The organism is Methanosarcina sp. DH2, from assembly GCF_020804225.1.
GTDB lineage: Archaea > Halobacteriota > Methanosarcinia > Methanosarcinales > Methanosarcinaceae > Methanosarcina.
The window spans coordinates 57,672-115,342 of record NZ_WJBI01000017.1; the positions used below are offsets into that span (position 1 = coordinate 57,672).

The following is a 57,671-nucleotide window of genomic DNA, read 5'->3' on the forward strand; positions in this document are numbered from 1 at the left end:
TATTCAACAGCTTTTATCTGACGTCTGCTCAACCCTATCTGCCCAAATTTTTCTTTCATTGAACGGTCACTGCTTAGTTTTTTAACTGTATTTTCTACTCTTGAGATTTCTACCGCAATGCCAAAAAGGAAATATTCGAGCCATCCCGTAAGTTCTCCTTCTTTTGCATCGGCATCTGCAAGCGCTGAATAGTAAGCCTGACGGTCTTCATTGTAGTATTCTTCAAGGGCGAAGAATTTCTTCGTATCAAAACCTCTTTTTGTCAGAATAAGTGTAGAAAGAGCTCTTGCAGTCCTGCCGTTGCCGTCAAGGAAAGGATGGATTCGGGCAATTTCGTAATGGGCTATTCCGGTCTGTACAGCAGGCAAGAGGTCTAAAGCTTCTTCACTGTTTAACCATTCCAGAAGGGATCTGGTCAGGAAAGGTACTTCTTCAGGTCCCGGTGGGGAATAGGTAATCTTGCCGGTTTTTGGATTTCCGACAACTACCCTGACTTTGCGGTAATTTCCTGCAGAAGTGGCTGGCAGGATATCTTTTACCGTCAGCCTGTGGATTTCAAGGAGGATCTCTTCGGCAATTGCATTGCTTTCTTCCAGGCTGTCTATATATTCAAGCACTTCAACATAGTTCTGAACTTCTTTTTTATCCTTCTCGCCTGCAAGAATGTCTTTTCCTTCAATGAGCAGGCTCACTTCTTCAAGAGTAAGCTGGTTTCCTTCTATACTTGTTGTGTGGTGAGTTTGCTTTATAAGAGCTTCTCGCTGGAGCTCTTTCTCCCATGCCGGAATGAGAGAACTATTCATAATAATCTCCCTGGCAGCCTGGATTCTTGCAAGCAAACGCACGATTTTATTTGTGTATTTAAAATTAGGCTGAAACATGACCAGTTATCCGATTTTTTGTCCCTATTAAAAGAGCTATTCCTTTCATTATTAACTTAGCGATGTTTATTCCAAAATCCAGGGAATTCTGAAGTTTATCAGAATAGGCAGCCACCAAAAAATAAATATGGAGTTATATATCTGCCAAAAATTAGTCCTCTTGAGCCAAGCGAAAAGGACACCTTGATACCGAAGCGGAACTCGGGAAATTGAGCAGCTCATGGGTTTATGTGATGAGTTCAAATTTAAACTTAGAAAAGCGCGGGAAGATAGTGAGAAACTTATGGAAACGGTTGTCAGGGGTTTGTTAGGGGGTTGTTAGGGGGTTGTTAGAGGGTTGTTAGAGGGGGCTGACGTCGAAATATATAAAAGAAGTTATGAAAACTCCTTCTAAAAAGTCCTCTTGAGCGTAGCGAAAAGGACCGCGTACTCCCGAGGCGCGATTCGGGGTGTGAAACTCTACCCTAAAACCACATTCGCTATCTTGAACTTGTTTTTCACCGAGCGCTAGCTTGGGTCGGTCCGAAAAAACACAAAGATAAAATAAAAGGATTTTTTACATACAGAAGCGAATGAACTTGTTTTTTATCGAAAAACCTACACACTGGCACTTTGAAACTCTTTTTTGCTTTTCTGGTATTACAGGAAAGCCGCACTGCGTGCGTAACGAGCTCCGTTAAATACGCTAATTTTGTTACCCCGGCTCCTATATCATATAACCAAAATTTGTGAAAATAAGTGTGACTAGTATATTTTACTAAAATATACATTTCATCAAAAGTATAATTTATTAAAATATATTTTGTCATTAATTTGTATCATAGCAAAATACATAAGTTCTTGGTACCTAAATTAAAGCATGGAAAAAACAATAATCAAGCAGACAATCCTTGAACAAAGGGGACTCTTCGAGAGAGAAGAAGATATTGTAAAAAGGACTGTTCCTGAATACCTCCTTCAGAGCCAGAAAATCATTGTGATAACAGGCATAAGAAGGTGTGGAAAATCCACTCTGCTAAAAGAGATCTCTGGAGACTTCAAAAATCACGCTTATGCAAACTTTGAGGACGAAAGGTTCCTTGAATTTACAGCAAAAGACTTCAATACCCTGCTTGAGATATTCCTAGAGCTTGACCCCAAAACAAACACATTATATTTTGACGAAATCCAGAACATTTCTGGGTGGGAAAAATTTGTCAGGAGGCTGTTTACGGAAGGGTACAAAATATTCGTTACCGGTTCAAGCTCAAATCTTCTGAGCTCAGAGATTGCAACAAGCATCACCGGAAGAAACCTGAAGTATGAGCTCTTTCCCTTCAGTTTTAAAGAATACCTGCTGTACCGGAAATTTGAGACAAAAGACACTTACACAACAAAAGAAAAAGCATCCCTTTCCGGATATTTTGAGGATTACGTGAAATACGGAGGATTTCCGGAAATCATAAAATCAAGAAATGAAAAAGAACTCATGGAGATCTATCAGGACATTTTGATAAAAGACCTGCTTGTAAGGCTGCAGATAAGGGACTCAAAGGACTTTCGGGATCTTTCAATGTATCTGCTTTCCAATATTTCTAGAAAAATGAGCTACAATAACCTGAAAAATCTCCTGGGATTCAGCAACACCTCAAAAGTAAAAAATTATATTGAATTTTTGGAAGAAGCATATCTCTTCTTTACCCTGAAAAAATACGCCCCCTCCTTAAAAAAACAGATCATGAGCCCAAGAAAGGTTTATTCAATAGATACAGGCCTCGTAAACGCGGTCTCGTTCATGTTCTCTGAAAATACAGGGCCTTTGCTTGAAAATATCGTATTCCTTGAACTGAAAAGACGTTTCCAGGAAATATATTACCATGAAGACAAAAAAGAATGTGATTTTCTGGTCAAGGAAAAAGAAAAAATAATAAAGGCAATCCAGGTAACGGCTTCAATCGCAGACCTCAAAACAGAAAAAAGAGAAATCGAAGGTCTTAAAGAAGCAATGGAAAAGCACAACCTGAAAGAAGGATACATAATTACAAAAGACACGGAAAAAACAATAAATCTGGAAGGCAGGGTAATACACATAAAGCCGATAATAACATGGCTTATGGAATAACACCATCGATACCCTGAAAATCAAAACTTAAAAATATCGAGAAGATTATGTGATACTTATGGAAACAGTTGTCAGGGTATTTGTTGAAGAGGACTGCGACCTGAAATGTAAAAAACGAGTTATAAATCTCTCCTGAAAAACTATATTCAGCATCTTTAATGTGTCTTTCACCGAGCGTAGCTCGGGCCTGTCCGAAAATGCATAAAAACAAAAATAACGGGCTTCTTAAAGACAGAACTCAGCGAATTTTTCCGATTTAAAAATGGAACATCAAAAATTTATTCTTTCACTAAAAGAAGGCATGAGCAAGTTCAAAAGATCACAAAAGAAAAAAAGGCTTTTTAGAGACAAAGTTCAGTAAATCTTTCTGCTTTTAAAAAACAGGTAAGTACCAATTTTTTCTTTTCTTCTTTCTGGGACTACCGCTCTCCTTCGTCGAGCGTGACAATAACGGTTTGGTAAAGCTAATGACGTTGAATGGGTCAGAGACTTTATAACTTAGTTTTTCGACTCTCATTAGTGAAGTTCACCATTTTATCTTGTAAGTTAGTCCTCTTGAGCGAAGCAAAAAGGACACCGTGCTGTTGCACTTGCAGTGCAACTCCCAGGAAATCTCCAATTTCCTGTGGTCCCGAAGCGAAACTCAGAAAGTAAAAGCTATGATTTTATAAATTAGTCTGCTTGAGCGAGCGAAGCGAGTGAAACAGACCTCGTGCTCCCGAAGCGCAACTCGGGAAGCGCAACTCGGGCAGCGAAACTCGGGCGGGAAGCTTTAAATTGAAAAAAACGTGATATGCCGCCATGCAAACTGCGGAAGAAAGGGAAGAGCTGTTTCGCAAAATCTCATCTTTTCTGAAAAAATACGGGGCAACCAGAGTCTCAGTTTTTGGGTCTTACGTTAGGGGGCGAAGAGCAGCCAGAGAGTGGTATTGATGTCCTGGTTGAGTCTGCTGATCGAAAAAGCCTGCTGACCCTTGTGAACATTGAACTGGAACTTTCGGATTACCTGGGGATTAAGTTTGATCTGTTAACTGAAAAATCGATCAGTCCCTATTTGATAAACGGAATTAAAAAAGAGGCAAGAGTGATCTCTGAATGAATTTCCACCTAGCCAAAGCTCGGGCCAGTCCGAAAAAGCAAAGAAAAAAGAAAGATTTTTTGCACATCGAATTCAGTGAGTTTTCTATCTCCTAAAAAACTGTCACATTGGCACCTTAAAACTCATTTTTTACTTCTCTGATATTAAGGACAAGCCTCAATGCGCGCGGGACAAGCTCCATTAAATAAGCTAACTATGTTGCTCCGGATCTTATCACTTAATCAAAAAACGACTGTATGAACTAAGTTCATTAAAACGGAACAGGTTATGAATAGGTTATGAACGGGCCAATTAACGGATCGCCAATAGGTCACCAGTGGGCCACCAATTTCAATATTTTCTGTAAATTTTGCTCCGGTGGCCTGCTTCATGGCCTGCTTCAATGACAAAAATAACAAGCTGGTCGTTCTCTATGGTCATTAAAACTCTATATTCGCCAACCCTCAAAGAATAAATAGGGGAATCAGATGCTGTTTTAAGCTTCTTAATATGAGAGTAAGGATTTTCTTTGATTTCTCCTACAGCAAGAAATAGCTTTTTTGCGACCTCAGGCGGCAGTTTTTTAAGATCTTTTAAAGCTGAGGAGGTATAGATAACCGAATACATTAATCGTCCCTGATCCCGAGTTCAGCTGCAACCTCTTCTTCAGTATAGTACCTGCCTTCTTTAATGTCTTTTAATCCCTTCTCAATTTTCTTTATGGTTTCTTCGCTGAGAGGCTCGGAGTCGACTGCCGTATTCACAAGCCTCTCGACAACAGAGTTGTAGGACTCCTCGGGATGCCTTTTCAAGCTTTTGAGCATCTCCTTAACTTTTGGGTCAAGACAGATTGTCGTTGTAGCTGCCATATAGCATCCTATAGGATATTATAGGATATGAAAGTTTGCCGGAAAAAGAAGTATAGTAAAAAGCAGTATAGTACTCAGGATTTTTCCCAAAAAATCGTATTCAATATCAAGATCCTGTTCAGTCACTCATTCTTTTTCAAGCTCCCTGTCTGCACTGACTTTTTAAAAAGTAACCAGAAGAAATGGCTGTATGAATTAATTTCATTAAAATTGAATGAGGAGAATGAAATTTCCTCCTTCAGGCATGGGTCATGAACGAGCCATGAACGAGCCATGAACGAGCCATGAACGAGCCATGAACGAGCCATGAACGGGTCATGAATGGGTTTCCAGTCTTCACATGTTTAAGATCAAAAATTAAGTACATAATGGATATTCTGTCCTTTTTCACCTATTTGTTTGAGGACTTTTATCTCCTAAATTCTGAAGGTCACTTTTTGCCGTAGAAGCGCTTACTTTACAGAGTTTCCGATACTCTTTATTTGTGATCTGTCCATTCTTTAAGATATCCGATAGCTTTTATCTGACGGCTGCCCAGTCCTATCTGCCCATATTCCTTCATTGAACGGTCACTACTCAGTTTCTTGACCGTATTTTCATTCTTTTCGGGAAGTAAAACTAGGGAAAAAGGGAATGGAAAAAGAGAATGATAAGATATCTGTAATATGGGGAATGGGCATCTGGATTTTGGGGAGTTGGGGGGTATGGGGGGTTATTAAAAAGAGTTAAAAAACAAGTCTTTAACGACCTTTCCAGATGCCCAGTATCTTAGTGGACTCCATGGTATATATAATTAAAGTTTAATCGTTTATTCACAAAGTGCTATCAAGGCAATCCTATGTGATTTGCGGGCGGACTGTTTAATCTAAAAAATAGTCCTCTTGAGCTAAGCTCACTGCTATAACTTATGAATTAGTCCTCTTGAGCGAAACGAAGTGGAGCGAAAAGGACCTCGTGCTCCCGAAGCGAAACTCGGGAGGCGGAACTCGGGAGGCGGAACTTGGGAATCAAATTCTACTGGTACAATTCCGGAATATTATTCCCTCGACCTCTGACATATAATTTTTTGAGAATAAATATTATATTCAGTGTAGTGTAACTGTATAATTGCATTAGGGGTATTGCATCAGGGGGAGCTGTATGACTGTTAAAATTGTTGTTGCGGGGGATGTGAGTGTAGACTGGTATTACTGGCCGAGACCTTCATACTCAAGCAAGGAAGATACAAACTGGAAGCTGTACGAGGGTATTGATACAAACCCGCAGCTGGGTGGAGCTACTCTCTTAGCAGAGTGGTTGAGGGATATTCTCCGGATTAGAACAGAGGAATCACCTTACTCATTGGCGTCTCAGAGCTGTGAGGATCTAATTAGAAAGAGCCTCAGTGAAGTTCTGCACACAAACGTATACCTGGATTTATTTCCTCCGTTCTCTTCCAGTGATACAAAAGAAGAGGTCAAAGTATATAGAGTTAAAAATTATTTGGGGCATATAGCTTCGGTCGATAACAAGCAGCATCCAGCTTCCCTGGAAATACTCGAAGACCGGCAGGACGCAGACATCGTTATAATTTATGATGCGGGGAAAGGTTTTCGTTTTGAAAAAGAGGCATGGCCAGAAGCGTTGAAAGGTGACCGAAAACCAGTTGTGATATATAATATGTATCCTCCCCTGTTCAAAGGAGATCTCTGGAAGCATGTCCTCAGATATCACAAAGAAAAATTAATCTTAATAATGAATGCAGATGACCTGAGGAAAATCGGTACGAATATAAGCCGTTCAGTTTCATGGGAAAAAAGCGCTATAGAATTTTTATGGGAAATTTGCCATAAAGAGGACCTTGCAGAAATAAAAGAACTGAACAATGTAATTATTCGTTTTAAGTATGAAGGTGCCATTCATTACAGAGGAAAAACAGATAGATCAAAATTATACTTTGATCCTGTATCAGGAGAAGGGGAATTCTGGAATTCTAAAAGATTTGGAGACATGAGAGCTACAAACCTGGTTTTTGTTGCTAATCTGTCTTCATGTTTAATTTCTAAATTTAAGGAAAAGAAAACTGAATATCAAGAAAATCAAAATAAAAATCAAAATAAAAATAAAAATCAAAATCAAAATCAAAATGATTCTCAAAAAGGGAGTAATCAACAAGCCTGCGTAGAAAGCGCTATTAAAGAAGGCCTGGAAGAAGGTTTAAAAGAAGGCTTAGTTAAGTCTCGAGAGTCTTTAATATACGGTTACGGCGATAGTAATGGGAAGCCAGATTTCTTAGAATATGCCTGTCTAAGCACAAATAAGAAAGCAGGTGAAAAGAAAGCAAGTGGGGGGTGTGCTTTAGATCAGGATAACTCATCTAAATACAAATTATCCCAAAAAATATCTTCAAAATCACCTGCCGGTTACATGGCAGATGTCCTGCTGCCATCAATTGAAGAGATAGCTGAGCACTCAGACCCAAATCAATCAAATTCACACTTCTGGACGATTCTTAAAGAAAATACAAAAGAAGAATCCGGTAAAGCCTCCGTTGAAAAGGATTCTACTTACGTGGAACAGCTTGCTTTCATAATAGTTAAAAAAGGGTTATCCAGCATTAAAGACTTCCCTGTGGGTAAATTTGGAAAACTAATTACTGTAGATAGAGCAGAAATAGAAAGCTTCAGAAGTATAAAAAATGTAATGGAAGAGTATATACATTCTGAAGAAAATCTGAAGCCACTGTCCATTGCAGTATTCGGATCTCCAGGTTCCGGAAAGTCATTTGGAATAACCCAGATAGCAGAAAGTATTGACAGTGGAAGAATTGTGAAAGTGGCATTCAATATTTCACAGTTTACATCTACAAAGGATTTAACAAATGCTTTTCACAGAGTGAGAGATATTTCCTTAAAAGGAAAAATTCCATTAGTATTTTTTGATGAGTTTGATTCCAAGCTTGAGAACGAAGAGCTGGGCTGGATAAAATACTTTTTAGTACCAATGCAGGATGGGGAATTTCTGGACTTTGAGACCATGCATCCCATTGGGAAATCGATATTTGTTTTTGCTGGAAGTACTTACAACAGGCTCAAAGATTTCTATGAATTTTGTAGCTACTCAAATATACAGAGCAAGTCCTATCCGGGAATAGACCCACGCAGAAAAATCTCAAATAAATGTCCTGATTTCCTGAGCAGACTTCGAGGATATGTAAATATTCTCGGACTCAACCGGGTAAATGAAAAGGATGAAACCTATATAATCCGAAGGGCAATCCAGTTACGCTCCTTAATTGAAGAAAACGCTCCAAAAGTTATCAGGGAAAATAATGCACGTGTTAGCTGCGGGATATTAAATGCTCTAATTAATGTGCCAGAATATATGCACGGAGTTCGTTCAATGCAAGCAATAGTAGAAATGAGTGTACTCCATGAAAAAAACTCATGGGAAACGGCTTATTTACCGCCTAAGGACCAGCTTGAGCTACATATTAAAAGCATAGACGAATTCTATAAACTCTTAGCTCAAAAAAAGCAATCATGCACGGAAATTAAATAAAACGGATATTAAGTGATATACTTCAGCAATAGAGAAATGGTTTGCACATCTTAATCATAAAGGAAAGGGAAAAGCAGAAAAAAGTCCTGACCTGTAAAATGGATGATTCTTTTGCAACAACCTTAAAAACCAGCTAACTTCCTCAAGCACATCAAAATCTACCAAAAATCACATGAAAGAAGCCACCTTTAGAATATTCAGGAAGGAATTTACAACACTGGGATAGAAACCCCGGTTTGAAATAAATTTTTAATTCTTTTAATAAAATAATGCAGAAACAACAGTCCGGCACTACAAACCCTTAAGTTGCGAGTACATTTCGCTCCCAAACAATCTCCTTTACTGTAATTCCTAGGCGCAATTAAGAAAATAAGGCTCTTCGCTGTTTCGAGTGGGTAACTTACATTCGTTTCCTAAATGTTGAAGTAGCAGATCTAAAATTTAGAAATATTTGTTGTTGAAAATCACATTCAAGATTGATGTTTCTGTTTGTAGCCTGGCTACTTTCTAACTAAGCAATAATCTTCAACCCACACAAAACAGCGAAGAGCCGAAAATAAAAGCTATAATTTTGTAAAAATTAGTCCTCTTGAGCTAAGCAAAGCGGAGCGAAAAGGATGCGTACTCCCGAGACGCAATTCGGGCGAGGCGCAATTCGGGAAGTAAAAATAAAGATGAAAAAGAGTGTTTTGCGCAGTAATATCTTTAATTTAGTCCTCTTGAGCGAAGCGAAAAGGACACCGTGCTGTTGCACTTGCAGTGCAACTCGCAGGAAATCTCTGATTTCCTGTGATCCCGAAGCGAAACCGGGTAGCGAAACTCGGGCAGTGAAACTCGGGAAGCGAAACTCAGGGGAAAACGGATTGTCAACAAGGGAAAAAAGAGTTGTCAAAATATAGGTAATATGGGGATTGGGCATCCGGATATTGGGGAGTTGGGGGGTATGGGGGGGTTATTAAAAAGAGTTAAAAAACAAGTCTTTAATGACCTTTCCAGATGCCCAGAATTCTAGTCTACCTCATGATATATAAAATAAGTAGATTTAATCACGTTTTTTAAAAGTGTCAGTGAAGCTTTTTACCGGGTGGAGTTCGGGTCTTTCCGGAATAGTAAACCCCGCATAATCCAGCATAATATCCTCACGAGCGAAAGACTTATTTCATTTTTAAATACGCTATCAAGGGCGCTAAATCAAACATCTTAAATAGAAGTTTGTCACCGATTAAAATCGCAATTCTTTTAACAATTGAAGAAGTATTGTCGACTGGTGAACATACAGTAATAATTAAAAGAGGATAGAAAGACTAATGAAGAAAAGAAGGCGCTTTTGAATTGTACAATCAATCTGAGTTCGGCAATCTCGAAACCTATCTGTTAGAAAAGAAATATAGTAAAAAAACTAGCTGCGGACAACCCCCTGATATTTATATATTTACTGGCACAGTTGGGTTTAAAAAACACAGTTTTGAGAGCGTTTCTGTCATTTTAATAAATACTTTTAATGAAAAAATTCTCGGAATAATAAGCAAAATTTTCTTACTTCTCTGTATAACAGGAGCTTTCGTCACAACAATTAATTTCCTGAATAGTGAAACCGCAGACTGGTTATATATCGTGGGTATGGTAGCATCCCTGATTCCACTCATTATTTCTCTATGCATGCAAAAGGTGCTCGAATACCATAAGGATACTTTTTGCGAAAAGTGTGGGAATAAGCTTGCCTGTGAAGAAGTAGGCGAGCCAGTTATGAAGGAAACAAGTAACTTCAGTGGCTATACTTTAACAGTTACAAGACACTGGAAGTGCAGATACTGCGGGAATGTGGATACAAGGGAAGGACCTGAGAATATTTTTGCAGATAAAGGAGAAATGCTGCCCGCAGTTTATCTGAAAGGTATTGAGTGTAGTAAATGCAGCGGTCTAAGCACAGTTGTAGAGTTTAAGAAGCCCGATATAAAAGAGATTGGAAATAAGAGGACAACCAGAAGATATTATAAATGTACACTGTGCGGTTATGAGGACATTAATGAAAGTGAAGAAACAATTAGCCGTAGCACTCATGCCGGCTGATTATTAAGAGTTGGTTCACAGCAGAAAGATAATCGCTTTTATCAGAACCTGCCAGCTCAATTTACCGGACCGTACCAGCTCATCCATTAGAGCCTGCCAGCTCATACCTCTGTACGAACCTTTGAATCAAAAACGAAAAAAGCCAGAGTGATTGCAAGGACTTGCTCTTTATTTCAGTCGAATACCCCGCTAGCTTGCTGCGGGGATGGAAAACTTCCCCGGTAACCGTTAATGATAATATGATTTATCAATCCCATTTTTTGGTTGTTAACTTCTGCTCAAACTAAATTGTTTAGGGATATTATCTCCTTTAACGGAATTTGGAGCGGTGGCGCGAACATACCCCGTTGCTTGCAGCGGGGTGCGCCAGCGCAACTTTGATTCCAATTTGCTTGAGCACTTTTCTATTCAATATCACTGGTGGTCTTTCTCTATAACTTTTCTTTTTCCAACCGTATATGATCTCTTACATTGTCTAATATAAAACCGAGAATCAGAAAAACAAAACCCATAACAAACTGGTAAAGTTGCCCTATAAAAAGCCCATATATAAACAGTAAAAATCCCGACATCATAAATAATATACTCAGAAGATAGAGCGATAGCTCTTCAATCCCCTGATTCAGAAATTTAGAGAAAATATCATTGATATATTTTCCTGTATATGGATTGTAACCATTTGAAGTAGCATTTCCAGAATTATTTCCAGAATTATTTCCAGAATTATTTCCAGAATTACTACTGTATGAGTAACTTGATTTATTTTCCAGGAACATCCCCCATTCCAAAATATTTTATTGTTTAATTCAGGTTTTTCACTTCTTTAAAAATAATATACCTTTCTAGAATTAAAAGCTAATGTTAGGATGATCTTCTGCAGAACTCAAAATTGCCTGTATGATCGAAAAAATAATTCCTGTATAAGTTATCTCTAATTCCGGTTCAACAGTTATATAGTGCAATTGGCGGACTATCATTTAAAAAAAGAGTAAACTGATTTTTTATAAATTTAGTTTGCCTGAGTTTCAAATACGGTTTTAAAGTACATACCTCCAGCCATCTTTTTTCAGGCGCTTCCTGTGTACCTCATAGCCGGGCATAAGTTCCCCTACCAGTTTCCAGAAACTGGCAGAATGGTTTTTTTCCTTTACATGACAGAGTTCATGCACAACTACATATTCAAGCTGTTCGGGCGGAGCCATTACAAGCTGAAAATTTATCCTGAGAATATTATCTGCAGAGCAGCTTCCCCAGCGCTTTTTCTGATGCTTTACCTTAAAATCCGGAGGCGCTACCCCCAGTTTCTCCGAATAAGCTTTCAGGAGCTTGCCAACCTCTGGCTCGGCACAGTCTCTGTAAAAACTCCAGACCGCCTCCTTTACGAGTGCTGGCTCCAGTTCTTCAGATCTCATTCCAGGAATAAGAACAGTAAGTTCCGAACCGCTGAAGGAGGCAGAGGGTTTTTTAATTCCGTCCACATGAGTTATTTTTATGGGATATTCTCTGCCCAGATAGAGGTACATTTCACCGTCATTATACCGCTTCTCCTGATTGGGCAGCCTGTTTGCCTCAAACCAATCAAGCTTTTCCCGTACCCAGCCAGCTTTCTTCTGTACCATGTCCCTGATAGCCTCACGGCTAAGACCATGAGGGGCTCGGAACTCCACTTTAAGGTCCGGGCGGACTAAGATCGCTGCTTTTCTCCTCTTTTTGCTGTAGACAATTTCGTATTCTATTGTCCTGCCGCAAGCTTTGATATTATCGTTTTTTCTCATAGATGGTTCCTCACACCCGTTTCGCTTCCCGAGTTTCGCTTCGGGATCACAGGAAATCAGAGATTTCCTGCGAGTTGCACTGCAAGTGCAACAGCACGAGGTCTGTTTCACTCGCTTCGCTCGTTCAAGCAGACTAACTTATAAAATTAAAGCTTTTACTTTTCAAATTGCACCTCGCCCGAATTGCGCCTTGGGAGTACGCATCCTTTTCGCTCCGCTTTGCTTAGCTCAAGAGGACTAATTAATAAATGCTGGGACATCTTTTTCGCTTCTTTCCGGGTCTTCAGTGGGTCATCTTTTAGTTAAGATTAACCAGGGAATTTCAGTATTAGATTATGAATACTGCATGAAAAATATTCTTTTTCTATCGCTTTTTCACGTCTTTTTATTCTTTCGGATTTCTTTTTATTTCTTCCTTTTTTACTTTTTTCTTTTCTTTTGAATGGTTTCCAAACAAACTGACATGGACACTTATATTTAACTGTGGATTGAAATACGGTTTCGGAATCAGGAGAAGTATTTCTCGAGCCAGGGAGATCTTTCTGAACTTTCTGGTAAGCAGCTTGAGGGAGCAGTTGTAAGGAGTATCTGCGATGAGGAGATAAAAGAGGCTGTCCATTTTGTCCTTGTAACCAAAATACTCAACCCTATGGAAGACCTCATTATCCAGACCTTAAGGGTACTGGGGATTAAAACAACCCGTAAAAATACCTGGGAAAAAATCGAAAAACTTATTCAGTCGGGGATAGAAAGCAATAAACTGACCTGACCTGCACTCTCAATTAAATGAATGAAATGATTTATTTTATAGAGTAAGCCCGAAAAATGGTTAATCTATTTTTACTGTGGCGATATTTAATTTATTTTTCAATTTTATTTGCTCTCTTTCTACAAATCGTGTTATTCTCTTTTTGTCTCTCTATTTTTTGTTTTTATTTTTCTTTTTACTGTAATATTTTTAACAATCTGTAATAATTAATTATTTTCAAATAGTCTTATATCCACGCTGTAATATCTCTCTTGCAATTATGTTCCTTACAGTTAAAGAAAATAACAGGCCATATACAGCAGTCATCATGTCCTGTATCCTGTTTGGCATGATAGGCATATTTGTAAAAGAAATTAAAGATATGGATGCAGGTTCTATTCTATTTTACCGGCTATTTTTCGGATTTGCGGTCATTCTGGGGTATCTTGTAATATTCGGAGGAATTGGAAATATTCAACTGAAGCAGAAGAAGTTACATATGCTTTTGCTTGGGGTTCTTAATACAATAACAATGTTTACGTATTTTTCCGCGATCAAACATACCGGCATTCCAGTAGCTGTGCTTCTCCTGTATACAGCGCCGATATATGTCACCCTGCTCTCTCCTTTACTCCTGAAAGAGCACGCGACTTTCCGGGATATGCTTGCACTTACCCTCTCTATCTCGGGTATACTGCTTGCTGTTAACCCTTTAAACATTTATGGAAGTACGGCCTCAGATGATGGGTATTACATCACAGGAGTCCTTTTCGGACTGCTCTCAGGCCTTTCATACGGTTGTTCGATCATGACCATGAATTACCTGAAGGAAACTTATTCGGTTATAGGGCAGATGTTCTGGTCAACAGCAGTGAGCCTTGCCCTGCTTCTACCTTTTGGGATTTCCGTATCAGGCCCGGTCCTGCTCGAAAACCTGAAGCTCCTGGTACCTTTAGGCATCATTGCCACGGCTCTCGCATCTCTTCTGTACTTTAGAGGGGTGGCGCGTATAAAAGCGCAGACCGCAGCCGTGCTCTCCCTGCTTGAGCCGGTGAGCAGCATCTGTTTCTGTTGCATGCTCCTCGGAGAGCCTGTGCAGCCAAACACAATCGGAGGCTGTCTCTTTATCCTTGCAGGCGCTGCACTTATCGGTTATAATGCCCCGATCCGGCAGGGAGCTTCAGAAAAGTATTTCCAGGACATCTGGGCAAGATTTTTCCAGCCTTACATGCCCCTTAGACCGGGGAAGCTCTGATTTTCTTCCCCTTAAGCCTTTTTTAAAAAAGATTATTTTTAGATCAAGAATTAAACTCTCCAATTCCTGATTTACCTAATTTCTTTGGCATGAAAGTACGTGAAGACTCTATTCCTCACGTACTCTCTCCTTCCTTATTTCCTATTATTGCGATTATCCCACTAATTATTGTTATCCGTTCATCAATTGAGAATGTATCTGTCTCAACTATCTTCCTTTTTTGAACTTCTCCCTTTTCATATCCTGTTTCATCTTCGTACATCTTATCATTTGTTATAAGATGCCATACCATTGTTGCAATTTTTCTTGCCAGGGCAATAATTGACTTTGCATGTCCAATTGACATCTTTTTCCTGTTAAAAAACTCTTTTAACTCACTATTTTTCTTCCTTGCTGCTGCCTGAGCAATCTGTGTTAAAATTCATCTTGCTACTTTTGATCCTCTCTTTGTGATTCTTCCATTATGGTATTATATTTGGGCATGTTATTCGAAGAATATCATGTGTTTTTTTTCTTTCTTTTTCCCTCGTTTTTTCTTTTTGCCTTTATTTTTTCTATTATTGTTACTTTTCTCATTATGAATAAGATACAAATAATTCTCAAAATTAGAGCACTGAGTTTTCAGAGCTAATTTAAGACGCTTTAATCAGAACCATTTTTATCCGAAACCATATATAATTGACTGCATATATTAGATATTTACTTGAATTTTCTTTTGAATAAATTCTTCAATTTTTGGGAGTGAGCAATCGGGCGATGATAATTTCCTTGACCAGTATACGTGTCGGATTTTGTGATTCGTTAAACCCTTAAACGCTTTATTTTTTTCTATTCAAGTCTTTGATTTATTTTTTATTTGGTTTACCTTTGAGCCGAATGGGGAATTATTTTCAGCTTAATGAGAGATTTAGAAAGGGAGTGGTGATATCATTTTATGTGAATGTGACGAGTTAGTGGAGGAAGACATTTTTAAAGATTATATAAAAACTTCTGCTAGTCCTTCCACCAGAACCATAGGTCACAGGAAATGCGGGATTATTTTCAATTTTATTGATGACAAAAGTTAGAAAAAATATTCTTCTCGAAAAGAATTGAAAATTTTGGCAGCGAAATTTGCAGATAAAAAATGAGTTACTTAAGGAAAATATCGAAAAACTCCTGCTTGAAGTGGACAGACTCAAATCCCATGGTCAACTATCGGATGCCGAAATACTAATTGATGCATATAGGAAGATTCTGGAGTCGAAAAGCACACTGAAGATCCATCAGAATCAGAACCACGTTGACAGCAACGCATCTTGTCGGAAATTACTTTCTGGCTTCTTGACACATAAATTTTGAATGTATTAGATCACCAAACTATTATTTATTTTCAGGAGGTAACACTTTGAAACTACGTATAACAACTTTCAACCTGGAAAACCTCGATGACAAGCCCGGCCAAAAACCAACGCTGGAAGAGCGCATTGCGGTTATGCGCCCTCAACTGCAGAGAATAGATGCTGATATCCTGTGCCTTCAGGAAGTCAACGGCCAGGAAGAAATAGGACACCCTCGCCGCCTTCTAGCTCTGGACGCCCTTCTCAAGGATACGCAGTATGCCAGCTTTAACAGGGTATCGACTATGGATGAGGGAGGGGCACAGGTTTATAATGAGCGTAACCTCGTTATCGTGAGCCGCTTCGAGATCCTGGAACATCAACAGTACAAACACCGTTTTGCTCCTGCTCCGCTTTACAGAATAGTAACGGCAGTAACGAATGGAGGGGGAGAACAAACCGCGAAAGAAATCACCTGGGAGAGGCCAATCCTGCACGCTAAAATCAAGATTGGAGGAAAGATCCTAAATGTTGTTAATCTTCATTTGAAATCCAAAATACCCACGGACATTCCAGGGCAGAAACTGGACAACTACACCTGGAAAACAGCCTCAGGCTGGGCAGAGGGATACTTCATCTCTTCCATGAAAAGAGTAGGACAGGCTCTGGAAACCAGGATGTTAATCGATAAACTATTTGATGAAAATGAAAATGCCTGGATTGTAGCTTGCGGAGACTTTAATGCGGACTTCGATGACGTGCCTGTGGAAGCTATCCGGGGGAGGGTTGAAAATACAGGCAATGGCGAGCTGGCAAGGCGCATCATGTTGCCCTGTGAAATGAGCATTCCTGAATCCGCCCGTTTTTCGCTTTACCACCAGGGCAAAGGGAATATGCTGGACCATTTGCTGGTATGCAGGGATATGCTGGCGTACTATAAGGGTTCCGAGGTGCATAATGAACTGTTGCATGACGAATCTATTGCCTTTGCGACAGACATTAAATTTCCGGAATCAGACCATTCACCGGTGATCGCGGAATTTGAAATGCCTGATTGAACTGCCTGATTGAACTGCCTGATGATTTTTTTTAAACTAAAATTGTAACTGTCCCTTATTCTATTTATAAATATGATTCTTGTAAGATCACAAGATGATAAATGACCGGAAATTCTCGGACAACTTCTTTGACACCAGTGCCCATAGCTACGGGGCTGAGTGCAGGAGGAGAGTTCAGGGGTTTAATGGCAGGGGATCTGCAGCGGGTCTTTTAGTTATTCGTGCAAAGGTTTTCACTTGAAATTGAATGGGTCTATTCAAAAGCTTATCCCAAAATCTATTTCTATGAAGCTTGTATTTTAAACGACCAATCGAGTCCCTGATTATGAAAGGTAAAATGAAAGGTAATTCTGAAAACTGTTAATGATTAAGAATAAAAGGGCGCTGGAATAAACTCAATAATAAAAATTATGCAACATTTCGGCCTTTAAATGAGAATCTACTTTTGTCTTAAAATTACTTTATATACAATTGTCTTAAAATTACTTTATACAATTTTCTTCGAAAGTAGGAAAAAAATTGTATAGCTACAAAAAAATATAGAAATAGTTACAATTATAGCTTTTTCTCCCCTGGCAAGATATATTTACTTCACCAAAATAGTAGCATAAAAACGATCTATGATCGAACTCTCTCCTTCCCAGTCACGCCAGTTTCTGATGCTAAGCTTGTGAGACCCAGTGCCCGATGCGCGAAACTGGAATACTCTCACGCCTGCTGCACCAATTGCATCTCCCACTTTCTCGAAACTGTCACCTACCGTTTCCAGTCCTCCGGCGGTCTCAACCTTCCATCGGTAGCCGGTAGTGGGATTCTCGTTTAAACGTACAGTTACGGGGCTCTGAGCCTCAACCTCTAAGGTACGGCCCTTATCCTGGTCGTTCAGTATCATCACAAACTTCTCCAATAAAGGTTTCAGATCTCTATTTCTAAGAAAAACAGCGGCAGAGAAGCCGTATTTTCAGCCGATTTCCTCAAGGTCCGCGCTTCTAGCAAGACGCTGCCCATCTTTATCAAATTTATGTTTCATGGGTCATGCTAGCGCTTTTCATTTAGTAATAAAGACCTGAATTAAATAAAATATATTACAAATGCATTACAAATACAATACGTAATTACTAATTCATATTACATTATACTACAAATACGATGCATAATTACTAATTCGTATTATATTATTCTCGATGAAATACTCCAAAACTCATTATCAATCTTTTTCAAAATTGAACTGATAAATCCCAAGGTAATATTCCGGGCGTGATTCGGTATGTCTGAATCTGAAGAATAATGATATTCTGGTTCCAAACAGTTGGAAATAGGTTCGGAATGAGTCATATACTTTAGCTTTAAGTCTTCTTACAACAGGCTACATGCAGAAAGATGTTCTCGTACTACGTCTCGTACTGCGGCTAAAGTCAATATTTATCTATTTTTGTCTTCACCTGCATATTACGTTGTTTATTCAGGAGACTACCGGCAGTCTCCTGAATAAAAGAATATGCTGGACAGATATCTCTATTCCGGTTAATCTCGCCTTTTACGATTTTATGCATGGGGCAGAGGTATGTCTCGACTGAGAGTTTCGCGAGCTCTACTCCGAGAGCTCTCGAGTTCAAGTCCAAAATTCCCTGTTTCAACCCATTTCATTGAGATAAGAGACCAGAAGTCCAGTGCAAACTTGTTCAGGACGTATTCATAGGGCAGCCAGCCATACCCCTTATCACCCCAGGCTGTACCCCAGGAATTGCGAATAAGGAAAGCACCAGTGAATTCTTTGTTGCTAAGGGTGTTTCTGATTTTCATTTTGTCATCATAGCCGATAGCAACGACCGCGTGACCCCATATTGCCTTCTCGTCGAGGCCTGGGAAAGGAATTCCACCTTTGATATCTGTATCATTGAAGGAGGGAAACCCAAAGAAGCCGAACATTGAGGGGATTCCTGCCGCCAGATACTTTTTTACACTGAAAAGGACATCCTCGGGCGGCAAATTCATGCCCTGCGGGTCGTGGCAGAAGTAGTTAAGGGCTTCGAAGTTGTCCGCAAGTGAATATACAAAACTTGAAGGTTCGTCATCAAAGGTCGGTTCTCCGTTCGATCCCGGGTTTTTCCTGTTGGTGTAAGGAAAATATTTTTCAGGTGGGACACCACAAAGAGCAAGCGCCCCCATAGTATTTCGGAGCCATGCTCCGGTATCTCCCTTGACTCCCATCAGGTTCCTGGTTGTCTTGTAGACAAACAGTCTTGACCCGTCAAGATGCTTCCCAAATGCCCGCCGCTGGAAGTATTCTATCACTCCCAAGCCTGCATGGGCAGTACAGGAGCCCAGATCCAATTGATCTTCAATCGGCGAACACCAGTTCCTGAGATCTACGGAAACGGGTAGTTCCAGAGCTCCAAGTTCCTTTCTGGAAGCTGGAATTCCGAGTTTTTCTGCCATCTCGGGAATCTGAGCGCTTTCCTCTGTATAGTCTTTTAAGGACGGTAACGGAGGGAGCCATCCGGTTCCAAAACTCTCTCCAGTTTCCGGAATTTTCACCTTTTCGAAGGCAGCTGCTATTCCAATCATTTCATTACCCCACTCACTTTGGTTTATTGCCTTTTGTATCCTATAAAATAATTCGTTTACCTGATATTGATTATTATTTAAATTTTGCATCGAAAATTTTGGTTTTTATCTTTTGCCTGATGCACCGATAATAAGCCAGTATTTTTTCCAGGACACTCGAATATTCATATCTTTTTTCTGATTTTCTGCTCAGTATATATCTCGGTTTCTGTGCCAGTTAAGCTTGGAAAACTGCCCCCAATCCAGACAAAGGCGTTCAGGGTGACTGCGACTCGTTAACACCAAGCAGCCTAAAAGTAACAGCGAGATTCATCCGAACAATATCCAGTGCAAGACCGTAGTTGATGTGGTCAAGCGTGTCATTAGCAGTATGGATATTTATGTTTGAGCTATCGGTTCCCTCGATCGTGAGAACCGCAGGAATAAGCTCATTGATAAAAGGTACATGGTCACTTGCGAATGGGTTCTCTGATGTCTGGACAGTCAATGATGTGTATGTCGCAGCTGCTTCAGCAAGTTTTTCCATTAAAGTCCTGGAAACTGGAGCCCCTTCGAGCAAGACCGTTGGCAATGCGGTATTTAATGTCGCAACCATATCCATATTGATGACTGCACTGATACGGGCGCGTTCACTGGCTTCCAACCCGCTGACATATTGTTTACTCCCGTGAAGCCCCTGCTCCTCCCCACCAAATAGTATGAGTCGCAGGTCATGTTTTGCAGAATGCTCAGCAAGCACACGTGCGATCTCCAGAACCCCTGCAGCACCGCTTGCATTGTCATCTGCGCCTGGAGCGGGCGCCTCCCTTCCCCCAGTAAGGTTAACCGAATCCAGGTGAGCAGTAACAAGTACCAGTTTACGGACTCCATTTTCAGTACCTGGACGATCTGCTATGACATTATAACTCCCGCCACTTCCAACATTTATTGGAAGCAATTCCACCTGATAACCAAGGCTCTGAAACTGATCTGCCGCCCATGTCGCTGCACTGGTAAATTGAGAGCTTAAGGAATGGCGAGTCAGGAAATTCACCAGTGAGCTCAGGGAAGAACTGTATCTAGATTGTGATACCGCCTCAATTTTTGCCTGCACCCTTGGAACGGCCAGCTGGGCTTCAGGTTTCACGATGTCCATAATTACGCTGTCCATTGCCAGTGGGCGCACTGCCCACCAGTCATCCTTGCTTTCAGCGAAACGGCTTACTTCTTCGGGAAGCAAGTCGACTACTATATAACGGCCTTTTTCTATGACTAGCCGGGCTTCGGGATATGTATTCTGGAATGCCCTGCCGGTCTGGATAACAAGGTAAAGCTGGCCTTCCAACTCGCGGGTCTCTGCCGGGTCGAGACTTACGCCTGCCTGTCTGGCTTTATTGGTGAAAGCATTCCATTCTTCAGAATCTGTCCATACTACAGTTTGATCCCCAAGACGAACACAGTGCGCTCCGTAACTCCTTGCCGATTCCTCAGCAATGCGTTTTTCGCTGGAGTCCGAGAGTAATATATACCTCCCCATTATCTCACCTCCGAATACAGGTTAGGAAGATGCTGGCAACTGCCGCACCTTCAGAATCCCCGCATCAATCTGAAGGATTTCCAGGATTCGAGGCGGTCGAACATTGCCTTCAAAAGATACACGCACACGTCCAGGACCCTCTATCTCCCAGTGTCCATTAATTCCACGAGAGGCATCACTAGGACCAATTTCCCAATCGATGAATACTCCATCTGGCCTGAACTCGATCCCTCCCCGGCCGCGAGCTCGCGGAAAGTCGTACTCAATTGGTCTATATACAGTTATTCCATTCGTATCTTCCTCAAAGGAGTGCATCCATTCCTGAAAGATTTCGTTAGGCAATTCGGTCATAGTTTATCCTTTTATCCTTACCAAAACAGAAGTCCTCAATTACCCAGCTCATGTATTCATAACCGGTACTGACGGCTCCATTGTGAGTTATTCCATATTTGTAGTATAACGCAGAGCCAGTACGGTAATAAAACACGTCAAGGCGTTTCACCCTGGCTTTTCTCCCACGTTCTCGACAAACTTTTTACCTTCAGGTGCTTTTTCCATCTCTGCGCTTTCTGCCGCAGTAAGGAACGATGAGTGCGGCCCGTTCCGCATATCTACGTTGAGTTGGCACCTCAGAAGACTCTTCTATTTTCCCTAGGCTTTTTACTCTCAGGTGCTGATACTTCTGTCCTTTCCATAGGTTATTTCACCTTGGCATAGGCACTTTACCTTTAGATGGTGCCTTTTCCATCTCCGCGCTTTCCGCTGCAGTAAGTAATGATGACCTAGGTCCTTCGAGGCATGCATTTATACGGGTTGCCTGACCCTGTGTGAACATCACCATACATTTATCGTCTACATAGTCCATGTAATTCATGAACATATCACCATCTGGTGCATTGTTGCAACTTATACGTGGGAATCCTGGAGAGCCATAGTTAGGTCCTCCCTGATTTGGAGTATCATCAACCTCGTCCGTGCCTGCACATCCAGTACCGTCATCCCCCCAGATATGGAACAGGTCCAACCAGTGGCCTACTTCATGGGTTGCAGTTCGTCCTTTGTCAAATGGCGGTTTGGCAGTTCCAGTAGTACCAAACCCTGTATGAGTAACTACAACACCGTCCGTTTCAGCTGGCCCTCCTGGAAACTGTGCATAACCCAGCAGACCTCCACCAAGCTGACAGACCCAAATGTTTAGATAACGGTCTGTCGGCCACGCATCCTTACCACCAGCTGATGTGGATTTCACTTTGTCATTGGTACCAAAGGAAACCGCTGAGGTCTGAGTGCGAGTTATTCCTGTAGTCGGATTTCCATCCGGATCTTTTGTTGCAAGGAAAAACTCAATCCCCAGGTCTGCTGTAAGATTACTCCAGACAGAAGGTACCTGCGATATATCTGAATTCAACTTGCGGAAATCTTCGTTAAGAACATCTATCTGGCTCTGGATCTGGTCATCAGAGATATCCTGCTCTTCTTTATTCCATACAACATGAACTACTACAGGAATCCGGACGATTTCGGTCCGAGATACTGCCCGTAAGCCCGTTTTATATGCGAGAGCCAAATTTTCAATTTGATTACGCTCTCTAACGTACGACGCCGATTCTGTAAGCAACCTGCGATGAACTTCCATTACTCCACATTTGCGTTTAGTTGGTGCCTCAGGTGACGCTTCCCCGCTCTCCTTACTTTCAAATTTTTCTACCATACGTATACATCCCTCACTCAGTTATTCGTTCGGATCATTTATTCGGAACTCCAGATATGGAAATCGGTAAGGTTCATTTCGATATCATCCCAGGTCAATTGCGCCTTGATATACCTAGATATTAATCCATATCTGCCTGAATACAAAAATGACAAACTTTTTACAGACCAATTTTACAGACCAATTATTGATCCAAATATCCAGCGAAAAACAATTCTTGTCTGACAACTAATTCTGCCTTACAGTTAAAGATAATTTAAGCTGCCGGAGCCCATATTAATTATATAATATATATAAATAATATATAATAATAATCGAATTTAAGATACTCAACAATAATTAGAATAACTCAGGATTCTTACCTTTTTTATTCAGATTTCGTCCCCATAAGGAAGAATCAGCTACGGTAAGAAGTAAACAAAATATCAGAAACTACACAGAGGCGCCGTTGGCTTATTTCGTGCAGGCCGTCCCTAAATGTAAATTATAACAAGGAAATAGGTAGCAATGGAAAACTTGGCTCTGTAGAAACCCTTAATTAAATCCAAATTATTTCTATATTTTTTTGTTTAGTTATACACTATCAGCAAGTTTTATTTCTTTGACTTGATTATAGAACTTTCTTACCCTCAGTACTTCTCCGAACTTCCTTTTGACAATAAAGTGTAACTTAACAATGATGCCTACTATGTTTAATTTTATACATAGAGTGCGTAAGTCCTACGGGATAAATACTGGCTTTAAGGTCAATGTGTGCATGAATTTCGGAGAAAATTTAAGTTCTGAATTTAAAGCTAACGTTACCAATTATCCAATTGTGTGGATAATGTGAACTTTAAGACAGCCTCTAAGCTTCGGCTCTCTATGCCTTTTCTTGCCTTAGATTCAAGAATCTGAGACTTATGTGACTACCCCTGGACTAAAGAATTAGGTGAATGTAGTATGTAGACAAATTCTGAGGAACAACCAAGAAAATATTCTGATTTGGAGAACCTGTGCAGCCAAACACAATCGGAGGYTGTCTCTTTATCCTTGCAGGCGCTGCACTTATCGGTTATAATGCCCCGATCCGGCAGGGAGCTTCAGAAAAGTATTTCCRGGACATCTGGGCAAGATTTTTCCAGCCTTACATGCCCCTTAGACCGGGGAAGCTCTGATTTTCTTCCCCTTAAGCCTTTTTTAAAAAAGATTATTTTTAGATCAAGAATTAAACTCTCCAATTCCTGATTTATCTAATTTCCCTTTTTCTTTTTCTTTTTTCAAAACCCCTTTAGCACTTACTTGTTACAAAGACCATAGCAGCCACTACCGTAGTCCACTTACCGTCCTTGTCGCCTTTTGCAGTCTGACATATATGGAAAGTATCAAAAATGTGTCCGCTTGCCTTGTACACCTGTTCTCTCTCATGCCAGGCCATTTCCGCATCAAACTCTATGCCAAGGGTTGTTGCCAGCATCGTTGCTGCCAGGTCTTCAGCATATTCTCCGGCAATAACCTCTTCTTCTCCAAAAGAGTGGTGTTCGGAAATGTAGCCATAATTATCTTCATTCACAGGTACAGCGGTCCCTATAGCTGATGCCATCAGGCGGTGCGGCTCGTTAGTATCGTTTCTCGCAAGAACACAATGGACAATTGCACCTGGCTTCAATTCTGAAAGACCTTCTTCTTTAGGTACGAGTTTACAATTGGGAGGCAGAATACTTGATACGCTCACAAGGTTGTATTTTTCAATTTTTGCATCCCTTAGTGCGAGTTCGAAGGATGCTAATCTGTCCTTATGGACCCCGGATCCTTTTGTCAAAAATGCTTTTCTAGGGATCATGATAACTCCTTTAAGTGTTTATGCTTCATACATTTGCTGTGAGATTTCCATTGTCTGGGCAACCAATACACACATAAATGATTTATGAATGATTTAAAACTCTTCTACAGTCTAGAGTGAACTTTTCGAATGAGCTATTAGCTTAAACCAATATTTCATGTTCCAAACGTACAGGAGAGTTATGAACTTTACCCTTTATCACTATCAATTTTCGGCTGTGGAAGTCCCTTCCGGAGAACTGCATTCCCTGGATAGAGTTCGGTCCTCAAGCTCATCAAAACTTTCAGAGAATTTTTTGTGTCCGGATACCGCTCTCTCGTAAACATCCGAATTTGAGATTCCTTCGAAGATAAACCTGGTCTCAAGGGGAATGTCACCCGTATGGACCATTATATCCTTCTTTTCTACACTGACAGTGACCTGGTCCGGAGAAAGCCCTGATTCAGCCATATAATCGAGAATCAGCTTTCTTCCGAATTCCTCCGCGAACTCGATAGCTTCACTTCTTATAACGAAATGCCGCCTCCCCACAGGAGTGTAGACAAAAACCCCTTTAGTCCTCATGTCATATCTTGACTCGCTGTAAGTTGTGCGGACTGTTATTTCAACGCGTTTTGTCCCTTTTCCCACAAGGGCTCCCACAGCATTCCCTACCCCGGAGTATTCCGGGACAATTATTTCGGCATCGATCAGTTTTTTCAGGTCGCCCACATAAGCTCTGACCGGGCCTCCCAGAAGCACAACCGGGATATCTACCTTAAAGCGGGAGAAAAAGCTGCCTTCAAGCATTTTCTCAATTTCATTTCTGTCAACCCCTTCCATAAGGAATGAAAGGAGATCTTTTGCCATATTCCTGGCAAAAAGCCGTTTCACATTCACACAGAACTCCTGCCTGCCGGTCCCGGTGAAGTTTGCAAGCAGCGTAGCCCCTATGACCGAGGCTTCAGAATCCCATTCAGTGTATTCTCCAAGCACATGCAGGGCATCAGTCGGAGTAAAGCCGATAGCCTGAACAAGCCGCTTCTGGATCAGGGAGTCCATTATTTTTTTTGAAGGGAGTATATTTCTGTCCCAGTAGACGTCTTTAAGAGAAAGAGGTTCATTTCCTATAAGGGCAAGGAGTTCTTCTTCTTCTCTGTTCAGGTCAACAGGTTTCTGTTTTGTCCTTACAAAGAATTTTGTTGCCTGGATATGCTCATTCATTTTTAGCCTGTCAGGAATCCAGCGCTTTTTCAGGGAATTCATAAATGAGGGGTAAAGGACAGCAGCCCTGCAGAGTGGGATAACCCTTCGAGGCCCGATATTTGTCCGGGTGCCCTGGACCCAGATATGGCTGTCCCCTCCCATTGCCGAGGTCTCCATCCTTAGTGCCCTCACCTTTGTCTGCCAGCCTCCCACAACTGCTCCGTTTTCACTGAGGTAAGGAAGCCCTTTATGGATCATGGAGACATCCGTACTTGTCCCTCCAACATCGATAACCGTACAGGTCTCATGTCCTGACAGATAGGAAGCCCCAAGGAGGCTTGCAGCAGGCCCTGAAAAGACCGATTCTATGGGCTTTTTCATGGCTTCGTGCATGCTTACGACAGACCCGTCGCAGCGGAGCATTGCAATTCTGGACTCAAGCCCCCTCCTTTCGATCTCGCTTACAACGGTTTTTAAAAAACCCTCTGCTACTGGCAGGAGCTGGGCATTAAGGTAAGCTGTAACCCCCCTTTCATAGGCTCCTAAGGACTGGGCAAGTTCATGCCCGCAGACAACAGGAAGCCCTGTAAGTTCCTGGATCAGGGCTTTTATACGCAGTTCATGCTCAGGGTTGCGGACGCTGAAATATGAAGAGACTGCAAAAGCCGAGACCCTGCCCTTCAGCCTCAGTACAAAGCTTTCAACTGTGGAGAGGTCAAGTGCTGCTATTTCATCTCCATGGCTGTCGTGTCCACCCTGCACCATTATGCAGTTTCCAATCTCGGAATCCGCAGGGATTTCATAATCCCCTACAAGGACCAGCCCTACAGGATATCCTGTCTTTTCCAGGATGGTATTGGTTGCAAGAGTTGTAGAAACCGAAACCATAGTCACAAGCTTCAGTTTTTCAGCTTCAAGCCCGTCAATAGAATTCGTAATTCCTTCAAGAAGGTCGGGATATGTTGTGAGTGCTTTATTAGAGCCGACAACCTTTCCATCCGAGTTCCGGATTAATATGGAATCGGTATAAGTGCCGCCGGCATCGATACCTAGACTGTATGCCATTTTTTTAACTTCCTGATCTTATTTTTATATCTTCGGAATACTCATAATGTGCCATTTGATGATTCCGATTATTACTACTATTATGTCTTTGATCTCTGAAATTATTCGTAAGCTATTCTTTTTCTTTCCCGTGCCATAATTTGCTGTTCAAGGGAAGGAACACTTTAATTCCAGCCAGTCCCTGAAATACATTTCCCGGATAAGAAATCTGGATTTCTGGAGCAAACGGATTTTAAAGAACAAATTTGGATCTCAAAAGCAAAGCTTGAGCTTAGTCATTATCTCAAACTTAGAGCTTCCTGTTTTATCTTTGATTTTATTTTTACATTTTATCTTTATTTTTATCTTTACTTTTGACTTCCTGAAATCCGAATTGCAATATCTGCACTATTGGGGGAAAAAATATAAATGTTCCGGGTCTTCCGGAACTCAAACTTTCGGCATTCCGATTCCGACAAAGACCAGTTTTGATTCTACGGGCATTGTGCCTGCTTCACTCAGGGAAATATCTTTTCTGCTCATCTCTATCTGAACCTGCCCTTTGTCAAGGCCAGCCTCGACCATGTATTCCATTACAAGTTTTCTTCCTAGAGATTCTGCGTGCGCCAGGGCTTCCGGGTAGCTCCCGAAGGTTTCCCTGCCCTGGGGTGAAAAGAGAAGTACAAGCCTTTTCCGATCTTTTGAATAGGTGCTCTTAATAAGAATTTCAATCCTTTTTATTCCCTTCCCGACAACAGCCCCTACAGCATTACCTACTTCCGAATATTTGGGGACTATAATGTCAGCATCAAGAATTTGCTTTAACTCCTCTGTATAGGCTACTACAGGTCCTCCTATAAGCACGACAGGTATCTTCATCCTGAACTGCGCGAACCTGTCCGACAGGATAATTTTTTCAATTTCCTGGGAAGGGACATCTTTTAAGACAAAAGACATCAGGTTGACTGCCATGTTCTTTACAACGTCCTTTTTTATGCGCCTGCACAGTTCAATATAGTCTGTCTGCGTGTAACGTTCGAGAAGTTTTGCTCCGGCAATTGAGGCTTCCGCATCCCAGCCCCTGTAATCTCCAAGCACGTGCAGGGCGTCAGTCGGGGTAAAGCCAATTGCCTGGATAAGGCGTTTTCTTATCAGGGAATCGAGAAGTCCCGGAGACAGGGTTTTCTGAGTTTCCCAGAATATGTCGTTAAGGGAGGTAGGGGAATCTCCTATCCTGTCAAAGAGTTCCTGCTCGAAACTTCCAAGATTAGAAGCTTCTGCCCCTGTCCTTATGAAAAATTTTGTGGGCTGCACATTCTCTTCCAGGTGCATGGTTCCGGGAATTCTCCCTTTTCTCAGGACTTCAAGAAAGCCGGGATATTTGACAGCAGCAACACAGAGTGGAATTACTCGACGGGGGCCTATGTTGATTTTCAGATTCCTGACCCATACATGGCTGTCCCCTCCCATTGCCGAAGTCTCCATCCTAATAGCTTTGACCTTGGTCTGCCAGCCCCCTACAATAGCCCCTTCGGAGCAGAGTTCGGGAAGCCCGTTTTCGAGCATGGAAACATCCGTACTCGTCCCGCCAACGTCTATGACTGCACAGGTCTCAAGCCCTGAAAGGTGGGATGCCCCTACCAGGCTTGCAGCAGGGCCTGAAAAGATTGATTCGATGGGTTTTTCCAGAGCTTCGTTAATGCCCACTACGGAACCGTCGCATTTGAGCATTAGCAGCCTGGCGTTCATCCCTCTTCTTTTGATCTCCTCCCTGATCGAAAGGATAAACTGACTTGCAATAGGAATCAGCTGGGCATTAAGGTAAGCTGTAACCCCTCTTTCATACGCTCCGAGGTCAAGGGAAAGCTCGTGTCCGCACACAACAGGAAACCCCGTAAGTTCCTGAATACGGGCTTTGATTGCCAGCTCATGGGCAGGGTTCCGGATACTGAAATATGAAGAGACTGCAAAAGCCGAGACCCTGTCTTTTACCTTCCTTACAAAAGCCTCAACTGCTTCCATATCAAGAGAAACAAGTTCAGCTCCGTGATGGTCGTGCCCTCCTTTTACCACGGTATAAAGCTCAGCGTGCATTTTTTCCGGGATTTCGTAATCCCCTACAAGGATTAAACCTACAGGATAGCCATTTTTTTCAAGGATTGTGTTTGTAGCAAGAGTTGTCGAGACTGATACCATTTTTACGTCTTTTAAGTATTTCTCATCCAGCCCGTCAATGGAGTTTTTAATTCCTTCAAGGAGGTCAGGATAGGTCGTAAGAGCTTTGTTCGAGTCCATCACCCTGCCATCGGAATCCCGGATGATGATCGAATCGGTATATGTCCCTCCTGCGTCAATGCCCATGCTGTATTGCATTTGAATATCTCCTGTTAATTTTTTCATGAATGGGGTTCATAAATTCTTTTGTTTGTGAAATCTTTTATTAGATTATTTTGCCGGATATAAATAGTGCCTAAAAATATATAATAATTAGTTGAAGCTAACATTTTCCTGCTTTGAAAAAAATCTGGTAGCTTTTCATAAGCAGTCATCAAACTTGTGTTTCAATCAGGATTTCTTTATTTAAAGCCCAAGATTTATATAATTAGCCATATAAATCTCTCTTTTAAGGACCTGTTAAGAAAGCCTTAAAAAGTACTTTTAAGCCTGAAATAAGCTTTTTAAAATGTTCTTATAGACTGATTGAGGAGGGTATATGATACTTACAGAGATTTTTAATCAGCTAAAGGAACTCGAAATAAAATTCAATGAGATCAGCTACCCGCCTGAGACTACTTTTCAGTCCTCCTTCTCCTTTAAAATCCGCAAAGCGGAACAGGATTGTTTACAGCACCATTTGCCTGCTTTTGAGATTGAAGAATTTCTCGAAAAGGTAGAACAATGACATATAGAGTGACAGTTCATCCTTCAGTTCGTAAAAATCTGAAAAAGTTGTACATCCTCGATCAACCGGTCTATGATTACGTAAAAAAGCGTCTCCGACTCCTGGCTCATAAGCCTGAAATGGGCTATCCTCTTGAGGCTGGGTTCCAGGGAAAATGGAGGATTCACATAGGACCCTACGTGCTGATTTATACCTTTGACAGTGCCAGCAATATACTTACCCTTCTTACTTTTGAGCATTATACCCGGGCATATGATATGGATACGGCTTATGTTTAAGGAGTCTTATTTATCTCTATTTTTAACTATGGCTATTATCTCTATTTTTAACTATGGCTACTGCTTTCCAAATGGATCTTTCCGCATCGCCGATCTGCCGACGCTACCTGCCTTTTGAATTTTACTTTTAACAGGCCATATCAGGATAGAAAAAGTTTTACTCATATCCTGCTGCGATCCCCTTTTTAATCGGTTGATATTATTCTCGAATATCCGGAAATGGCGTCTTCATAGTGTTTCACCATGCGCATGCGCCTTAAGTCAGCGCCAGTCGGATATGAATAAACAACTGTCAAACTTATGATGCTGCCAGAAAAAAGAGTAATCTGGAAAAATTCCGGAGAAATCCTCCGTTTGATTTGAGGAAAAGCCTGTCTTGACCCCAAAAAACCGTTTTTTTATGTAGTTTACAGGACGCCTCCGCCAGCTTATCTGAAGGTCTATAGAAAGAAGCAGAAAGTTATCTTTTTACTGGTTATTTTTCTATTTTAGTTTATTAAAAGTGGTCTTAGTCATTTTTACCTGTTATTTTTTCTTTTTTTCTCCTGTCTACCTGAGATTCTGGTACTCCGGCTACTGGCACACCGACAGTCAGCACTCCGACTGTTTTTGCTTTCAGGAGAATTTCATTCTCAGCTTTGTTTTCACTTTCATGTTTAGTTTCGTTTTCTATCTTACTCTCTTCTTCCAGGCTCATAAGGAGAGAGCTTGCAAGAATAAGAATGCAGCCGATAAGTGTGCTCCTGGATACAGGGTCGTTTAAGATCAAATAAGCAAAAAAGATCGCACTTACAGGTTCAAGGAGGGAGATAATACTCGCATTCTGAGCTTTTACCTGTTCAAGTCCTGTGAAATAGAGAATAGAACCTATAGAGGTTATCATTACCCCGAGGAAGAGAAGGACAGGCAGGTTCTCAAGCAGGGCTGCGGGAGATATCTGCAGCATAAAGGGAAGGAGGATCACAAGGGTCACGCCTGTTGAAAGGAAAAGCTGTTCCAGGCCTGAGTATTCATCCCTGAGATAGCGCGAGGTCATAATTATGCAGGCATAGAAAAAACCCGAAAAAAGCCCCATCAGTACCCCGAATAAATACCCTGAGCCAGCTTCTGCCGTGCCGGGAACGAGATTCTCATGACCCACAACCACCACCACCCCTATAAGGGAAAGTGTGAGAGCAGCAAGGTTTCGGGTGCTTATTTTTTCTTTGAGGATTACAGGGGCAACGAGCAGGACATAAAGAGGGGCAGTATAAAGCAGGAGCACTGACATAGAAACATTCGTAAAACTCACAGCCGTGTAATAAGAAAGCATGACTCCGGCTTGCCAGACTCCGAGAAGTAGCACGGCTTTCCTTTTTCCTCGAAGCCGTATCCCGGAAAGTTTTCCTGTAGCTGCAAGGTAAGCGGCAAGAACCAGAAAACCGAAGAGGAGCTGGCAAAAAACAACAGGTCCTGCAGCCATATTTTTTATGTACAGGAAAAAGATTCCTGCAAACCCGTAGATAACGGATGCGACAATAACCTGAGCATTTGCTTTTATGTATCTGGGCTCCATGACTTCATCAAATAAGAGTCCTGTTTAAATAAGACTTTCCCGAGCGTCCTGAAAAACTTAAGAACCAGGCTGACAATTTTAGGAATAATTTGAATGAAATGGACAATGTTCGATGTCGTTAAATACTGTCAAAACAAAAAGAATAATTATAATAATAATAATACTAATAATAATTACAATTACAATAATTACAATAATAATAATAATAATAATAATAATAATAATAATAATAATAATAATAATAATAATAATAATAATAATAATAGATAGGCGAGTGTGGAAAAGGATTTGCGGGGGCGTGTTTGGGTTAACTTCTAACTATCATCACATCAATCCCAAGCATGCCTATCCCCTTCAACCCGCATATATCCGGTCAGCACAGCAATTCAGTGATGTTTATTCTTTTCTTGCCTGCTTCTTTCCTGTTTCCAATTATCTTTGTCTTTTCTTTCCGTATGCTTAACTTCTTCCCGAAGCCCTGGGTATGGGAGAGGAATCAGACTGAGATGCCTTATTCTTTACTCCAAGCACTCTCACGACAACCATGCTGATCTCAAAAAAGATGATCATTGGCACTGCAACCATAACCTGGCTGAGGACATCCGGAGGGGTGATGATAGCTCCTACTACTAGAAAGACGATATAAATGTGCTTGCGGTAGGTTACAAGCGTGCTGTACTGTATAAAGCCGTTCCGGGTCAGGAAGGTGAGTACTATAGGAAGTTCAAAGATCAGCCCGAAAAGAGCTGTGCCTGCAGCTGCAAACGAAATGAACTTGAAGACCGAATAGGTGGCAGTTACCCCTGAGCCTGCTGCGTTCAGGTAGAGGTAGTCCAGAAAGAGAGGCAGCATGAAGAAGTAAGCATACGACACCCCGAGGGCAAACATTACGAGAGCTCCCGCACTAAGGAGTATAAACTGGCTCTTTCCGACCTGTACCGGACTTCTTAACGAAAAACGCCTCGATACAGCCCGGTAAGCATAGAATGCAATAAAAGGCAGGGCAAAGAGCAGCCCTATTATAACTGAGAGCTTGAGCTTCAACATCATTACTTCAAGAGGGGATACGTACACCAGCTTTGCACCCTCAGGCAGTAGGTCATTTTTCATCCTCTCAATCAGCGGACCCGTAAACTGAAAAGAAAGAGCAACGCCTGCAAAAAGGACTGCAGCAACTACAAGCAATTTCTTTCGCAGGGTCAGCAGGATTACACTTAAGTTTTCAATTGCTTCAGACATATGGAGTACCTATCCGGCAAATAGAAGGAACCGATTATCCTTCAGGAAATGGTTATTCCGTTTGATTATTTCTTTTAATTATTCGTATTCCTTTTGACTACTTCGTTTGATTACTTCGTTTGATTACTTCGTTTGATTACTTCGTTTGATTACTTCGTTTGATTACTTCGTTTGATTACTTCGTTTGATTACTTCGCTTGATTATTCCGTTATATGTTTATTATACTGGGATAGCAAATTTAAGGTTCCAGATCAAAGCATTGTATTTCAAGCTTTTTGTTTTCGGCACTGTAATATCTAACTATATGGCTGCCGTAACTGTAATATCTAACTATATGGCTGCCGTAACTGTAACTGTAACTGTAACTGTAACTGTAACTGTAATTCTCTTAATATTGTAAGTATTAAGGACGGTAAATATATATCATGGATATATGGTTTTAGAGTATCCCTGATTCAGAATCTCCTGAGCATTCGGCACATCCTGAGTGCGTGCATCAGCACGGCATGGGATGTAGTGTAATAGATGTTCCGATATTAATATATTTATTTAAATGCAGTGTAAGACAGAGAAACCAGGTGGAGAACCCTGATAGTAAATGAGATCGCAGACCGGACAGAGAATTAGATAAATATCAGATAAATATCAGATAAATATTAGATAAATATTAGATAAATATCAGATTAAAAACAAAAAGATAAAAACTATGCATTCCCACGATACCGGAAACCAGCTCCCTGACGCCGGAAACAAAGTTAATGGAAACACTTATTCTTCCGGGGTTCCAGGGGATGTCGAAGAACCCCTTATGGCTCACCTGTATGAGCTCAGGAACCGACTTGCTGTAGTTTTTGTCTGGCTCTTTCTGGCTATGCTGGCTGCATATCCCTTCTCTGAAAAAGGGATGCTGCTTGTCTGGAAATCATTCATAAGCCCGGAGCTGGATATGGCAGTATATTCGCCTCTTGAATGGATCTTTGCTCGTCTCAAGCTCTGCCTGGTCTTTGCACTTGCAGTATCAATACCGCAATTCTTCTACCAGCTCTACAGGTTTGCGGGCAAGGGGCTTTATCCGCATGAGAAGCGATTTTTCCTGAAAGTCATTCCTGCCTCTTTCCTGCTATTTGTCCTGGGAGCCGCCCTGGGCTATTTCATTGTCCTGCCTGTGATGTTCAGGTATGTTATCTTCTACTCAGGGGACGTGGCATCAGCTCAGCTTTCCGTTCAAAACACCTTCTCAGCCGTGACCACAATACTTGCAGGCTTCGGGATCGTATTCCAGGCTCCTCTCCTTGTGATATTTGCCGTGAAAATGGGGCTTGTAAAGTATCAGACTCTCAAGAGGCAGAGAATACTGGTCTACAGCGCAATTGTAACTCTATCACTGTTCCTTTCGCCTGACCCGACTTTCATAGCCCAGATACTGGTCGCGCTTCTCCTTGTAGTGCTTTTTGAGTTCAGCCTGCTCCTGGTCAGGCTTTTTTGAGGCAAATCCGGAGATTTAAAGGCACCTGCGATATCAAAAAAGCCATAATCCAGATAATCCCCAGGCAGTAGTCTCCACTTAAAACCTGCCTGCCCTGCTTTTTGCAAGAATTTTTATATTTGATCGTCGATAATAGCCGACAATGATAGGTTCCACGGAATTGATTGCAATCCTTATAGCTGCACTGTTCCTCTTCGGGCCCAGGAAGCTCCCTGAACTTGCACGGTCTCTTGGAAGTGCAGTAGGAGAATTCAAGAAAGCACAGAGAGCCGCTGAACTGGAGCTTACGACCTTCGATTCATATACCCGCAAAACCGGATATGGAACCACTGCCGGGGTAAAAGAGGACGAAAAGGAAAAAGAAACCGAAGACCTGAACACTAAAACCAGGGCGGACCTGAGCCTTAAAAATTCACTGGAAGCTCGACCTTCCATTTCAGAGGATGAAAATCCCGAAGTTTTCGATAACAATGGAAAAATTCAGGAAAATTAAGTTAACAGGAAATTAAATTCACTGTACACAGGTCTTCAAAAAAGCCCAGAACGAAGCTTCTGTTACCGGTCCGAAATCTCTGTTACCGGATTCAAAGCTTCAGTTACTGAACCAGCTTCTGTCGCTGATTATAAGTGTAAGGTGGTATCATTTTCTTAGAAGCTAATAAAAACTGCATATAAATGAATATATAAAAATAAGACAAATAATAAGTAAATAATAAAAGGCTTATATAGTAGAAGTAAATCCTCATTCTCTACTAAATGGCAGTTGTTCAGAATAATTTTTGTTCTGCTAAAACTATTATTATCCACTAATAAATAATCTACTCAAAACTACTCAAAACTTAAAAACACCAAAAAAGGTAAAGAAGTCGAGGTATAGATATGTTTGGCGGGGTAGGTCCCACAGAACTGATTTTCATATTAGCAATAGTTATGCTCCTGTTTGGGGCAAGCAAACTCCCTGAACTTGCCCGCTCCATGGGAAGTTCCGTGGGAGAATTCAAAAAAGCCCAGAAAGAATCCGAACAAAACCTGAAGGACTTTGAGAAATCCTTAAAGGAACCCATAGCTCCAAAGACCAAGGTACAGGAAACTGCTGTAAAGCTCGGGCTTGACATAAGAGGTAAAACTGACGACCAGCTGCTTGAAGAAATCCAGAAGTCCGCAGAAAAGCCAAAAGAGGTTTCTGAACCCTGAAAAAGCTTTAACAGCAGGTATTCTCTTTTATACTATTTTAGTAAATTTATTCCCCTTTAAATTTTTTATTGTGGTTCTAATTCTGCAGTACACATATAGAGATAATCAAAAGCTATCAGGAGGTTCCCTGTGACAGAGTTGATCAGTGAAGTTGACAGAGATGACAATTTTCTTGGCCTGCGCCCCAGAGAGGAATTTTACTCGGGAAATCATATCCACAGGGCTTCTCAGCTCATCCTTCTGGACCCGGAAAACAGAATGCTCCTGCAAAAGAGGTCGCCTGGAAAATACTGGTTTCCTGACCGTTATACATATTCCGTAAGCGGTACCGTTGCAGACGAGTCCTACGAAACCTGCATTGCGCGGGAAATGCTCGAGGAAATCGGAATCTCAGTCCCTTTCAGGAAATTATTCAAAATCCCCTGTATCCTTGAAAATAAAGGAGCTTACCACACCGTATTTTCAGGCAGATGTTCGGAAGAAACTGCAAGCCTTATCCGGTATGACCCCGAAGAAGCCGTTTCCATTGAGTGGGTAGAACTTGAAGAACTGCACAGGGCTGTTAAGACCGAACCTCATAACTACACTCCTTCCCTGAGGGCAGGCATAATAAAAATTTTCGAGGAAGGGTGCGGAAAGTATCTTTTCTAAATCCCAAAGATATAGCTTTCCGTCCTGTCATACTTCCCGCCGCTGTTTACAGTTTCGTATAAGTCTACAGTTTCGTATACCCATAATTCAAAAATCATCTTACCTCAATATTCCTACCTCAATATTCTTACTTCAATATTCCTACCTCAATATTTCTACCTCAATATTCTTACCTCAATATCCTTAACTGATATTCTTAACTTATTCTTAACTCAATGTTCTTAACTTAATATTCATCTTCGTTCAATACCTTTTTTGCACCCACATACTCTCCAACAATAGGGATATTTTCTCCGCAAACCGGGCAGGTCTTTTCAGGAGTAATTTCGTATTTTTCTATATCGAAATAACCTCGGAGAATCAACATTTTGCCGCAGTTCGGACAGAAAGTGTTGTTGCGGTCGCTCCCTGGAACATTGCCCATATATACATATTTCATCCCTTCTTCAGTTGCGATTTTACAGGCTTCATTCATTGTTTTCACCGGAGTAGGGGAAAGATCCTGCATCTGGTACTGAGGGTGGAAGCGCGTAAAGTGCAGGGGGGTTTCGGGGCCGAGGTTTTTGTAGACCCATTTTGAAAGTTCCCTGAGTTCGTCAGGAGAATCATTTACTCCAGGAATGATCAGGGTTGTGATCTCGACATGGATTCCGAGCTCTTTTGCAAGGGCAGAAGCCTCAAGTACGGGAGCCAGTTTTGCACTGGCAACATCATGATAAAATTTTTCATTGAAAGCCTTGATATCAATATTAGCGGCGTCCAGATAGGGTGCGATATGTCTCAGAGGTTCAGGAGTCATATACCCGTTTGTTACGTAAACCGTGCCAAGTCCGGCTTCTTTTGCCAGTTTTGCACTCTCATAGGTATACTCGTGCCAGATTGTGGGCTCGTTATATGTCCAGGCAACAGACTTTGAGCCTGAGAAAAGCGCCCTTTCCACGAGTTCCTCCGGAAAAATATCCTTTGTATAAGCGTCTTCCAGGCAGACCTGAGAAATCGACCAGTTCTGGCAGTGTTTGCAGTGGAAATTACATCCGATAGACCCGACTGAGTAAACATAAGACCCCGGATGAAAATGGTAAAGCGGCTTCTTTTCTATAGGGTCAACGGCTTCGCTCGAGACAGTGCCGTAAATAAGAGAATACAGGTCTCCTCCCCTGTTTTCCCTGACCCCGCAAAATCCTCTCTTTCCGGGGGCAATCCTGCAGCTCTGGGCGCAGAGACTGCAGTGTACTTTATTGTCTCCGATTTTCTCGTAGAACATGGCTTCTTTTATCACATCAATCCCCATTCATTGATTGTTTTTCAGGATAATAACGGTTACTGTTGTAGATTTTATTTAGTTCAAGTAAAAGAAACAGAGCGATCATTTTTTTACCAAAATTTTCCATAAACGAACGTGAAATTCTTCGAATAACAGGCACAAAAAATGAAAATGCTTTCAAGCATTTTCATGCTAAATTAGTAACAAGAAATCTATTAAATCCTGTAAGAAATATTCAAAAATCAATTTAATTTATCAAGATAACCGATCACCATATCATAAAAGAACAAAATCAAAGTTGCGCTGGCGCACCCCGCAGCTTGCTACGGGTATTCGACTGAAATCAACGCCTTATGCCATTCCCCTGTACTTTTTCAGTCACTCATGAGAACACACCGATTATTAAGCTTCATCTCTGAAGAAATCAGTTCTTTTTTCTCACTTCCTGCACGTTTTCTGGGAAAAGTCTCTAAGGCGAAACACTGAAGTAACAATCTATACAAAGCCGAATCCGAAGAACACTGAAGCTCTTGCTGAAAGACGCTCCAAAACAGGTAATTATTGAGCCTATCTCAAAACTATCCTGTCCTCTTAAGGCATATTTTCACAGGAAATAGCAGGATCCTGTAAATTTTCCAATGATGTCCGACTTTTACACTCAAAACAAGAAGAAAAGGAACTTGAGACAAACTCTATTCAAAATTATGTATTCATAAAAGATCCATATATTATTCTTCTTGTAATCAAACCAATTACTACTGCACTCAAAAAACTAATCAATGTACCAATCAATATGTACTCCACATCGTCTCTTCCTTTTGATTCAAAACGAAAAATTGACTTCGCAGTGATTAGTAAGCCAATAGCAGAATATTCTCCAAGTAACACAAATGTCAACAATAAAACTCTTTCAATTCGACCAATATTCATTCCAGCATTTAATAGTTTTTCATCTTTAGGATAATCAATTTGATTTTTTAAAATTGAAGTCCATTTTCCGATGACAATTCCAGTCGGCCAAATGGTAATAATATACGAGATACAAATTATCCATAAGTTTGTATAACTGCCCAAACATAAAGAATCAATGTTTATTTCAAAATTTACAATTTGCTTCCATATTAAAATAATAATTATAATATGTAAAAACTGATCCACTATGAATAATAAAATATCTGCCTTACTATCATAATTGTTTTTGGAATCTGAATCAGAGTTACAAATTTTTGTTTCTACAAACAATTTAAAGTAGTCTATTACCACATGTGTAGTATAAATAACGACCAATATGAGTAAACAGGAAATAAAGGGAAATTGATAAAAATATAATATTACAGACGCCAAAAAACCAGCAGTGAAAGAATGTATATGAAGCCATTTTGAAAAAAAACCATTTGCTTTGCGATCTTTTATGGAGACATCTGGTTGAAAAGGAAAATCTGCAAGGAGATGGGAAAGAATAAGCAAAAGAAGTAATGAAATATTTATATTAGATATGTCTGTCATGAAAGTTCCTACGATTTTCTTCTATGCGTGGCTTCATTTTTTGGGAGAGTACTCTTTAATAACATATATATTTATCCAGCATGTATAAATCATTTAATTTAGTCTCATATCTACTCTTTTTTATAGGTTTTAACTGACAATTCAATCCCTTCCATTTTTATCATGATCTAATTTTTTTACCAAAGCCTCTATTGCTGCATTGCCTCTATCCTGTCTTAATGCATAAGCTGCAATAACACGAACTTTTTCGCTTTCGTCCCGATCTAATCTCTTTATCAAAGCCTCTACTGCCGCATTGTCTTTAGTCTGTCCTAATGCATAAGCCACAGCAACACGAACTTTTTCGCTTTCGTCCCGATCTAATCTCTTTATCAAAGCCTCTATTGCTGCATTGTCTTTAGTCTGTCCTAATGCATAAGCCGCAGCAACACGAACTTTTTCGCTCTCATCCTCACCTAAAACCCAAATTAACGGAAATACCGCATCTTTGGCTTTAATCTGTCCTAATGCATTAGCTGCAGCAGCACGAACTTCTTCACTTTTATCACGAGATAATATCTTAACTAAAGGTTCTATTGCCATTTTATCTTTAGCCTGTCCTAATGCATTGGCTGCAGCAGCACGAACTTTTTCGCTCTCATCCTCACCTAAAACCCAAATTAACGGAAATACCGCATCTTTAGCTTTAATCTGTCCTAATGCATCAGCTGCAGCAGCACGAACTTCTTCACTTTTATCTTGTTCTAATTCCCATATAAGAGCACCTACTGCCTTCTTATCCTCAATTTGCCCTAATGCATTAGCTGCAGCAATACGGACCTTGCTGCTTGGATCAGATTTTAATCCAGATATTAAAGGATCTACCACTTTTAAATTTTTAACCTGCCCTAATGCATTAGCTGCAGTAACACGAACTTCTTTATTTTCATTGTGTTCAAATTCCCTTATAAGGGCCTCTGTTGCCCCCTCATTTTTTGCTTGTCCTAGTTCGTTAGCTGCATATCTCCTTATAGACTCATCTTCCGAATTTCTCAAAACATCCACAAAGATATCCACTGATTTATCTGTCTCCGATTTCAACGAGGATAGATCTTCCCTTTTAGTCATTTCATATTGGTTTTTAAGATTTACGATTCTGGAATCAAAATCACTTAAGAATATCTCACAATTATCATGAAAATAACGATGGAAATTTAACAGAGAAGTTATACTTTTGCGATTCAACCATCTTGAAATAGTAGATTGATCTTTATTATATTTTATTGCAATTTCTTGTTGGATAGACGTAGAATCAACTGATGTAGAAACGTATTCCTTCACTAAGTTCAATTCCCTATTTGATAAATTGTCTAATATTGCATCATAAAAATAGCAACTAACATCCATAAAATCATTTATTTTTTTTGAGGGAGTTCTAATCATTAACCTCAAATCTTTATCACTCATTTGATTAAAAATTCTTCCAGCTTCATGAAACGCCTCCCCATCCCATGCCATAAATTCATCGGACATAGTTTCTTCATAGATACTTCCAATACCGATCGAAATTCTTGCATCTGATTTCCTCTTATATTCCCATTCAACTGCCTTTAAATGTGATCTAATAATGGTTACTATATCCAATGCATACCGAGGATCAGTCAACACACATCTAAAAGAATCTCCCCAATAAATATTAAAAGGATATATTACAATATCCGCATTATATTTACTGTTAATCTTACTGAGCATTTCATTAGCCAGATCAAAAGCATTCTTTAATTCATCCGTAAGTTCCTTTCTCTTTTGATCCTTAAATTTAGATGAAAATATTAAATCACCAGTAATAACAGCAAAAGTATTTTTATACATTAGAAACACCAAGTATTAACCATGCATGAATTCAAACTGACAAGTTCACAGAATTGTTGCATAAAATAGAATTATGCACTTACTATATATAGTGAATGCATATTTTACCACACGTGTGTCATAATAGGATATTTTTTATTTCGAAGTGATTACGTATATTAACTGATTGAAGTTCTATTTAAAAAGAGTTGCTATTTCCAATGCATGCTTTAATCAAACAATGCAAATCTAAAAGAAGCTTCCCAACAGTTATCTAAAGAATACTCCACCCGTATGGTTGTGGATCTTCGCCGTTTTGTTTAGCAGAAAATAATTGCTCAGTTTGGATGTAGCAGTATCCCTCAGACAGTTATCGATCTTGAATGTGATTTTCCATAAAAAATTCACTTATAATCCTTTAGATGTTGATTCCACATTTAAGAAGTGGATATAAATTACCCACAAGAAATAGCAAAAATCGATCTGAATATCAATTTGTTTAGTTCTGGATTAAAATCAATACTTAAATTACCAAAGATTTTCAACATTCAAAACTTTATAAATAAGTGCTTAGCAAATATACAATTAAGTATTACATTTATATAAGGAGCACTAACAAATATTTAACAAAATTTAATTTACTTCATACTAACTTTTCCATTCAAAACATAGAAGAGCCTTCATGTGCTTTTTTGGTATTTGAAATGCCAAGTGCTAATTGTCCTCTCAAATAAATGTAAGCTTAGCTAATAGCATGTTTGTTGCATAAAATGCAATTATGCAACTCATATATATAGTAAATGCATATTTGATCTCGTATATTCCTTTTTTGATCATGTAAAAACACTGTGATATTTATCAGTTAAAAATAGAAACATATTAGATATGAACATCGAAAAGATCCATAAAGTCCAGAGAGCGCAGAAAAAGCCTTGGAATTCCATTCATTAAAAACGTAAGCATAAGAAAATATTCATTAAAGATTAATCTTATGGATTTGAACTCACTGCCAGAAATTTCATACGTAATTAAGACTACCAGATTTTAGAGAATGATTTGGAATTCAGAGAGCTTCATTATGGTTTGTATAAAATTCTTAAACAATTTAAACTTATTTATAAGTAATAAAGGAAAAACTATTCAAAAATTAACTGAGAGAATGACTGCCCTCTACTACAATTACTTCTTTTCAGCCTCTTTCTTAATCCTAGAATGAGTGAACATAACTTTAGGATCTAGATGTATTCCACGCATCAAATATTGAGACAGATTTTCACCATCCTCGTCTTCATCATTTGGATCGGAATGTAATGGTAAATGAAGTGCCTCATACACAGCAAAACGATGTAAATCAAAGAATCTCGCAGAAGATCTCCTAAATTTGACGCAGCACGGACCCCTTGACATGGAAAAACTGAGAACAACTCTCCAGAAAGCTCTTTTTGTATATCCTGCGGGAACGGGGACTTGATCCCGCAGGATATACAAAAGGAGGACCAGACCAAGCCCATTTGCCAGAAGCATTGAGGGAAGGTTGCTTCTAATAACGTTCAGGATATCCGCCAGAGGAGCCGGATAGACAGGTAGCGGGAAAATAACCAAGAGATGGAGTATTCGACCAGAGCCCCTAAAAAATGCCGCCAATAAGCCCGATTCCTGTCCTCTCTCAAGCTGTTCTGGAGTTTACCCAGAATTCACTCCTACTTTCCATGCAAACACGATCCTTGACCCATCCTTCATATCAAGGGCGCGGAAAACCTCAAGCCCGTAATTACCCAGCATTTCCACGTATTCGTTAAAAGGGAAGCTGTTTTCGAAACTGTACCCTGATCCTCCTTTTTTCACATCTTCAAAAGTCCAGAGGTTCCAGTCAAGGCTGAGAAAAGGGCTGGATTTCGTTTTCTCATCAGGGACCTGCCTGGTTATGAAAACGCCTCCGGGATTCAGGGCTTCGGCAATTTTCGGGATCAGGGAAGGCACTTTTCCTCCGGGATTAAACGAAGAAAATATAACATCATAGTCGCTTCCGATTTCGTCTTTAAAAAAGTCCCCTGGAATTATATCCACTCTTGAAGCTCCATATTTTTCTATGAAATATTTTGTCTTTTGCGTAACAGGCGGAAGGTCGAAAACAAAAGCCTGAAGGTTTTCATTTAATTTTGCAAAGGCGATTGCATAGAGCCCGTGTCCTCCTCCCAGGTCAAGCAATTTTTTTACATTTGTAAAATCCACATTTTCCAGGACGACCCTGACCGTTTCTTGAAGCAGACCACAGCGTGCGTTTTCAGCTATACAATGGACTACTTCTCCGAAAAAAGGCCCTTTCTCAACAATCTCAGGCCCATTCTTCATAATCTGTGGAAGGCGGGTCCAGAGTTCAACATTCCTGAGCCTTTCGGCAAGGTAATGCTGCTGAGAAAACGGGGAACTTTCCAGAAGATACGTTGCACTGAGTTCCGAGACAAGGTACACTGCTTCACCATCTTTTGTTCCATCATCAGGTTTTCTGTCCTTAGATTTATCTTCATCTTCGCCTTTGTCTTCGCCTTTGTCTTCGCCTTTGTCTTCGCCTTTTCTCTGAATCTGTGTATTTTCCTCTCCCTCATGTGCCCCCTCTTCAAACCTGTCAAGAAAACCGAGACTATGGAGGGCCTCGCAAAAGTGGGGCATAAGCACAGGGTCGCATCCTAGCTTTTCAGCCAGAACTCCTGTTGATAGGGGGATTTTAAGGGCTTCAAACACTCCAAGCTCAAAAGCCGAAGCAATGAGCCTGCACTCCCTAAGACCCCGGACAGAGGAATCAATAAGCTTGAAAAATCGGTCGGCATCTATCTCAGGCTTTTGCATTAAGTCAACAGGTGTTTCAGTTTGATTTTTAGCTTTATTTTCCATACCATCTCTCCTATTTTCCGTATACTTTTCCTATTTACATATATTTTCTCTACTCATTATTTTTACATATCTTTTTGATCCGATGGGACCTCATTTACGGGTTATAATAAATTAAAATAAAATAAAATAAAATAAAATAAAATAAAAGTAAACCAGATAAAATGAATTAAGTAAAAACAGGTAAATCGGATACGTGGTAACAAATTCTCTCACCGCACCACTACCTGAAACCGACAATTTTTCCTTCCTCCATGAAAGCGATTTCATCACTCATCCATTCCACGACCGGCATATCGTGGGAGATGAATAGAAAACTGATCCCGTACTCAGTTTGCAGTTTTTTGAGCAGGAAAAGGATCTGGGCCTGGACAAGCGGGTCGAGCATGGATGTGGGCTCATCCGCAACTATGAACTCCGGTTTCATGCCAAGCACTCTGGCTATTGCAACTCTCTGGAGCTGCCCTCCACTCAATTCTCCAGGATAGCGAAAAAGCAGTTCTTCACTAAGGGAAACAGCCTCGATAAGCTCCTGTATCCGTCCCCGTTCCTTGTCTCTGTCACAGAGCCTGTGAAGCCTCAGGGGTTCGGCAATTGCATCATAGATTTTCATCCTCGGGTTAAGGCATGATTCCGGGTTCTGGAAAATAATCTGCATTCTTGTCCCCAGGCTTTTCAGGTCGCTGCCTTTGAAGCCTGAGATATCCTGTCCATCAAAAAAAACCCTCCCAGCAGTGGGTTCCAGCAGCCTCAAAACCGTTCTCCCAAGTGTGGATTTTCCGCAGCCGCTTTTTCCAACAAGTCCCAGGGTTTTTCCTCTCCCGATCTCAAAACTGATTCCGTCAACCGCCCTGTGGACCTCTTTTTTGAACAGCCCTGAATAATAGTACTTTTTCAGGTCCTCTACTTTCAACAGTGTCATATCCCCTCCCCCTCACACCTGCACCTGAAAGCAGCCTGAGCAGTAAGGAAAGGTTGTGCTGCAGTTTCCTTTTTCCTGCCCTTTTCAGAGAGTAAGCAGCGGGTAAAGCGTTCCCCTTCAGGTCCCATAAGTCCCGGATGGGCTACTGAGCAGGCCTCAACCCGGAAGCTGCAGCGCGGATGGTACCTGCAGCCGGAAGGAGGAGAAACAAGGCTCGGAGGCTGCCCTGAAACCATCCTGAGCCCTTTTCCGGGAAGCGAGTGCAGCAGGTCAAGGGTGTAAGGATGTTTGGGATTAGAAATGATCTCGGCTGTCTTTCCGATTTCAACGATTTCTCCTGCGTACATGACTGCAATCCTGTCCGTGAAACTGCCGGCAAGCTCAAGGTCGTGCGTGATCAGGAGCATGGAAGCATTTTCCTTGCGGACAAGCCCGGCAATCAGTTCCGCAATCTGCAGTTTCGTATCCTGGTCGAGCCCTTTTGTAGGTTCATCTGCAACCAGGAGCCCGGGCCTGAGGGCAAGCCCTATTGCGACCATTACTCTCTGCATCATCCCGCCGCTGAACTGGTGAGGGTAATCGCACCCTCGGGAGGAGCTTATTCCCACAAGCTCAAGCATCTCTCCTGCTTTTTTTTCAGCTTCCTTTTTTCCCATGCCCTCGTGGTATCGGTAGATTTCTGCGATCTGCCTTCCTGCTGAAAGGACAGGGTTGAGGCAGGCTGAAGGGTTCTGGAGCATAATTCCTATTTTCTTTCCCCTGAAGAGCCTCATTTCCTTTTCAGTCAGGGTGAGGAGGTCCGTGCCCCTGTACACTATTTTTCCTTCAAGTTTTGCTTTACCCGAAAGCAGCCTCAAAATGGCTTTTCCGAGAGTAGTTTTTCCACAGCCTGTTTCTCCGATAAGCCCCAGAATTTCCCCTTCCTTTATCTCAAGGTAAATGCTCTCATTGGCTGTTACAGTACCTTTTGAGGTTTTGAAAGAGACTTTAAGATCTTCTATTGAGAGAATAGAATAACTCATCTTGCCAGCACCTCCTGATTCGCAGGCTGGCCAAAGCTGTCCCTCAAACCGTCTCCTGCAAAATTGAATGAAAAGACTGTGAATATGATCATCAGGCCAGGGAAAAATGTGAGTTGGGGAGCTGTGCGGAGGTACGGGATTCCGGCTTTGAGCATGGAGCCCCATTCAGGGTCAGGAGGCTGGATCCCGAGCCCGAGAAAACTCAGGGCTGCAGCAAAAATTATAACATGTGCAATCTCAAGGGTCCCGAGAACGATTACAGGCCCCATGCAGTTTGGAAGGATGTGTTTTCGCATAATGTAGAAACTTGAGGGCCGCAGAGCCCTGGCAGCCTCGACAAAAGCTCTCTTTCTGAGGGACAGCACCTGCCCGCGTACAAGCCTGGCATAAACAGGCCACTGAGTAAGGGCAAGGGCAAGGACAACGCTTGAAAAGCCCGGGCCCAGCAGCCCTGCAATCACAAGGGCAAGGATGATGTTCGGAAAAGCCATTACGATGTCCACTCCTCTCATTATCGCTTCATCCAGAAAGCCTCCCATGTACCCTGAAAGCAGTCCCAGAACTGTGCCTGCAATGGACGTTGCTGCAACTACAAGGAGTCCGATGCCCAGAGAAACGCGCGTACCGTAGACAACCCTTGAAAAAATGCAGCGCCCAAGCTCATCGGTTCCGAAAGGATACTCGGAAGACGGAGAAAGAAGCCTGCTGTCAAGCTTCTGAGCGAGGGGGTCGTGGGGTGCGATCTCAGGAGCAAACATTGCCAGAAAGCAGAGAACAGCGATAAGCAGGAGGCCTGAAATCGCAAGCCTGTTCTTCCTGAACTCCCCGAAAACTAACCTTTTTTCGGCCAGGTACGCCTTTTCGGTGAGCTTTATTTTTTCAATCATGTCTGTCATATCTTATCCTCGGGTCAAGAACTGCATACAGGATATCGACGGCAAGGCTGGAGAGGGAAAAAAGTACTGCAATAAAAAGGACGCATCCCTGGATCATGGAAAAATCCCGCGCAAAAATCGAGTCAACAAGGAGTTTTCCAATACCGGGCCAGGAAAAAATGGTTTCCACAATTACGGCTCCTCCGAGAAGGTAGCCAAACTGCATTCCTGCAAATGTGATAACCGGGAGAAGAGCGTTTTTCAGGGCGTGCCGGAAAAGAATGGTATGCTCGTCAAGTCCCCTGGCACGTGCAGCCACAATATATTCCTGACCCAACACTTCCAGAAGGCTTGCGCGGGTAAGCCTTGCAGTAACTGCAGCAAGTGAGGTTCCAAGGGTAAGGGCAGGAAGGACAAAGTGCTTGAGGCTTCCATAACCGAAACTGGGGAACATGTGGAGAGTAAGGGCAAAAAGCCAGATCAAGAGAAGCCCGAGCCAGAAGTTCGGAATAGAAACCCCTACCAGAGAAACAAACATGCAGCCTCTGTCAAGCAGGGAATTTTTCCTGAGTGCGCTCAGAATTCCAGCAGGCAGGGCGATAAGGAAGGAGACCAGCAGGCTTGCAATTGCAAGCTTTGCGGTTGCAGGCAGTTTCTGGAGGATTTCGGCAAGGACATCTTCCGAGGTCACAAGCGATTTTCCAAGGTCCAGCCGGAGAAGGTGCCCAACCCATATTAGGTACTGTATATGCACAGGAGCATCAAGCCCTTCTGCTTCCCTCAGGGTTCCGATCTGGCTGGCGCTCAGGTCTTCCCCGTACCTTGCAAGGGCGATAACTTCTGCAGGGTCCCCGGGAGCAAAATACATCGCAGAAAAAGCTATAAACGTAACTCCTGCGATTACGATAGAAACCATTGCCAGGCGTTTTGCTATGTACTTCCACATGGGTATCTTCCGAACTCTACATTTTTCCAATTTTACATTTTTCCAATTTTACATTTTTCCAACTTTATTTTTCCAACTTCATTTTTCCAACTTCATTTTTCCAACTTCATTTTTTCCAACTTTATTTTTTCCGAATTTTTTACGCCTTTCTGAACTTTATTCTTCACTCACTTTCCATGATAGACCCCTGAAAGGTTCAGCCAGGGATCTTCAGAGCTTATGGTATAGCCTTTTACTGAAGAGCCGGTTGCAACAACCTTTTCTTCGTGCACGAGATAAAAAGCCGGGACTTCTTCTATCACAAAGGACTGCAGGGAATGGTAGAGTTCTTCCTGTTCCTGTGTATCAACAGTCATATCTGCCGCGTTGACGAGCTGGTCATAGGTCTCATTATGATAATGCGAATACGGGCTTCCGGAATGGTGTACAAAGAAGTGCTTCGGGTAGGGGCCCCAGACGAAATAGCCACTTCTGAGTATCATACCAAAGTCCCCTGTGTTTTCGAGTTTGCTTATAGCTCCTTCATCAAGCACCTGGATCTCAACGTCCATTCCGACTTCCCTGAGGGTTCCCTGCACAACCTGAGCCATGGGGTTATGCCTGGCTGCCCAGACTCCTTTACTTACTATCAGGGTCACATGCAGGGGTGTTCCGCCTTTTTCCTTTATCCCGTCCCCGTCAGAGTCTTTCCATCCGGCTTCTTCAAGGAGAGCCCCCGCCTTATCGAGGTCCTGCGTATATGTCTCAAGGTCAGGGTCTGAGTACATCATTACAGGGGAATAGGGCCTCCCGCCTGCCGGCTTCCCGATGCCTTCAAGCACTTCGTTTACGAGGGTCTCAGTATCGATTGCATAAGCAATACTCTGGCGTACTCTCGTGTCATTGAAGGGAGAGTTGTCGCAATTGAACTGCAGGAAGTCCGTAAAGGTCGTAAGTTTCCTGTGGACCTGAATGCCTTCTTCAGCTTCGAGCCTTTCGACATCGTATTCTGGAACCTTGATGACCATATCCACCTCTCCGGTCTCAAGGGCAATTACCCTGGTAGCCGCCTCCGGGATTACCTTGAAAGTAACCTTATCAAGCAGCGGTTTTTCTCCCCAGTAGGCTTCGTTTCTTGTGAGCACGATTTCCTGGTCCTTTTTCTGGGTTTCAAACATGAACGGTCCGGTACCTACTGGTTTGACAAAATTCCCTTCCGCATCAAGACAGCCCGGACACATTACAGGCCAGGCTACATGGGTCAGGTAGAAAGGCAATGGCATGGGTTTTTCCAGGACGAATTTTACAGTGTGGGCATCAAGAGTTTCCACACTCTGAACCGGCTTTAAGACCGCCTGCCTGACATAGGACTGGTTGGAATAAGAGAAGACAACCGAATCCGCATCAAAGGGACTCCCGTCATGGAAAGTCACATTTTCACGCAGGTGAAATATCCAGGTCCTGCCGTCATCAGGGGTTTCCCAGGATTCCGCAAGCCCGGGGATGACGTTCAGGTCCGGATCCAGCCTCACAAGGGTCTCATAGACCTGGGACCAGACAAACCGCGCATCGCCCGCTGCAAACATGTTAAGGTACCAGCTGCTGACATCCGTACTTATGCCCACAACAAGCTCCTGGGAACTTTCTACGGAACCTGCACCTTTTGCAGTCCTGTCTTTTTCTTCACCTATGCAGGCACTTGCTCCGATTACGGCAAACAGCATACAAATGATCAAAATGAACTTGAAACTCCGATTCATAAATAATCCTCAATTTTGGTGGGAGAAAATTTAACTAACGAACGTTTGATAGAATTTAGAACGATAGATAAAATTACAGGCCGATGAAGTGATATTTAAGTTGAAATCGTTTGATAGAGTCGATGGGATGGTAGTTTAGGTGAAGATAGCTTGGGTAGGAGGCAGTTTAATAGAGAGGTTTTAACAATGCAGGATATCTGGGGCCTGTGATCAGTTCATTCTTTTTAATGGAGTTAATGCAGGAAACAAAACCGGAAAATTTCAAGCTTTTAAAGGACTCCAGATCTCCCGGTTAAGTTTGTTCAAGTTAAACCTGGTAGATCTTTTTTTTCAAAGCGATAATTCAAGATACATTTGCCCCTTCAATTATTATTTTACTAAAATATTGTAATATTTAATAAGATAAAAGATTTTTCTTATAGCAATACAAGTAAACGCTGTTAACTGAATGTATTACTCTCAGGGTCATGTGTTGAAGTAAATTAAAAATGAAATGAACCGCCAGTAAAACAAAAATAAACTGAAAAACCTGATAAAGTTTGAAATAGACTGTTTATAAAACTCGAAAACACTTTTATACTACAGCAATAGATACGATTAAGGATGCGATGTAAGGAGATAAAATCTTACATAACCTTCAAGCCTTCCCTCATGAAACTGGGGCTGTTCCTGATTATATCAGGTATTCTCTATATGATCAGTCTTGAGAACTACCTGCTCTTTCGCATTATTGTAAGTCTTTTTAATGTTATAATTGCTTACATGGTTTTCATAATAGTATGGAAATCAAAGACCTTTTCAGAGAATCGGTACCTTACATTCATCGGGACTGCGCTCTTTTTCATAGCTTGCCTTGGTTTTTTGCGTGCTTTTGCATATGAGAAAATGGATGTGTTTCCCGGGTATGGCGCAAACCTTCCTGTGCAGCTGTGGATAGCCATAAGGTATCTGCTAAGTATCTCCTTTTTTGTGGCTCCATTACTATTTATACGGGGTTCAGGCAGTGAAAAAAGGAGTGTAAAACCTGTTGAAAACAGCCAGTTTGCCCAGAAAGTGTTCATTGTATATGCTGTAATTACGGCCGTTCTCCTTCTCTCAATCTTCAAGTACAGAAATTTTCCGGACTGCTATATTGAGGGCTCCGGACTAACTTCTTTTAAAATCTTTAGCGAATATTTGATCTCTTTTTTATTCCTCGGGTCAGTGTTTCTCCTGTATCGGAAAAAAGACCGATTTGATAAACATGTTTTTAGTATACTTATAGCAGCTATAGTAGCGTCCATTTTAGCGGAACTTGCCCTTATTCACTACACAAACACAGAAGAAGCTTTGAACTTTATCGGACAGATTTTTAATGCCCTTTCTTTCTACCTTATCTATATCGCAATCGTGGAAACAGGCTTTGATGAGCCCTGCAGCCTTCTTTTCAGGGAACTTAAATTCAGGGAAGAAGCCCTGAAGAGAGAGACTAATTTCCTGAAGGATGACCAGGGAAGGATTTACAGGATGCTTGGAGTGGAAAGACCCATACCTGAGAGTATAATGTCAACTGAAAAGCTGCAGGGTAAAACAGAACAATACAAAACAGAACAATATAATACAGAACAATATAATACAGAACAATACAAAACAGAACAATATAATACAGAACAATACAGCTCGTTCTTACAGGAAATGCAGGGGCTTATAGCGTTCAGACTTGACGAGAAGGGTGCCCTGGTTTTTATGGACGGAGACGTGAGGGAGATCACAGGCTACAGTAAAGAAGACTTCATTTCCGGAAAAGTGAAATGGACTGAAATAGTTCTGCCCGAATATCGTTCATTAATTATCGAAAACCTGAGAAAGATGGAATTAGAACCCAATTCCTCTCCGGAGCTGGAATATCAGGTAAGGAAAAAGGATGGGAGTATAAAATGGGTCAGGCAGATCATACATATTACTCCTGTAAAATCCGGAATCTCAGGAAAATTCCAGGGCTTTGTCCGTGATATCACTCAACGTAAAAAGGCGGAAGAAACTCTCGCCAGAACTGAGGAAGCCCGTATAAAAGAGATTCACCATAGAATTAAAAATAACCTGCAGGTTATCTCTTCATTGCTCAGCCTTCAGGCGGATAAACTCAATGATAGGGAAACTTTCCAGGCCTCAGAAGTCTTTGAAGCTTTCAGGGAAAGCCAGAACCGTGTAGTCTCCATGGCTCTAATTCATGAAGAACTGTATCAGGGGAAGGATATGGAAACCCTGGAGTTTTCGGCTTACCTCTGGAAGCTCACTGCAGATCTTCTCAAGTCCTATAATATCGAAAATGAAAATATTAAGCTTAATCTCGAACTTGAACAGGTTTTTCTGGGAATGGACACTGCAGTTCCCCTGGGCATCATTGTAAACGAATTAATTTCAAATTCTCTGAAACATGCTTTTTCGGAAGGCACTGAGGGCGAAATCCGCATAAGCCTCTACGGGTCAGATGATAGTAGAACAGAAGGAAAAACAGCTAAACTTAAAAAAGGAAGTGATTTGCAATTTACACTGACTGTGGCAGATAACGGAAAGGGCCTTCCTGAAAATATAGATTTCAGGAATACAGATTCTCTTGGGCTTCAGCTTGTAAACATTCTCGTGGAACAGATTGAAAGCTCTATCGAACTTAAAAGGAATTCTGGAAAGGAATCTGGAACGGAATTTAAGATTACTTTCAGGAAACCCGAAAGATAAAGGCAGAAAGACACAGACAGGGCATTTAAATTGAAACTTTATATTGAAACTTTAAATGAATTTCTAAAACCAGTTTTTAACTGATTTTTAACCGGGTTTTGACTGAACATTTGGCAAAGAAGAAAAACAAAGCAAATAAGAAAAAACAAATTAAGAACGATAAATTAGAAAAAAAGTTTTAGAAGGCTGCATCAACATAATCAACCGGCCTTTTGAAAACAGCTGTAATCATGCCGTCTTCATCGATCTCATTTGAAAACTTGATCAGTTCCCAGCCTTCAACTCCAAGGTTGTTAAGGTCTTCTTTTGTTTTTGACCACTCGCTGAACCTTATCTCTTTAACATCGTATTCCCAGACGGTCACTTGTATTCATCTCCAGTAAAGTTGGGTAATATTATCTCATATATTAACTGGGGATATCTGCTATATTTATCTTTTTAAAAAATATATTTGCCATTAAATCAACTAAACTTGATTTGGAGGGGAATAGAGGCATTTGCCTGAAAATCTACTTCGATTGTAAAAGATACCTGAGACCTGCAAAAGAATAATTTCCGCGTTCAGAAGATATTTCTCAGGAAGTTAAAGGTTCGACTGGATACTAAAAGCAGTAATGAAAAGCCCTGATAATTTGTTTCTTACTGGGTTATAAGCAGATAACCCGATATACAATTGCGGTGTACAATTGAATTAAAGTTTCTCCGGAAAAAAGATTAAAGTAATTAATAACAGTAAAAGCCATAAAACAAGCCTGAAAGAGCCCAGAAAGAGCTCAGGAAACAAAACGAAAAATCTGACGATCAAGTGACAAAAAAGAAATAATTCTGAGAGGAGAAAGGCCTGAAAACGAAAATAAACTCAACCAGTTTCGGTTCGGTTATAGTCAAAGGGAAACTCTTTAAGTACGATATCCTTATCCGCCTGGACGGGCAGGTCGAAAAGCGCAGGAAAAAGCTCTCGAAAGAAATCTACGGGACATCCCATAAAATCTCTCTTGCCGAAGCGGAGTACATCTATGAAGAAGGAACCAGAAAGGTAATTATCGGAACAGGTCAAATAGGGTTTGTAAAGCTTTCAAAAAAAGCCAGAAAATTCTTTAAAGAAAAAAATATCAAGACGAAACTCTTTCCAACCCCTGAAGCAATTAAGCTCTGGAACAAAAGCAAAGGAAAGACCATTGCGATGTTCCACATAACCTGCTGAGTTTTTCTCCCCTCATAAAAGCACAAAAATTAAAAATAATGAGAATGAGTTATCAAACAAACTCAGACATCATTTAACTTAAATTTCAACCAGCTCGTATTCCCTGCTCCCAAGCCCTATTTCTTCAGCATATTCAAGCTGGTGAGTGCCGTCTACTTTGGGCCAGGTCCCTTTGAACTTGTCAGCCCCAGCTTCGTGATTGCACTGTAGAGCAGAGCCTGTAATTCCTTTCTGCCTGTTCACAAGGTCATAGCTTGCCTGGTCCAGGGCCACAGGATCGGTTGATGCAAGGATCCCTATATCAGGTACAATTGGGGCGTCACTCCAGGGCACGCAGTCGCAGTCCGGTGTGATTTTAAGCAGGAAATTGATATAGCCTACCCTTCTCTCTTTTCCTTTTACCGCCCCGTATGCATATTCAGTCATATATTCAAGGAAGTTCGGGATATCGCGCTCCCAGTCTATATCAATAGCACCTGCCGGACAGACTTCCATACATTGCCCACAGCTTACACAGGCCTCAGTTTCAATCCTTGAAAGTTCACCTTCAAGAGCAGCTGCTCCGGCGGGACAAACTTCAACACATCTACCGCAGCCCACGCACTTTTCTTCATTCACCTGCGGGCTTGTTGGAAAATGCTGGTCCCTTTTCCCGGCAGCAGGCGCACAGCCCATTGCCAGGTTCTTGATAGCTCCCCCGAAGCCTGCAACAATGTGCCCCTTGAAGTGGGACATTACGATCATCGAGTCTGCAGCAACGATGTCGGATCCTATTTTCACGGAATTGAAATGCTTCTGCCTGATCTCGACCTCTGCAATGTTCTGGCTCCTGAGCCCGTCTGAAATAATAAGCGGAGCCCGGACAACAGAATAATCAAAACCATGCTCTATGGCTGTTGTCAGGTGGTCAACTGCATTATGCCGGCTCCCGGAATAAAGGGTGTTCGTATCCGTGATAAACGGCTTTGCTCCGGATGCCCTTATTTTATCTACAACCTGCCGGACAAATACCGGGTTGATGTAGCCGTCATTCCCGTATTCTCCGAAATGGATCTTGATCGCAGTCAGGTCTTCTGCCCCCAGCAGTTCGACAAATCCTGCCTCATCAAAAAGTTTCTGGATCTTGCTTATCTTACTCTCGTGGGGGTTTTTTGCCCTCAGGTCTGCGAAATAGACTTTACTTGCCATTCAAGTACCTCCATAAAATAAGTCTAATTAATTACTCTTACCCGTCCTATGTGGTCAAGAAAGTCTTTTTTGTTTTTAGGTGTTACGCTGTTCGGGAAGAAAGGAAGAATCTGCTTCATTCGGGAAGGTTCACGCAGCACGCTGAGACTGTATAACTATAATAAGTAAGGCTGAGATGACTGATAAATGACTGATAAATGACTGATAAGTGACTAATAAGTGACTAATAAATCTTGCCTGTGTTGAAAGTAAACTTATTTTATTGCTTCCCAGTAAATTTCTTATACTTTTTTTGCGTCAACTGCCATTTTCTGGTATCTTTCCTTTTCAAGCCTCTTCAACCCGATCTCAGACCTTTTCGACTGGAATTTAGCTCTTCAGCTAACCTGTGATAGCTGACAAGCCGCTCTTCCGGAATAAGCCTGTCCTCTACCGCCTCTGCAGGACGGCACAGCCCGGCTCATTTCAGAGGCTGATTAAAAAATAGAACAGGGCAGTGAGTGCCCGCAGATTTCTATGGTTCCGAGGTCAGAGATATTCGAGCGAGGAATCCCATTCAGGGCCTTCTTCATCCAGTTTTGCGTCGATCTCTTCAGCTTTTTTACGGTATTCTTTTGCAGTTTCAGAGTCCCCCAGCTCTTCAAGGAGATTTGCGTAGTTGCTGAAAAGCAAGAAATTACTTTTCAGGAGATTAAGGTCTTCCGGGTCGGATTTTTCCAGGCTTTCGTTAAAGGCAAGGGCTTTTTCAAAGCACTCTTTTCCTTTTTCCGGCTGATCCGTAACCGAATATCCGATCCCGAGATTATTCAGGGCTCCAAGCATATGATGCAGGTGCATGGGGCTTTCAGGGTCGTTTTCATACAGGATTTTTAGGCTTTTGTATGCATATTCGTATTCCGGGATTGTTTCTTCCAGTTTATCGGCATCCCTGTATATGTCCCCCATTTGTTCGGCAAAACTGGCAAGTATCTCCTGAAGCCTCAGGTTCATCGGGCGGGATTCATATAATTTTTCAATGGTTCTGAGGGCAAGTTCATAGTATTTTCTGGCAATGCTTGAGTCTTTCTTTTCGGACTCCAGTTTTTCAAGAAGGGATATTCCTAAAAAGAATGCTTTGCCTGATGTAAGGATTAAGAGCGCCGGGTCTTCAACCTGTTCAACAATTATTTGTTCAAATCTTTCAAGAGCCTGCCTGTGGTAGGCACCGGCTTTTTCCTCGTCTCCAAGTTCGGAATGCAACATTGCAAGTTCAAAGTATGTAGTTTCCATATCCAGAGCATGATCATGATCCACATCGTGGTCATGGTCCGTATCATGGTCATGGCCCATATCGTGGTTGTGGTCCAGGCCGTGGTTGTGGTCGTGGTCCAGGCCGTGGTTGTGGTCGTGGTCCAGGCCGTGGTTGTGGTTCTGATCGTGGCTATGGTTCTGATCGTGGCTATGGTTTGTATCATGGCAACTTTCCGGAGGCATCAGCTCAAGGAGCTGTTTCTGGACTTCCAGGACCCTTTCATACGCACGGATTGCTTTTTCGAATTCTCGATTATTTTTGAACAGCAGGCCCAGACTTGTCAGGGTTTCGAGGAGCCCCTCATGGAAAAATTCGCTCTCGGGATTGGATTCGTAGGCTTCTTGAAATACGGGGAGAGCCCTTTTGTGGTACTGCACTGCAGTTTCAGGCTCCTCCTCCGCATATAGCCTGCCGATCTGGTTCCAGGTATCAGCCTTGTTAGCTTCTAACATGAGTTTATCGGCTTCCGTGGGATGAAGGTTTTCGTAGATTTCGATCTCCTTCTCATAATAAGCCCTTGCCTTTTCAATTTCTTCCTCTTCAACAAAAAGGTCTCCAAGCTCCCGATAGACATCGGAAAGCTTCAGAGAGTATTCAGGGTTTTCAGGTTCTTTTTGCAGCAGGTTTTCATAGATCTGCAATGTGTCCTTATAGCAGATTTCTGCGCTTTCGAATTCTCCTATCTCCGAAAACAGCTCTGCAAGTTCGTCTAAAGACCTGGCAAGGTTTTTATCGGTTCCAAGAATCTCCGGGTATTTGTCCATCAGTTCCCGGAAAGTGTCCCTTGCCTTCGTATAGTAATCCCTGGCTTTCGCAGTCTCTTCCGTATCTGAAAATATTAAACCTGAGTCTTTGTACATATCTGCAAGGGCCATAGAAAAAGGAATGTTTTTGGAAACTGGAATGTTTTCAGAGATGTCAATATTTTCAGAAACAGGAATATTTTCAGAGATAGGAATATTTTCAGAAACAGGAATATTTTCAGGCTCTTCTTCTATCTCGCTTTCAAGCAGGCTCAATGCTTCTTTATAGCACTCCTCTGCCTTTACAAGATTTTCTTGGTCCGAATACATATCGGCGAGGTAGCGGTATGCGTAGCTCAGGTAAACTTTGGTTTCGGAGCTTTCAGGGTCTTTATCAAGGACTTTCCCGTAAATTTCTATTGCCCGGTTATAAATGTGCTTTGCCTCTTCTAAACATCCCTTTTCTTCGCATATCCTTCCAAAATTCATAAGCGAATCATCAAGGCTGCTGAGATGCTCGGACACTTCTGTTTCACTTTTGAGCAATTTCTCAATGATATCAAATCTTTTATAAAAAAGCGGGGATGCTTCTTCGATTAATTCTCCGGCTTCAAAACAGAGCCCTATGTGTTCGATCGTTTCCAGGAACTTTTCCAGGTACTCTGGATTTTCGGGATCTGATTCCAATAATTTCTCAAAGCCCAGAACCGCTTTTTCAAAAATCTCTTCCATCGGATAGATGTATTCTTTTGCTTTATCAGGATCTTCGAGCTTCGAAAGGATGTCTCCAATGCTTCCGATCGTGTCTCCTATAAAGGACTGATACTCTTCCTTTTTCGGTTCTTTTGAAAAAAGCTCCCAGCTAATTTCCAGCGCCTTTCCGAAAAGTGTAAGCGACTCTTCGAGTTCGTCAATTCTGTATGTTGCAAAACCTTTAAAAAACAGGAGATGGTATGAAATCTCAGGATCCTTCACTTCTTTTTCAATCTTTTCAACCTTATCAAGGCTTTCAAAGGCCTTTTTATATTGCTCTTTATCTATTTCGTCGGCTGCTTTCTTCAATAGGCGAAGAGCAGAATCTCGTAGCTTTCTTGACATAGAAATAGCATAGGTTTTTTCATATAATAATTATAGGTCATGGAGGGCTCAATGTAAACTATCCCTCCCTTCTTTCTATCCTGCTTTCTATGAATTCGAAAATGATTGAGTCCTGACGATTCTTGCCTTCTCTAATACAATTCATCTTACGGCTTACCCGTAAATTTCTTATATTTTTTAATAGTCACTGCAATTTGCTTGTGCTTTTCCTTTTCAAGCCGTTTCAGCCCGATTTCGGATTTTTTTGACTGAAATATGAGTTCTTCGGTCAACCTGTGATAGCTGTCCAGCCGCTCCTCAGGAATAAGCCCGTCCTTTACTGCCTGCAGGACAGCACAGCCCGGCTCATCATGGTGAGTGCAATCTTTAAACCGGCAGTTACAGGCTGCATCAACAATCTCGGAAAAAGCTTTTTCAAGGCCTTCGGCAGAGTCTCCGATCTGGATTTCCCTGATACCTGGATTGTCTATAAGAACCGCTCCATTTGGAAGAGGGAACATTTGACGGACTGTAGTTGTATGCCTCCCTTTTTCATCGTCTTCTCTGATACCCGCAGTTCTCTGGACGGTCTCACCAAGAAGAGAGTTAAT

46 protein-coding genes and 1 pseudogene (2 of these 47 cut by a window edge) are annotated in these 57,671 nt (G+C 41.5%); 16 read left to right on the top strand and 31 right to left on the bottom strand.

Features of this window, described 5'->3' with window-relative positions; genetic code table 11:
• On the bottom strand, positions 1-881 hold the 5' portion of the coding sequence (locus FXV91_RS16305) for a Fic family protein (protein ID WP_229391737.1). Its footprint begins 160 nt before the window's first position; 881 of the gene's 1,041 nt are visible here — the first part of the coding sequence; it begins with the start codon at positions 879-881; its stop codon lies beyond the left edge, outside the window.
• An 859-nt stretch (positions 882-1,740) separates the two neighbouring features.
• Between FXV91_RS16305 and FXV91_RS16310 the strand changes: the two genes are divergently transcribed.
• Both FXV91_RS16310 and FXV91_RS16315 read left to right on the top strand, forming a co-directional pair.
• On the top strand, positions 1,741-2,982 hold the full coding sequence (locus tag FXV91_RS16310) for an ATP-binding protein (RefSeq protein WP_229391738.1): 1,242 nt from the start codon (positions 1,741-1,743) through the stop codon (positions 2,980-2,982).
• Positions 2,983-3,868: 886 nt separating this feature from the next.
• Positions 3,869-4,081 (top strand): nucleotidyltransferase domain-containing protein, encoded by a 213-nt coding sequence (locus tag FXV91_RS16315; RefSeq protein WP_229391739.1) that lies wholly within the window; start codon positions 3,869-3,871, stop codon positions 4,079-4,081.
• A 330-nt stretch (positions 4,082-4,411) separates the two neighbouring features.
• On the opposite strand, the gene FXV91_RS16320 is transcribed toward FXV91_RS16315, so the two are convergent.
• Both FXV91_RS16320 and FXV91_RS16325 read right to left on the bottom strand, forming a co-directional pair.
• Positions 4,412-4,687: a type II toxin-antitoxin system RelE/ParE family toxin gene (locus FXV91_RS16320; protein WP_229391740.1), complete on the bottom strand. Its 276-nt coding sequence runs from the start codon at positions 4,685-4,687 to the stop codon at positions 4,412-4,414.
• Positions 4,687-4,929, bottom strand: a complete 243-nt coding sequence (locus tag FXV91_RS16325) for a hypothetical protein (protein ID WP_229391741.1) — start codon at positions 4,927-4,929, stop codon at positions 4,687-4,689. Before FXV91_RS16325 ends, FXV91_RS16320 begins: the two co-directional genes overlap by 1 nt.
• A gap of 1,140 nt (positions 4,930-6,069) precedes the next feature.
• Between FXV91_RS16325 and FXV91_RS16330 the strand changes: the two genes are divergently transcribed.
• From FXV91_RS16330 to FXV91_RS16340, 3 genes are all read left to right on the top strand, one after another.
• A complete protein-coding gene (locus FXV91_RS16330; protein ID WP_229391742.1) occupies positions 6,070-8,469 on the top strand; it encodes a hypothetical protein in 2,400 nt (799 codons plus the stop codon).
• 617 nt (positions 8,470-9,086) lie between these two features.
• Complete coding sequence (locus FXV91_RS16335) at positions 9,087-9,368, top strand: hypothetical protein (protein WP_229391743.1); 282 nt, start codon at positions 9,087-9,089, stop codon at positions 9,366-9,368.
• A gap of 721 nt (positions 9,369-10,089) precedes the next feature.
• The gene (locus tag FXV91_RS16340) at positions 10,090-10,539 is read left to right on the top strand and encodes a hypothetical protein (RefSeq protein ID WP_229391744.1); all 450 of its coding nucleotides are present in this window, start codon (positions 10,090-10,092) and stop codon (positions 10,537-10,539) included.
• A gap of 431 nt (positions 10,540-10,970) precedes the next feature.
• Here FXV91_RS16340 and FXV91_RS16345 read toward each other — a convergent pair whose 3' ends face one another.
• Together FXV91_RS16345 and FXV91_RS16350 are read right to left on the bottom strand one after the other, a co-directional pair.
• Positions 10,971-11,315, bottom strand: a complete 345-nt coding sequence (locus tag FXV91_RS16345) for a SoxR reducing system RseC family protein (protein ID WP_229391745.1) — start codon at positions 11,313-11,315, stop codon at positions 10,971-10,973.
• Positions 11,316-11,576: 261 nt separating this feature from the next.
• Positions 11,577-12,314 (bottom strand): SprT family zinc-dependent metalloprotease, encoded by a 738-nt coding sequence (locus tag FXV91_RS16350; protein WP_229391746.1) that lies wholly within the window; start codon positions 12,312-12,314, stop codon positions 11,577-11,579.
• A gap of 1,028 nt (positions 12,315-13,342) precedes the next feature.
• Here FXV91_RS16350 and FXV91_RS16355 point away from each other — a divergent pair.
• Entirely contained in the window at positions 13,343-14,317 is a 975-nt protein-coding gene (locus FXV91_RS16355; RefSeq protein WP_229391747.1) for a DMT family transporter, read from the top strand.
• Positions 14,318-14,432: 115 nt separating this feature from the next.
• On the opposite strand, the pseudogene FXV91_RS16360 reads toward FXV91_RS16355, so the two are convergent.
• Positions 14,433-14,786 (bottom strand): annotated as a pseudogene (locus FXV91_RS16360) (transposase); the annotation flags it as partial.
• A 918-nt stretch (positions 14,787-15,704) separates the two neighbouring features.
• Here FXV91_RS16360 and FXV91_RS16365 point away from each other — a divergent pair.
• A complete protein-coding gene (locus FXV91_RS16365; protein WP_229391748.1) occupies positions 15,705-16,694 on the top strand; it encodes an endonuclease/exonuclease/phosphatase family protein in 990 nt (329 codons plus the stop codon).
• A 586-nt stretch (positions 16,695-17,280) separates the two neighbouring features.
• On the opposite strand, the gene FXV91_RS16370 is transcribed toward FXV91_RS16365, so the two are convergent.
• The 6 genes from FXV91_RS16370 to FXV91_RS16395 all read right to left on the bottom strand — a co-directional run bounded on the left by FXV91_RS16370 (position 17,281) and on the right by FXV91_RS16395 (position 22,414).
• Complete coding sequence (locus FXV91_RS16370; protein ID WP_229391749.1) at positions 17,281-17,586, bottom strand: protease inhibitor I42 family protein; 306 nt, start codon at positions 17,584-17,586, stop codon at positions 17,281-17,283.
• A gap of 653 nt (positions 17,587-18,239) precedes the next feature.
• Positions 18,240-19,262 (bottom strand): C1 family peptidase, encoded by a 1,023-nt coding sequence (locus tag FXV91_RS16375; protein ID WP_229391750.1) that lies wholly within the window; start codon positions 19,260-19,262, stop codon positions 18,240-18,242.
• Between the two features lie 256 nt (positions 19,263-19,518).
• The gene (locus FXV91_RS16380; protein WP_229391751.1) at positions 19,519-20,778 is read right to left on the bottom strand and encodes a M28 family metallopeptidase; all 1,260 of its coding nucleotides are present in this window, start codon (positions 20,776-20,778) and stop codon (positions 19,519-19,521) included.
• 21 nt (positions 20,779-20,799) lie between these two features.
• Positions 20,800-21,129, bottom strand: a complete 330-nt coding sequence (locus FXV91_RS16385; RefSeq protein ID WP_229391752.1) for a hypothetical protein — start codon at positions 21,127-21,129, stop codon at positions 20,800-20,802.
• A complete protein-coding gene (locus FXV91_RS16390; RefSeq protein WP_229391753.1) occupies positions 21,113-21,280 on the bottom strand; it encodes a hypothetical protein in 168 nt (55 codons plus the stop codon). Before FXV91_RS16390 ends, FXV91_RS16385 begins: the two co-directional genes overlap by 17 nt.
• A 201-nt stretch (positions 21,281-21,481) precedes the next feature.
• The gene (locus tag FXV91_RS16395) at positions 21,482-22,414 is read right to left on the bottom strand and encodes a zinc metalloprotease (protein WP_229391754.1); all 933 of its coding nucleotides are present in this window, start codon (positions 22,412-22,414) and stop codon (positions 21,482-21,484) included.
• 1,070 nt (positions 22,415-23,484) lie between these two features.
• Here FXV91_RS16395 and FXV91_RS16400 point away from each other — a divergent pair.
• Positions 23,485-23,646, top strand: coding sequence for a hypothetical protein (locus FXV91_RS16400; RefSeq protein ID WP_229391755.1), 162 nt, complete (start codon positions 23,485-23,487; stop codon positions 23,644-23,646).
• A gap of 113 nt (positions 23,647-23,759) precedes the next feature.
• Here the strand turns inward: FXV91_RS16400 and FXV91_RS16405 are convergent, their stop codons facing one another.
• The 3 genes from FXV91_RS16405 to FXV91_RS16415 all read right to left on the bottom strand — a co-directional run bounded on the left by FXV91_RS16405 (position 23,760) and on the right by FXV91_RS16415 (position 28,913).
• Positions 23,760-24,311, bottom strand: a complete 552-nt coding sequence (locus tag FXV91_RS16405) for an arginine decarboxylase, pyruvoyl-dependent (protein WP_229391756.1) — start codon at positions 24,309-24,311, stop codon at positions 23,760-23,762.
• Between the two features lie 204 nt (positions 24,312-24,515).
• Complete coding sequence (locus FXV91_RS16410; protein WP_229391757.1) at positions 24,516-26,561, bottom strand: hydantoinase/oxoprolinase family protein; 2,046 nt, start codon at positions 26,559-26,561, stop codon at positions 24,516-24,518.
• Between the two features lie 429 nt (positions 26,562-26,990).
• Entirely contained in the window at positions 26,991-28,913 is a 1,923-nt protein-coding gene (locus FXV91_RS16415) for a hydantoinase/oxoprolinase family protein (RefSeq protein ID WP_229391758.1), read from the bottom strand.
• 340 nt (positions 28,914-29,253) lie between these two features.
• Here FXV91_RS16415 and FXV91_RS16420 point away from each other — a divergent pair, with 340 nt between their 5' ends.
• Entirely contained in the window at positions 29,254-29,442 is a 189-nt protein-coding gene (locus FXV91_RS16420; RefSeq protein WP_229391759.1) for a hypothetical protein, read from the top strand.
• Positions 29,439-29,720 (top strand): type II toxin-antitoxin system RelE/ParE family toxin, encoded by a 282-nt coding sequence (locus FXV91_RS16425; RefSeq protein WP_229391760.1) that lies wholly within the window; start codon positions 29,439-29,441, stop codon positions 29,718-29,720. The genes FXV91_RS16420 and FXV91_RS16425 overlap by 4 nt, the downstream gene beginning before the upstream one ends.
• Positions 29,721-30,228: 508 nt before the next feature.
• On the opposite strand, the gene FXV91_RS16430 is transcribed toward FXV91_RS16425, so the two are convergent.
• Entirely contained in the window at positions 30,229-31,275 is a 1,047-nt protein-coding gene (locus FXV91_RS16430; protein ID WP_229391761.1) for an EamA family transporter, read from the bottom strand.
• Positions 31,276-31,734: 459 nt separating this feature from the next.
• Positions 31,735-32,514 carry a Sec-independent protein translocase TatC gene (tatC, locus tag FXV91_RS16435; protein ID WP_229391762.1) on the bottom strand — a complete coding sequence of 260 codons (780 nt, stop codon included), beginning with the start codon at positions 32,512-32,514 and terminating at the stop codon, positions 31,735-31,737.
• Positions 32,515-33,221: 707 nt separating this feature from the next.
• Here tatC (FXV91_RS16435) and tatC (FXV91_RS16440) point away from each other — a divergent pair.
• From tatC (FXV91_RS16440) to FXV91_RS16455, 4 genes are all read left to right on the top strand, one after another.
• The gene (gene tatC, locus FXV91_RS16440; RefSeq protein WP_229391763.1) at positions 33,222-34,001 is read left to right on the top strand and encodes a twin-arginine translocase subunit TatC; all 780 of its coding nucleotides are present in this window, start codon (positions 33,222-33,224) and stop codon (positions 33,999-34,001) included.
• A gap of 142 nt (positions 34,002-34,143) precedes the next feature.
• Positions 34,144-34,494: a twin-arginine translocase TatA/TatE family subunit gene (locus tag FXV91_RS16445; protein WP_229391764.1), complete on the top strand. Its 351-nt coding sequence runs from the start codon at positions 34,144-34,146 to the stop codon at positions 34,492-34,494.
• A gap of 386 nt (positions 34,495-34,880) precedes the next feature.
• On the top strand, positions 34,881-35,195 hold the full coding sequence (locus FXV91_RS16450) for a twin-arginine translocase TatA/TatE family subunit (protein ID WP_229391765.1): 315 nt from the start codon (positions 34,881-34,883) through the stop codon (positions 35,193-35,195).
• Positions 35,196-35,324: 129 nt separating this feature from the next.
• Complete coding sequence (locus tag FXV91_RS16455) at positions 35,325-35,846, top strand: Nudix hydrolase (RefSeq protein ID WP_229391766.1); 522 nt, start codon at positions 35,325-35,327, stop codon at positions 35,844-35,846.
• A 226-nt stretch (positions 35,847-36,072) separates the two neighbouring features.
• On the opposite strand, the gene amrS is transcribed toward FXV91_RS16455, so the two are convergent.
• The 10 genes from amrS to FXV91_RS16505 all read right to left on the bottom strand — a co-directional run bounded on the left by amrS (position 36,073) and on the right by FXV91_RS16505 (position 48,839).
• Positions 36,073-37,137 carry an AmmeMemoRadiSam system radical SAM enzyme gene (amrS, locus tag FXV91_RS16460; RefSeq protein WP_229391767.1) on the bottom strand — a complete coding sequence of 355 codons (1,065 nt, stop codon included), beginning with the start codon at positions 37,135-37,137 and terminating at the stop codon, positions 36,073-36,075.
• Between the two features lie 675 nt (positions 37,138-37,812).
• Entirely contained in the window at positions 37,813-38,616 is an 804-nt protein-coding gene (locus FXV91_RS16465; RefSeq protein WP_229391768.1) for a DUF3307 domain-containing protein, read from the bottom strand.
• Between the two features lie 141 nt (positions 38,617-38,757).
• On the bottom strand, positions 38,758-40,467 hold the full coding sequence (locus tag FXV91_RS16470) for a SatD family protein (RefSeq protein ID WP_229391769.1): 1,710 nt from the start codon (positions 40,465-40,467) through the stop codon (positions 38,758-38,760).
• A gap of 1,158 nt (positions 40,468-41,625) precedes the next feature.
• A complete protein-coding gene (locus FXV91_RS16475; RefSeq protein ID WP_229391770.1) occupies positions 41,626-42,090 on the bottom strand; it encodes a hypothetical protein in 465 nt (154 codons plus the stop codon).
• A 39-nt stretch (positions 42,091-42,129) separates the two neighbouring features.
• A complete protein-coding gene (locus FXV91_RS16480) occupies positions 42,130-43,338 on the bottom strand; it encodes an acetylserotonin O-methyltransferase (RefSeq protein ID WP_229391771.1) in 1,209 nt (402 codons plus the stop codon).
• A gap of 220 nt (positions 43,339-43,558) precedes the next feature.
• The gene (locus tag FXV91_RS16485; protein ID WP_229391772.1) at positions 43,559-44,257 is read right to left on the bottom strand and encodes a dipeptide/oligopeptide/nickel ABC transporter ATP-binding protein; all 699 of its coding nucleotides are present in this window, start codon (positions 44,255-44,257) and stop codon (positions 43,559-43,561) included.
• A complete protein-coding gene (locus FXV91_RS16490; protein ID WP_229391773.1) occupies positions 44,254-45,279 on the bottom strand; it encodes an ABC transporter ATP-binding protein in 1,026 nt (341 codons plus the stop codon). The genes FXV91_RS16485 and FXV91_RS16490 overlap by 4 nt, the downstream gene beginning before the upstream one ends.
• Positions 45,276-46,175: a nickel ABC transporter permease subunit NikC gene (gene nikC, locus FXV91_RS16495; protein ID WP_229391774.1), complete on the bottom strand. Its 900-nt coding sequence runs from the start codon at positions 46,173-46,175 to the stop codon at positions 45,276-45,278. Before nikC ends, FXV91_RS16490 begins: the two co-directional genes overlap by 4 nt.
• Positions 46,159-47,100 (bottom strand): nickel ABC transporter permease, encoded by a 942-nt coding sequence (nikB, locus tag FXV91_RS16500; protein ID WP_229391775.1) that lies wholly within the window; start codon positions 47,098-47,100, stop codon positions 46,159-46,161. The genes nikC and nikB overlap by 17 nt, the downstream gene beginning before the upstream one ends.
• Positions 47,101-47,267: 167 nt before the next feature.
• Entirely contained in the window at positions 47,268-48,839 is a 1,572-nt protein-coding gene (locus FXV91_RS16505; protein ID WP_229391776.1) for an ABC transporter substrate-binding protein, read from the bottom strand.
• Between the two features lie 651 nt (positions 48,840-49,490).
• Between FXV91_RS16505 and FXV91_RS16510 the strand changes: the two genes are divergently transcribed.
• The gene (locus FXV91_RS16510) at positions 49,491-51,557 is read left to right on the top strand and encodes an MASE3 domain-containing protein (RefSeq protein ID WP_229391777.1); all 2,067 of its coding nucleotides are present in this window, start codon (positions 49,491-49,493) and stop codon (positions 51,555-51,557) included.
• 178 nt (positions 51,558-51,735) lie between these two features.
• On the opposite strand, the gene FXV91_RS16515 is transcribed toward FXV91_RS16510, so the two are convergent.
• Entirely contained in the window at positions 51,736-51,921 is a 186-nt protein-coding gene (locus FXV91_RS16515; RefSeq protein WP_229391778.1) for a hypothetical protein, read from the bottom strand.
• 546 nt (positions 51,922-52,467) lie between these two features.
• On the opposite strand from FXV91_RS16515, the gene FXV91_RS16520 reads away from it, so the two are divergent.
• On the top strand, positions 52,468-52,761 hold the full coding sequence (locus FXV91_RS16520) for a hypothetical protein (RefSeq protein ID WP_229391791.1): 294 nt from the start codon (positions 52,468-52,470) through the stop codon (positions 52,759-52,761).
• A 78-nt stretch (positions 52,762-52,839) separates the two neighbouring features.
• Here FXV91_RS16520 and FXV91_RS16525 read toward each other — a convergent pair whose 3' ends face one another.
• From FXV91_RS16525 to rsgA, 3 genes are all read right to left on the bottom strand, one after another.
• On the bottom strand, positions 52,840-53,949 hold the full coding sequence (locus tag FXV91_RS16525) for a DUF362 domain-containing protein (protein WP_229391779.1): 1,110 nt from the start codon (positions 53,947-53,949) through the stop codon (positions 52,840-52,842).
• A gap of 528 nt (positions 53,950-54,477) precedes the next feature.
• On the bottom strand, positions 54,478-57,081 hold the full coding sequence (locus tag FXV91_RS16530) for a tetratricopeptide repeat protein (protein ID WP_229391780.1): 2,604 nt from the start codon (positions 57,079-57,081) through the stop codon (positions 54,478-54,480).
• A 146-nt stretch (positions 57,082-57,227) separates the two neighbouring features.
• Positions 57,228-57,671, bottom strand: partial view of a ribosome small subunit-dependent GTPase A gene (gene rsgA, locus FXV91_RS16535; protein WP_229391781.1) — the final stretch only. The gene runs 666 nt beyond the window's last position; 444 of the gene's 1,110 nt are visible here — the last part of the coding sequence; its start codon lies beyond the right edge, outside the window; the stop codon is at positions 57,228-57,230.

Bases quoted from the DNA above. Each gene is read 5' to 3' on its own strand.
- FXV91_RS16450 (WP_229391765.1), top strand. From the start codon at position 34,881: ATGTTTGGCGGGGTAGGTCCCACAGAACTGATTTTCATATTAGCAATA.
- FXV91_RS16530 (WP_229391780.1), bottom strand. From the start codon at position 57,081: ATGTCAAGAAAGCTACGAGATTCTGCTCTTCGCCTATTGAAGAAAGCA.
- FXV91_RS16355 (WP_229391747.1), top strand. From the start codon at position 13,343: ATGTTCCTTACAGTTAAAGAAAATAACAGGCCATATACAGCAGTCATC.
- FXV91_RS16330 (WP_229391742.1), top strand. From the start codon at position 6,070: ATGACTGTTAAAATTGTTGTTGCGGGGGATGTGAGTGTAGACTGGTAT.
- FXV91_RS16350 (WP_229391746.1), bottom strand. From the start codon at position 12,314: ATGAGAAAAAACGATAATATCAAAGCTTGCGGCAGGACAATAGAATAC.
- FXV91_RS16380 (WP_229391751.1), bottom strand. From the start codon at position 20,778: ATGGGGAGGTATATATTACTCTCGGACTCCAGCGAAAAACGCATTGCT.
- amrS (WP_229391767.1), bottom strand. From the start codon at position 37,137: ATGGGGATTGATGTGATAAAAGAAGCCATGTTCTACGAGAAAATCGGA.
- FXV91_RS16310 (WP_229391738.1), top strand. From the start codon at position 1,741: ATGGAAAAAACAATAATCAAGCAGACAATCCTTGAACAAAGGGGACTC.
- FXV91_RS16405 (WP_229391756.1), bottom strand. From the start codon at position 24,311: ATGATCCCTAGAAAAGCATTTTTGACAAAAGGATCCGGGGTCCATAAG.
- FXV91_RS16320 (WP_229391740.1), bottom strand. From the start codon at position 4,687: ATGTATTCGGTTATCTATACCTCCTCAGCTTTAAAAGATCTTAAAAAA.
- FXV91_RS16420 (WP_229391759.1), top strand. From the start codon at position 29,254: ATGATACTTACAGAGATTTTTAATCAGCTAAAGGAACTCGAAATAAAA.
- FXV91_RS16490 (WP_229391773.1), bottom strand. From the start codon at position 45,279: ATGAGTTATTCTATTCTCTCAATAGAAGATCTTAAAGTCTCTTTCAAA.
- FXV91_RS16425 (WP_229391760.1), top strand. From the start codon at position 29,439: ATGACATATAGAGTGACAGTTCATCCTTCAGTTCGTAAAAATCTGAAA.
- FXV91_RS16430 (WP_229391761.1), bottom strand. From the start codon at position 31,275: ATGGAGCCCAGATACATAAAAGCAAATGCTCAGGTTATTGTCGCATCC.
- FXV91_RS16480 (WP_229391771.1), bottom strand. From the start codon at position 43,338: ATGGAAAATAAAGCTAAAAATCAAACTGAAACACCTGTTGACTTAATG.
- FXV91_RS16415 (WP_229391758.1), bottom strand. From the start codon at position 28,913: ATGCAATACAGCATGGGCATTGACGCAGGAGGGACATATACCGATTCG.
- tatC (WP_229391762.1), bottom strand. From the start codon at position 32,514: ATGTCTGAAGCAATTGAAAACTTAAGTGTAATCCTGCTGACCCTGCGA.
- FXV91_RS16370 (WP_229391749.1), bottom strand. From the start codon at position 17,586: ATGATACTGAACGACCAGGATAAGGGCCGTACCTTAGAGGTTGAGGCT.
- FXV91_RS16375 (WP_229391750.1), bottom strand. From the start codon at position 19,262: ATGATTGGAATAGCAGCTGCCTTCGAAAAGGTGAAAATTCCGGAAACT.
- FXV91_RS16485 (WP_229391772.1), bottom strand. From the start codon at position 44,257: ATGACACTGTTGAAAGTAGAGGACCTGAAAAAGTACTATTATTCAGGG.
- nikB (WP_229391775.1), bottom strand. From the start codon at position 47,100: ATGTGGAAGTACATAGCAAAACGCCTGGCAATGGTTTCTATCGTAATC.
- FXV91_RS16395 (WP_229391754.1), bottom strand. From the start codon at position 22,414: ATGGAAGTTCATCGCAGGTTGCTTACAGAATCGGCGTCGTACGTTAGA.
- FXV91_RS16465 (WP_229391768.1), bottom strand. From the start codon at position 38,616: ATGACAGACATATCTAATATAAATATTTCATTACTTCTTTTGCTTATT.
- FXV91_RS16325 (WP_229391741.1), bottom strand. From the start codon at position 4,929: ATGGCAGCTACAACGACAATCTGTCTTGACCCAAAAGTTAAGGAGATG.
- FXV91_RS16410 (WP_229391757.1), bottom strand. From the start codon at position 26,561: ATGGCATACAGTCTAGGTATCGATGCCGGCGGCACTTATACCGATTCC.
- FXV91_RS16510 (WP_229391777.1), top strand. From the start codon at position 49,491: ATGAAACTGGGGCTGTTCCTGATTATATCAGGTATTCTCTATATGATC.
- FXV91_RS16470 (WP_229391769.1), bottom strand. From the start codon at position 40,467: ATGTATAAAAATACTTTTGCTGTTATTACTGGTGATTTAATATTTTCA.
- FXV91_RS16340 (WP_229391744.1), top strand. From the start codon at position 10,090: ATGGTAGCATCCCTGATTCCACTCATTATTTCTCTATGCATGCAAAAG.
- FXV91_RS16445 (WP_229391764.1), top strand. From the start codon at position 34,144: ATGATAGGTTCCACGGAATTGATTGCAATCCTTATAGCTGCACTGTTC.
- FXV91_RS16525 (WP_229391779.1), bottom strand. From the start codon at position 53,949: ATGGCAAGTAAAGTCTATTTCGCAGACCTGAGGGCAAAAAACCCCCAC.
- FXV91_RS16385 (WP_229391752.1), bottom strand. From the start codon at position 21,129: ATGACCGAATTGCCTAACGAAATCTTTCAGGAATGGATGCACTCCTTT.
- nikC (WP_229391774.1), bottom strand. From the start codon at position 46,175: ATGACAGACATGATTGAAAAAATAAAGCTCACCGAAAAGGCGTACCTG.
- tatC (WP_229391763.1), top strand. From the start codon at position 33,222: ATGCATTCCCACGATACCGGAAACCAGCTCCCTGACGCCGGAAACAAA.
- FXV91_RS16505 (WP_229391776.1), bottom strand. From the start codon at position 48,839: ATGAATCGGAGTTTCAAGTTCATTTTGATCATTTGTATGCTGTTTGCC.
- FXV91_RS16345 (WP_229391745.1), bottom strand. From the start codon at position 11,315: ATGTTCCTGGAAAATAAATCAAGTTACTCATACAGTAGTAATTCTGGA.
- FXV91_RS16335 (WP_229391743.1), top strand. From the start codon at position 9,087: ATGCGTACTCCCGAGACGCAATTCGGGCGAGGCGCAATTCGGGAAGTA.